At 41.2% G+C, this 57,671-nt stretch carries 51 protein-coding genes and 1 pseudogene (2 of these 52 running past the window's edge); 22 read left to right on the top strand and 30 right to left on the bottom strand.

The features are described 5' to 3' along the window. Positions 1–418: the 3' portion of an exodeoxyribonuclease V subunit alpha gene (recD, locus tag NO991_RS07220; RefSeq protein WP_371351923.1), read on the top strand. It extends 1,592 nt beyond the left edge of the window; 418 of the gene's 2,010 nt are visible here — the last part of the coding sequence; its start codon lies off the left edge, out of view; the stop codon is at positions 416–418. Then, the gene (locus NO991_RS07215) at positions 405–860 is read left to right on the top strand and encodes a GNAT family N-acetyltransferase (RefSeq protein ID WP_371351867.1); all 456 of its coding nucleotides are present in this window, start codon (positions 405–407) and stop codon (positions 858–860) included. Before recD ends, NO991_RS07215 begins: the two co-directional genes overlap by 14 nt. Here the strand turns inward: NO991_RS07215 and NO991_RS07210 are convergent. Both NO991_RS07210 and NO991_RS07205 read right to left on the bottom strand, forming a co-directional pair. After that, positions 857–1,486 (bottom strand): trimeric intracellular cation channel family protein, encoded by a 630-nt coding sequence (locus NO991_RS07210; RefSeq protein WP_054553032.1) that lies wholly within the window; start codon positions 1,484–1,486, stop codon positions 857–859. The genes NO991_RS07215 and NO991_RS07210 overlap by 4 nt on opposite strands. A 116-nt stretch (positions 1,487–1,602) precedes the next feature. After that, positions 1,603–2,892: an amidohydrolase gene (locus NO991_RS07205; protein ID WP_371351866.1), complete on the bottom strand. Its 1,290-nt coding sequence runs from the start codon at positions 2,890–2,892 to the stop codon at positions 1,603–1,605. Positions 2,893–3,001: 109 nt separating this feature from the next. Between NO991_RS07205 and NO991_RS07200 the strand changes: the two genes are divergently transcribed. The 6 genes and pseudogenes from NO991_RS07200 to NO991_RS07175 all read left to right on the top strand — a co-directional run bounded on the left by NO991_RS07200 (position 3,002) and on the right by NO991_RS07175 (position 9,036). Continuing rightward, the gene (locus NO991_RS07200; RefSeq protein ID WP_166339369.1) at positions 3,002–3,664 is read left to right on the top strand and encodes a Crp/Fnr family transcriptional regulator; all 663 of its coding nucleotides are present in this window, start codon (positions 3,002–3,004) and stop codon (positions 3,662–3,664) included. 54 nt (positions 3,665–3,718) lie between these two features. After that, positions 3,719–4,123: a V-type ATPase 116kDa subunit family protein gene (locus NO991_RS07195; protein WP_166339367.1), complete on the top strand. Its 405-nt coding sequence runs from the start codon at positions 3,719–3,721 to the stop codon at positions 4,121–4,123. A gap of 104 nt (positions 4,124–4,227) precedes the next feature. After that, on the top strand, positions 4,228–4,731 hold the full coding sequence (locus NO991_RS07190; RefSeq protein WP_166339365.1) for a DUF962 domain-containing protein: 504 nt from the start codon (positions 4,228–4,230) through the stop codon (positions 4,729–4,731). 21 nt (positions 4,732–4,752) lie between these two features. Then, complete coding sequence (locus tag NO991_RS07185; RefSeq protein WP_166339363.1) at positions 4,753–5,541, top strand: SDR family oxidoreductase; 789 nt, start codon at positions 4,753–4,755, stop codon at positions 5,539–5,541. 178 nt (positions 5,542–5,719) lie between these two features. After that, positions 5,720–6,721 (top strand): annotated as a pseudogene (locus tag NO991_RS07180) (branched-chain amino acid aminotransferase); the annotation flags it as partial. A 161-nt stretch (positions 6,722–6,882) separates the two neighbouring features. Then, positions 6,883–9,036, top strand: coding sequence for a prolyl oligopeptidase family protein (locus tag NO991_RS07175; RefSeq protein WP_371351865.1), 2,154 nt, complete (start codon positions 6,883–6,885; stop codon positions 9,034–9,036). Positions 9,037–9,116: 80 nt separating this feature from the next. Here NO991_RS07175 and NO991_RS07170 read toward each other — a convergent pair whose 3' ends face one another. Then, positions 9,117–10,208, bottom strand: a complete 1,092-nt coding sequence (locus tag NO991_RS07170; RefSeq protein ID WP_235373570.1) for a DUF481 domain-containing protein — start codon at positions 10,206–10,208, stop codon at positions 9,117–9,119. 101 nt (positions 10,209–10,309) lie between these two features. Beyond that, positions 10,310–11,605 carry an anti-phage deoxyguanosine triphosphatase gene (locus NO991_RS07165; protein ID WP_054553041.1) on the bottom strand — a complete coding sequence of 432 codons (1,296 nt, stop codon included), beginning with the start codon at positions 11,603–11,605 and terminating at the stop codon, positions 10,310–10,312. Positions 11,606–11,819: 214 nt separating this feature from the next. On the opposite strand from NO991_RS07165, the gene NO991_RS07160 reads away from it, so the two are divergent. The 6 genes from NO991_RS07160 (at position 11,820) to ttcA (ending at position 16,672) form a co-directional block, all read left to right on the top strand. Further along, positions 11,820–12,638: a glucosaminidase domain-containing protein gene (locus NO991_RS07160; protein ID WP_371351864.1), complete on the top strand. Its 819-nt coding sequence runs from the start codon at positions 11,820–11,822 to the stop codon at positions 12,636–12,638. Continuing rightward, positions 12,631–13,299 carry a DUF2987 domain-containing protein gene (locus NO991_RS07155; RefSeq protein ID WP_371351863.1) on the top strand — a complete coding sequence of 223 codons (669 nt, stop codon included), beginning with the start codon at positions 12,631–12,633 and terminating at the stop codon, positions 13,297–13,299. The genes NO991_RS07160 and NO991_RS07155 overlap by 8 nt, the downstream gene beginning before the upstream one ends. Before the next feature lie 496 nt (positions 13,300–13,795). Beyond that, positions 13,796–14,689 (top strand): polyphosphate kinase 2, encoded by an 894-nt coding sequence (gene ppk2 / locus NO991_RS07150; RefSeq protein ID WP_371351862.1) that lies wholly within the window; start codon positions 13,796–13,798, stop codon positions 14,687–14,689. 11 nt (positions 14,690–14,700) lie between these two features. Continuing rightward, complete coding sequence (locus NO991_RS07145) at positions 14,701–15,015, top strand: hypothetical protein (protein WP_054553044.1); 315 nt, start codon at positions 14,701–14,703, stop codon at positions 15,013–15,015. A gap of 117 nt (positions 15,016–15,132) precedes the next feature. After that, a complete protein-coding gene (locus NO991_RS07140; protein ID WP_371351861.1) occupies positions 15,133–15,552 on the top strand; it encodes a hypothetical protein in 420 nt (139 codons plus the stop codon). Between the two features lie 226 nt (positions 15,553–15,778). Next, on the top strand, positions 15,779–16,672 hold the full coding sequence (ttcA, locus tag NO991_RS07135) for a tRNA 2-thiocytidine(32) synthetase TtcA (protein ID WP_054553048.1): 894 nt from the start codon (positions 15,779–15,781) through the stop codon (positions 16,670–16,672). Positions 16,673–16,736: 64 nt separating this feature from the next. On the opposite strand, the gene uspE is transcribed toward ttcA, so the two are convergent. From uspE to ccoN, 10 genes are all read right to left on the bottom strand, one after another. Beyond that, positions 16,737–17,660, bottom strand: a complete 924-nt coding sequence (uspE, locus tag NO991_RS07130; protein WP_138618183.1) for a universal stress protein UspE — start codon at positions 17,658–17,660, stop codon at positions 16,737–16,739. A 102-nt stretch (positions 17,661–17,762) separates the two neighbouring features. Continuing rightward, positions 17,763–18,497 (bottom strand): FNR family transcription factor, encoded by a 735-nt coding sequence (locus NO991_RS07125; protein ID WP_054553050.1) that lies wholly within the window; start codon positions 18,495–18,497, stop codon positions 17,763–17,765. A 36-nt stretch (positions 18,498–18,533) separates the two neighbouring features. Further along, complete coding sequence (locus NO991_RS07120) at positions 18,534–19,205, bottom strand: sulfite exporter TauE/SafE family protein (RefSeq protein WP_371351860.1); 672 nt, start codon at positions 19,203–19,205, stop codon at positions 18,534–18,536. Further along, entirely contained in the window at positions 19,198–19,365 is a 168-nt protein-coding gene (ccoS, locus tag NO991_RS07115; protein WP_054553052.1) for a cbb3-type cytochrome oxidase assembly protein CcoS, read from the bottom strand. Before ccoS ends, NO991_RS07120 begins: the two co-directional genes overlap by 8 nt. Further along, entirely contained in the window at positions 19,362–21,737 is a 2,376-nt protein-coding gene (locus NO991_RS07110) for a heavy metal translocating P-type ATPase (protein WP_300542809.1), read from the bottom strand. The genes ccoS and NO991_RS07110 overlap by 4 nt, the downstream gene beginning before the upstream one ends. A 9-nt stretch (positions 21,738–21,746) precedes the next feature. Beyond that, positions 21,747–22,238, bottom strand: coding sequence for a FixH family protein (locus NO991_RS07105; RefSeq protein WP_054561329.1), 492 nt, complete (start codon positions 22,236–22,238; stop codon positions 21,747–21,749). A 149-nt stretch (positions 22,239–22,387) separates the two neighbouring features. Continuing rightward, complete coding sequence (gene ccoP, locus NO991_RS07100; RefSeq protein WP_300358358.1) at positions 22,388–23,353, bottom strand: cytochrome-c oxidase, cbb3-type subunit III; 966 nt, start codon at positions 23,351–23,353, stop codon at positions 22,388–22,390. Continuing rightward, positions 23,350–23,535, bottom strand: coding sequence for a cbb3-type cytochrome c oxidase subunit 3 (locus tag NO991_RS07095; protein ID WP_010373992.1), 186 nt, complete (start codon positions 23,533–23,535; stop codon positions 23,350–23,352). The genes ccoP and NO991_RS07095 overlap by 4 nt, the downstream gene beginning before the upstream one ends. Before the next feature lie 5 nt (positions 23,536–23,540). Then, complete coding sequence (ccoO, locus tag NO991_RS07090; RefSeq protein ID WP_054553056.1) at positions 23,541–24,215, bottom strand: cytochrome-c oxidase, cbb3-type subunit II; 675 nt, start codon at positions 24,213–24,215, stop codon at positions 23,541–23,543. 12 nt (positions 24,216–24,227) lie between these two features. Beyond that, positions 24,228–25,661: a cytochrome-c oxidase, cbb3-type subunit I gene (gene ccoN, locus NO991_RS07085; RefSeq protein WP_036967883.1), complete on the bottom strand. Its 1,434-nt coding sequence runs from the start codon at positions 25,659–25,661 to the stop codon at positions 24,228–24,230. Between the two features lie 366 nt (positions 25,662–26,027). On the opposite strand from ccoN, the gene NO991_RS07080 reads away from it, so the two are divergent. The 3 genes from NO991_RS07080 (at position 26,028) to NO991_RS07070 (ending at position 31,092) form a co-directional block, all read left to right on the top strand. Next, positions 26,028–26,426 carry a hypothetical protein gene (locus NO991_RS07080; protein ID WP_138600035.1) on the top strand — a complete coding sequence of 133 codons (399 nt, stop codon included), beginning with the start codon at positions 26,028–26,030 and terminating at the stop codon, positions 26,424–26,426. 589 nt (positions 26,427–27,015) lie between these two features. Beyond that, on the top strand, positions 27,016–29,607 hold the full coding sequence (locus NO991_RS07075; RefSeq protein ID WP_166339345.1) for a TonB-dependent siderophore receptor: 2,592 nt from the start codon (positions 27,016–27,018) through the stop codon (positions 29,605–29,607). Between the two features lie 108 nt (positions 29,608–29,715). Further along, the gene (locus tag NO991_RS07070; RefSeq protein ID WP_138600037.1) at positions 29,716–31,092 is read left to right on the top strand and encodes a hypothetical protein; all 1,377 of its coding nucleotides are present in this window, start codon (positions 29,716–29,718) and stop codon (positions 31,090–31,092) included. A 28-nt stretch (positions 31,093–31,120) separates the two neighbouring features. Here the strand turns inward: NO991_RS07070 and NO991_RS07065 are convergent, their stop codons facing one another. From NO991_RS07065 to NO991_RS07020, 10 genes are all read right to left on the bottom strand, one after another. After that, positions 31,121–31,384, bottom strand: a complete 264-nt coding sequence (locus tag NO991_RS07065; RefSeq protein ID WP_054553091.1) for a hypothetical protein — start codon at positions 31,382–31,384, stop codon at positions 31,121–31,123. Positions 31,385–31,395: 11 nt separating this feature from the next. Beyond that, positions 31,396–32,229 carry a peptidoglycan binding protein CsiV gene (locus NO991_RS07060; RefSeq protein ID WP_300358337.1) on the bottom strand — a complete coding sequence of 278 codons (834 nt, stop codon included), beginning with the start codon at positions 32,227–32,229 and terminating at the stop codon, positions 31,396–31,398. Beyond that, a complete protein-coding gene (gene mfd, locus NO991_RS07055; protein ID WP_371351859.1) occupies positions 32,229–35,702 on the bottom strand; it encodes a transcription-repair coupling factor in 3,474 nt (1,157 codons plus the stop codon). Before mfd ends, NO991_RS07060 begins: the two co-directional genes overlap by 1 nt. Before the next feature lie 29 nt (positions 35,703–35,731). After that, positions 35,732–36,625: a carbon-nitrogen hydrolase gene (locus tag NO991_RS07050; protein ID WP_054553061.1), complete on the bottom strand. Its 894-nt coding sequence runs from the start codon at positions 36,623–36,625 to the stop codon at positions 35,732–35,734. Then, positions 36,618–37,676, bottom strand: coding sequence for an agmatine/peptidylarginine deiminase (locus NO991_RS07045; RefSeq protein ID WP_371351858.1), 1,059 nt, complete (start codon positions 37,674–37,676; stop codon positions 36,618–36,620). The genes NO991_RS07050 and NO991_RS07045 overlap by 8 nt, the downstream gene beginning before the upstream one ends. An 84-nt stretch (positions 37,677–37,760) precedes the next feature. After that, positions 37,761–38,354: a PilZ domain-containing protein gene (locus tag NO991_RS07040; RefSeq protein WP_054553092.1), complete on the bottom strand. Its 594-nt coding sequence runs from the start codon at positions 38,352–38,354 to the stop codon at positions 37,761–37,763. 105 nt (positions 38,355–38,459) lie between these two features. After that, a complete protein-coding gene (locus NO991_RS07035) occupies positions 38,460–41,633 on the bottom strand; it encodes an efflux RND transporter permease subunit (RefSeq protein WP_371351857.1) in 3,174 nt (1,057 codons plus the stop codon). A 14-nt stretch (positions 41,634–41,647) separates the two neighbouring features. After that, positions 41,648–42,853, bottom strand: coding sequence for an efflux RND transporter periplasmic adaptor subunit (locus tag NO991_RS07030; RefSeq protein ID WP_371351856.1), 1,206 nt, complete (start codon positions 42,851–42,853; stop codon positions 41,648–41,650). A 202-nt stretch (positions 42,854–43,055) separates the two neighbouring features. Then, entirely contained in the window at positions 43,056–43,748 is a 693-nt protein-coding gene (locus NO991_RS07025) for a haloacid dehalogenase type II (RefSeq protein ID WP_371351855.1), read from the bottom strand. A gap of 55 nt (positions 43,749–43,803) precedes the next feature. After that, positions 43,804–44,457, bottom strand: a complete 654-nt coding sequence (locus NO991_RS07020; protein ID WP_235376554.1) for a peroxiredoxin-like family protein — start codon at positions 44,455–44,457, stop codon at positions 43,804–43,806. Between the two features lie 106 nt (positions 44,458–44,563). Here NO991_RS07020 and NO991_RS07015 point away from each other — a divergent pair, with 106 nt between their 5' ends. From NO991_RS07015 to phnW, 5 genes are all read left to right on the top strand, one after another. After that, positions 44,564–45,439 carry a LysR family transcriptional regulator gene (locus NO991_RS07015; protein ID WP_371351854.1) on the top strand — a complete coding sequence of 292 codons (876 nt, stop codon included), beginning with the start codon at positions 44,564–44,566 and terminating at the stop codon, positions 45,437–45,439. Positions 45,440–45,524: 85 nt separating this feature from the next. Further along, positions 45,525–46,085, top strand: coding sequence for an RNA polymerase sigma factor (locus tag NO991_RS07010; RefSeq protein ID WP_138600045.1), 561 nt, complete (start codon positions 45,525–45,527; stop codon positions 46,083–46,085). Beyond that, entirely contained in the window at positions 46,082–47,152 is a 1,071-nt protein-coding gene (locus tag NO991_RS07005; protein WP_138600046.1) for a FecR family protein, read from the top strand. Before NO991_RS07010 ends, NO991_RS07005 begins: the two co-directional genes overlap by 4 nt. A gap of 125 nt (positions 47,153–47,277) precedes the next feature. Further along, the gene (locus NO991_RS07000) at positions 47,278–50,184 is read left to right on the top strand and encodes a TonB-dependent receptor plug domain-containing protein (RefSeq protein WP_371351853.1); all 2,907 of its coding nucleotides are present in this window, start codon (positions 47,278–47,280) and stop codon (positions 50,182–50,184) included. A 142-nt stretch (positions 50,185–50,326) separates the two neighbouring features. Beyond that, positions 50,327–51,421: a 2-aminoethylphosphonate--pyruvate transaminase gene (gene phnW / locus NO991_RS06995; protein ID WP_371351852.1), complete on the top strand. Its 1,095-nt coding sequence runs from the start codon at positions 50,327–50,329 to the stop codon at positions 51,419–51,421. Between the two features lie 56 nt (positions 51,422–51,477). Here phnW and NO991_RS06990 read toward each other — a convergent pair whose 3' ends face one another. From NO991_RS06990 to NO991_RS06965, 6 genes are all read right to left on the bottom strand, one after another. Next, entirely contained in the window at positions 51,478–52,164 is a 687-nt protein-coding gene (locus tag NO991_RS06990; RefSeq protein WP_166339323.1) for a UTRA domain-containing protein, read from the bottom strand. 64 nt (positions 52,165–52,228) lie between these two features. Further along, positions 52,229–52,789, bottom strand: coding sequence for an HD domain-containing protein (locus NO991_RS06985; protein WP_371351851.1), 561 nt, complete (start codon positions 52,787–52,789; stop codon positions 52,229–52,231). A 10-nt stretch (positions 52,790–52,799) separates the two neighbouring features. Then, positions 52,800–54,194, bottom strand: coding sequence for an FAD-dependent oxidoreductase (locus tag NO991_RS06980; protein ID WP_371351850.1), 1,395 nt, complete (start codon positions 54,192–54,194; stop codon positions 52,800–52,802). Continuing rightward, on the bottom strand, positions 54,194–55,003 hold the full coding sequence (gene phnX / locus NO991_RS06975; RefSeq protein WP_371351849.1) for a phosphonoacetaldehyde hydrolase: 810 nt from the start codon (positions 55,001–55,003) through the stop codon (positions 54,194–54,196). The genes NO991_RS06980 and phnX overlap by 1 nt, the downstream gene beginning before the upstream one ends. A gap of 20 nt (positions 55,004–55,023) precedes the next feature. Next, positions 55,024–56,328 (bottom strand): DUF5690 family protein, encoded by a 1,305-nt coding sequence (locus tag NO991_RS06970; RefSeq protein WP_166339315.1) that lies wholly within the window; start codon positions 56,326–56,328, stop codon positions 55,024–55,026. Between the two features lie 48 nt (positions 56,329–56,376). Further along, positions 56,377–57,671, bottom strand: the end of a protein-coding gene (locus NO991_RS06965) for a TonB-dependent receptor (RefSeq protein ID WP_371351848.1). It continues 1,519 nt past the right edge of the window; 1,295 of the gene's 2,814 nt are visible here — the last part of the coding sequence; its start codon lies off the right edge, out of view — the gene reads right to left on this strand; it ends in the stop codon at positions 56,377–56,379.

Raw genomic sequence — 57,671 nt, 5'->3', positions numbered from 1 at the left:
AAGGCATTACGTGGGTATGCCAATTATGATCAGCCAAAACGACTACCAGCTAAAACTGTTTAATGGCGACATAGGTATTTTAATGCACGATGAGCAAGGTCAGTTAAAAGCCATGTTTGTTGATGAACAAGAAAATATTCGTGCCTTTTCGCCCGCACGTTTACCTGCTCACGATAAAGTGTATGCCATGACAATTCATAAGTCGCAAGGTTCTGAATTTGCTTACACAGCAATGATTTTACCACCAATAAAACAGGCTAATCAGGGCATTAACAGGCAGTTGGTTTACACGGGTATCACCCGCGCGAAAACCACACTTGAGCTGGTGGCCGATAAAAATGTATTGCTCATGGCAATGAATAAATCTGTTACTCGTGCATCGGGTTTATACGATAGGTTAAAACATGAAGCTAGTTAAAGTAACGAGTGACCAACTCAACGAGTTAATGGGTTGGTTTAACTCAGAGGCTGAACTGCGTATTTGGTCTGGGCCATTTTTTAATTACCCATTTGATACGCAAAGCTTTAAAAATGATTTAAACCCAGATGCGCTGAATTCCTTCGCGTTGATTAATGACGAGGGCCAGATGTTAGGGTTTGGTCAATACTATTTACGTGAAGGTCGTTGCCATTTAGGGCGGCTAGTTATCGCGCCAAGTGAACGTGGTAAAGGTCTTGCAAAAATGTTGATAAATTTACTAGGAGAGCAGGGTAAACAGCAACTGAACTGCGATAGTTTGTCGTTGTTTGTGTATAGTCACAACACCCTTGCTAAAACAGCTTATGAAAAAATGGGGTTTATACAAACCCAGTATCCATCGGACATGCCACTCGATGGCTGTATTTATATGACTTGCTAAGAGCGTTTAAAGCTGCTTTTACGAAACAGGTTAGGTTGCCAACCAAAGTGTATGGCGCCTAATCTTAAACAGACCGTCACAGCGAATGCGCCAAGAATGCACCAAATATAACTCACCTCCAGGGTGAATAAAGCCGCGTAAGTTAACCCGCCAGATAAGCAAGCGGTGGAATAGAGTTCTTCGCCCATTACTAAAGGCACTTCTCGGCAGATCACATCACGCATCAGGCCACCAAAAATACCTGTGGTCATACCCATGGTGATGGCTACAATCATATCTGCGCCGCCGATCAGCGCCTTTTCGATACCAATAATGTTGAAAATTGCCATCCCTACGGCATCCATTAATAGCATGGTGGTGTTACTTAAATCGGGTAAGTGACGAATTGATAGAATAGACGCGAATATGGCTATGTAAGTTGCGTACAAATAATCGGGTTGAGCTATCCAAAATACAGGTTTGTTAAGCAATATGTCTCGAAGTGTGCCACCACCCAGAGCTGTGACTGTGGCAACCACCACCACACCAAAACCACCAACACTTTTTTCATGGCCCAGCAAGGTGCCGGAAATAGCAAAAAACGCTACACCGATAATGCTTAAAAAATGAAAGTATTCTGATGTCATGGGGTTTCCTTACCTGTTTATAGTAACTAAACCCTAGCAAAATGAACTTTATTGATGCTGAACAGCTAAGAAAATAGGGCGGGTAGTGATGTCACCCGCCGGTAAGAAAATAATTATTATTTTAGGTAATCAACCACTAATTGCGTCATTGCATTTACGCCAAGCTGTAAAGCTTTTTCGTCTGTAAAAAAGTGTGGTGAATGGTTACTTGGTGCTGTAACTGCATCTTGACCTTTTGGTGTGACACCTAAGAAAAAGAACATGCCTGGTGTTTCTAAGGCGTAGTAACTAAAGTCTTCAGCACCTGCGATAAGTGGTGTTGTGATCAGGTTTTCTTTACCAACTACACCAGCAAGTGTTGGTGTCATTTTCTTGGTTAATTTAACATCGTTCACTGTTACTGGATAACCATGGTCAATGTGAACATGGGCTTCTGCGCCACTTGATTCAGCTACCATCTCAGCGGTTTTAGCTAAACGTTTTTTAATGTCAGCACGCATTTCTTGGTCAAAGGTACGAATTGTGCCCACCATTTCAACTTGATCAGGGATGATGTTGTTACGCACACCGCCATTAATGGCACCAAATGAAACCACAGAAGGCGCTTTGGTCACATCAACTTGGCGAGAAGCGATGGTTTGTGTTGCCATAATAATTTGTGATGACGCCACAATTGGGTCAACCCCATTCCAAGGGCGAGAACCGTGAGTTTGGCGACCTTTTACTGTGATAGTAAATTTATCGGCGCTGGCCATTAGCGGCCCTTCACGAAAACCAATTTGTCCGGTATTAAGAGAGCTGGTTACGTGTAAACCAAATACGGCTTCTGGCTTTTCTTTAAATAAGCCTTCTTTAAGCATAAGCTCAGCACCACCTTCTTCGCCATCTGGTGCACCTTCTTCAGCAGGTTGGAAGACAAACAGAATATCACCCGCGAGCTCTTCTTTAATTTTTACTAAAGACTCAGCGGCTGCCATTAAAATAGCCACATGGTTATCATGACCACAGGCATGCATTACGCCAACGGTATTACCTTTGTACTCTGTTGTTTGAGTTGACGCGAAAGGTAAGTCTACTTGCTCTTTTACAGGGAGTGCATCCATATCAGCACGCAGCGCAATAAGCGGGCCTTTTTTGCCCCCTTTAAGTTTGGCAACCACACCGGTATGAGCCACACCTGTTTGAACCTCAAGGCCTAGAGAACGTAAATGCTTAGCCACGTATTTAGCTGTTTCAAACTCACGGTTACTAAGCTCTGGGTATTGGTGTAAATGACGGCGCCATTTAATGACTTTTTCGCTGACGCTTTTATTTGCAGATTTAAGTTCAGAATTAATATCACTCGCAAATGCAGGGGTAGAAATAGCACTGAGAAGTAGGCTGGTCGAAAGTAGTTTGTTTAACATCCCGTATCCTTTTATTATTTAGATATCCAAACAATCTGTGAAACGCTGAATTCTGCATTTTGAGGTGGCTTGGATATATGCACACTACACCAATGTAAAGGATAAACACTTGAATGAACAAGACCTTTCGGTAATTAACCAAGACAAATGGTTTAAAAATCGCACACAATTATTTAGGGACAAGCTAGTAAAAAATGCTAAATTAATCACCTTAAATGCGGGTGATGCATTGTTTTTGCGTGGTGATGAAAATACCGGTCTGTATTGTGTTATTAATGGTGTGCTTAGAGTTTCTGGGGTCAATAGCCAAGGCAAAGAAGCCGTGCTCAGTTTTGTAACCGGTGCTATGTGGTTTGGTGAAGTGGCTTTGTTTGATGGTGGTAAACGCACCCACGATGTGTATGCTCAAACTGCGGTACGACTTTTACACGTACCTGAGCGGGCATTAACTCAGTTATTACAAGAGCATCCTGCTTATTGGCATGATTTTGGTCTGCTGCTTACCAATAAAGTGCGAAACCTGTTTGACTCATTAGAAGATCACGCACTCCTTACAGCAAAGCAAAAGGTGAGTAAGCGGTTGTGCATGCTTTTTCAATCGTCACACCAAAGCTGTTTGCCGCTTACCCAGCAACAACTTGCCGATATGACCTATTTAACACGGCAAACCATTAACCAAATATTACAATCCCTGCAAGCTGATTCAATTATTAACCTTAAATATCAAACGATTGAAATTATTGATATCGATAAATTGCAATCTCAATGCTAGCTTGGAACTAAAATTGCTACAAAGTCGTAATCAAGCTTAAATGGAAGACAACTTGTGGCAATTACATTTCATAATCAATATAACCCTTATCACGCTTCGGCTGCTGCTAAGCTGTCGCAAACGGCTCGCACTGAGGGTGTGAAAGCCATGCATACGCCAGCATCTTCAGCACAACAACTTTTACAAAGGCAGCCTGAGCCCAGCTCTTTTTTAGCACAAGCTCAAGAAGCTTTGGTTTATCAGCGGCTCGGGGTTGATAAAGAGAAAATTGATGAAATAAAAGCGCAAATAGAGAAGCTTGCTGAACAAATGCAACAACAAGGTGCCGATACTAAAGCACTGCAAGAAAAAATGAATGAGCTGCAAGCGATGCTCGATGAAGAGTATCAAAAAGGTCGCGAACGCATGGATATGCGACCAGAAGCTGAAAAAGGCAAAGTTATTGATGCGCTGGTTTAATGTGTGATTTTAAGCTAGCAACTTTAAATGTCGGCTAGTTGACATTCTTGTTGGTGAATTTTCTGCTAATCTGAATTTTGAACACAGTTTTGGCAGGAAAAACAATGAAAACATTAAAACAACAACTGACAAATTACGCCCTATATCACCGTTCTAAACGCAATATTGTCACTCACTTTATTGGCATTCCATTAATTGTGTTTGCAATTATTTGTTTATTACAACGCGTCACGCTTATCTCAGAGCCTGCCGTTATCTCCTTGGCAACCGTGGTGATTGCACTCACCTGTCTTTATTACTTAATGCTTAGCTTATCTATGGGGTTAATTATGGCTGTATGCTTAAGTTTGTTAAGCATTGCTGCTGAGCCTGTGGTGTCGCTTTCAACAGAGTTATGGCTAGCTGTGAGCATTGGCAGTTTCATTGTTGGTTGGGTGTTTCAGTTTATTGGTCACTATTTTGAAGGTAAAAAGCCTGCCTTTGTTGATGATTTAATTGGTTTGGTCATAGGCCCGTTATTTGTATTAGCAGAGTTCTTGATTATGCTTGGTTTTTATAAAGATATTGCTGATCATATCGAACAAAATGCAGGGCCTAACAAAGCATAACAACAATAATAAGGAACACACATGCAATTAAATGGTAAAACAGTTTGGGTAACTGGGGCATCATCTGGAATTGGTGAGGCACTTTGTGAGCAACTGGCAGCAAAAGGGGCAACGCTAGTATTGTCTGCCCGCAATGAGGAAAAACTCAACGCTCTTAATACAAGACTCGGCGGTAATCATCATGTGGTCGCTCTTGATTTGGCAAAGCCCGAAGCCTTACTTGAAGATATACCAGCAGTGATCGAGCGAATTGGCCGCATTGATGTGCTTATCAATAACGGTGGGGTGTCGCAGCGTAGTCTATTTTTAGAAAACGAATTTACGGTCTATCGCCAACTGATGGAAGTAAACTATTTTGGTTTAATTGCTTTAACTAAGGCGGTCGTACCACAGATGGTGAAGCAAGGTATGGGCATGGTGGTATCAATTAGCAGTGTAGCGGGTAAAGTCGGTTCAAAATTCAGAACTGGTTATTCGGGCTCTAAGTATGCAGTTGTGGGATTTATGGATTGCTTAAGAGCAGAACTAGCCGACAAAAATGTGAATTGCCTGACTATTTGCCCAGGTTCAATTAAAACAGCCATTGCGCATAATTCGTTAGATGGCCAAGGTAAACCGCAAAATAAACCAGAACAATCAATCGAAAACGGCATGGATGTGGCAAAAGCGGCTGCAAAAATGATTAAAGCCATTGAAGCAGAGAAAGATGAAGTTGTTATTGGTGAGGGAATAAGTGGTTTAGCACCGACTATCAAGCGTTTTTTCCCGGGCTTTTTTAATCGCCTCACAGCAAAAATGAATTACCGATAATCCATTGTCATTTGTTAGCGAATGATTCTCAGTAAACAATGCGCAACTTGGGTTGCGCATTTTTTGTACCAAATGGTCGGATTATTATCACTTTAATCGATAAAAGGCACTAGTTTGCTATGGTTAAACGGGGATGGATTAGCATACAATGGGGTAAAAGTAGTCCAAACAAGAGAGAACAACAATGGCCGCATTTGGTACTGTATTTATGCCACAAATGATCCAAGCACGTTTTGCTGATAACTCATGGAGTGAAAGCGCGCTGGTCCCATCTGATAAAATCGAATTACATGCGGGTGCTCACGTATTACATTATTCAAGCACCTGTTTTGAAGGATTAAAAGCATTTCGTCACGAAGATGGCTCGGTCTATATCTTTCGTATGGATGCTAACATTGCTCGTATGAAACAAAGCTCTAAGTTACTAAACTTACCTGACTTTGACGAAAGCATGCTTGAGCAAATGATCAAAGACATTGTAAAAGAGTACGCAGACGAAACACCAACACCGCCGGGTTCAATGTATATTCGCCCAACTCACATTGGTACAGAAGCGGCAATCGGTAAAGCGGCTGCACCGTCAATGAGTTCCTTGCTTTATGTATTGCTTTCGCCAGTAGGTGATTATTTCTCAGGCGGTGCTACAGCATTACGTGTATTACTTGAAGAAGACGGCATGCGCTGCGCACCACACATGGGTATGGTTAAAAGTGGTGGTAACTATGCAAGTGCATTAGGTCCAATCTTAGAAGCTCGCTCAGAGCATCAAGCAGACCAAATTTTATTCTGCCCTGGTGGTGATGTACAAGAAACGGGTGCTGCAAACTTCATTTTAATTGATGGTGATGAGATCATCACAAAAGCACTTGATAGCACATTCTTACACGGTGTGACGCGTAATAGTATTTTAACGATTGCTAAAGATTTAGGTATGACAGTATCTGAGCGTAACTTTACTGTGTCTGAGTTACTAGAAAGAGCCGCTAAACCAGGTACTGAAGCTGCGTTATCAGGTACCGCTGCGGTACTTACCTCGGTTGGCACACTTATTCATAACGACCAAGAGTTTAAAGTGGGGTCAGGTGAACCAGGTGAGAAAGTTGCTAAATTACGCCAAGCATTGAATGATATTCAATGGGGTAAATCAGCAGATACTCATGGCTGGTTAACAAAAGTATAATCGCTGAGCAAATACATGCTTTGAAGAGCCACGTTACTACGTGGCTTTTTTGTTTTTACATTGGTTTACAGCACTTCCTGTGTTTAACCGCAAATTACTAGACATTCTAATGCTTTAATTTTACTTTCATTTTATTAACAATAACTAAAAGTAAATTTATTATGATCAAGAAAACACTAGCATGTGCAATTGTTGTTGCATTGGCGGGCTGCGGTGAATCTACCCCAACAAAAACAGAACAAACAGTGAAAACTGCAGAGGTTAAAGCTGCTGTGAAATATCCAGAAACTAAAAAAGGCAATGTTGTTGACGAGTACTTCGGTGAAAAAGTAGCCGATCCATACCGTTGGTTAGAAGACGATATGAGCGACGAAACAGCCCAGTGGGTGAAAGCCGAAAATGACGTTACCTTTTCTTATCTAAAAAATATTCCGTATCGCGATGAGCTAAAAACTACGCTTGAAAAGTTGATGAACTACGAAAAAGTCACAGCGCCATTTAAAGAGGGTGAGTACACCTACTTTTATAAAAACGATGGTCTGCAAAATCAGTACGTAGTTTATCGTAAAAAAGGCGACTCTGAAGCTGAGGTATTCTTAGATCCAAATACTTTCAGTAGCGACGGCACAACCTCAATGTCGGGCTTAACATTCACAGAGGACGGCACGCTAGCGGCTTATCAAATCTCTGAAGGCGGCAGTGACTGGCGTAAAATTATCATTATTGATACAGCGACTAAACAGCCGATTGAAGAAGCATTAGTCGATGTAAAATTCAGCGGTATCTCTTGGCTTGGCAACGAAGGGTTTTATTATTCGAGCTATGATAAGCCTAAGGGTAGTGAGCTGTCTGCAAAAACAGATCAACATAAAGTTTACTACCATAAGTTAGGCACGGCACAAGCAGATGACCAATTAGTTTATGGTGGCACAGAGGCACAGAAACATCGTTATATTGGTGCTGATGTGACCCGTGATAATCGTTATTTAATTATTGCTGCAAGTACTTCAACTTCAGGTAATAAACTGTTTATCAAAGATTTAACTAAGCCTGACAGCGAGCTAGTGACGATTTTAAATAACACTGACTCAGATACCTCAATTATTGAAAATGACGGCTCAAAACTGTATTTGGTGACTAACTTAAACGCACCCAATATGCGTGTAGTGACTGTTGATGCAACTGATCCAAGCCCTGAAAATTGGCAAGATTTAATCCCTGAAACTGACAATGTACTTAGCATTTCGAAAGGCGGTGACTACTTCTTTGCTAAGTATATGGTTGATGCGATTTCGCAAGTAAAACAATACGATAAATCAGGTAAATTGGTGCGCGACATCAGCCTGCCAGGTGTAGGTACTGCATATGGCTTTAGTGGCAAGCACGATGCACAAACACTGTATTACTCATTTACGAATTACACTACACCAGGCAATACCTACTCGTTTGATGTTGAATCAGGTAAGTCTGATGTGTACCGCAAGTCGGGCGCTAAATTTAATAGTGAAGAATATATCTCTGAGCAAGTCTTCTATACATCAAAAGATGGCACCAAAGTTCCGATGATTATTTCGTACAAAAAAGGCACTGAGCTTAACGGTAAAAATCCGACTATTTTATATGGCTATGGTGGCTTTAACGTAAGTCTAACACCAAGTTATAGCCCTACAGTAGCGGCGTGGCTTGAGCACGGTGGCATCTATGCTGTTGCTAATATTCGTGGTGGTGGCGAATATGGTAAAGAATGGCATGTAAATGGTACACAGCTTAAGAAACAAAATGTTTTTGATGACTTTATTGCTGCGGCTGAGTACTTAAACGAAAAACAATACAGCTCACCTGATTACTTAGCGGTACGTGGTGGCTCAAATGGAGGCTTGTTAGTTGGTGCGGTTATGACACAGCGCCCTGAGCTATTTAAAGTTGCGCTTCCTGCTGTAGGTGTTTTAGATATGCTGCGTTACCACACCTTTACAGCCGGTGCTGGTTGGGCGTATGACTACGGTACGAGTGAACAAAGTAAAGAAATGTTCGAGTACTTAAAAGGTTACTCACCAGTTCATAATGTAAAAGAGGGTGTTAGCTACCCAGCAACCTTAGTAACAACAGGGGATCATGATGACCGTGTTGTGCCTGCGCATTCATTTAAGTTTGCAGCAGAGCTACAAGAAAAAGGTGCGAAACAAAATCCGTATCTGATTCGCATTGAAACAAATGCAGGCCATGGTGCAGGAACACCAACAAGTAAGATTATTGATCAATACGCAGATATTTATGGCTTTACCCTCTACAACATGGGTGTTAAATCGCTATAAGGTAATGTATATATTACTTAACTAAAATTAAAAACGCCGAGCTTAGCTCGGCGTTTTTGTATCGATCAAGCGAATTGATATTATAAATCGATACCCAATGCGAAAATCATTTTGTAATCTTCTTTTTCTGGTACTACACCGTTTTCATCGGCAATCGGGTCGGCAAGGTAATCCCAAACTAATGACACATCAAAATCGATATCATCTGTGATTTCAAATTCAAACGCAGCCAAAGCATATTGTGAGTCACCGCCAGCATCACTGCTTGCAGTTAGGTAGCGATAATTTAATGAAAAATCGATTTTCTTGGTGACTTCTAACTCATAATTTGTAGATATAAACCAAGACATTGACGAATTACTCTTATCTTCCCCTGCAGCTACTGTATCGAATTGAGTCTTTTGGTACGCGGGACCCGCTGTAAAATCCCATTCTGTTTTGTCGGTATCTATCACATAATAACCAACACCGGCGCCGACAGTGTATTTATTGGCGATATTTTGGAACGGGTCACGATAGTATTCGAAGAAAATAGGGCGATAATACATTTTTTGTGTGTAAAACCAGTCAAATGTACCGTTAGCACGAATATTGTTTTTAGTCACTTGATCATCGCTGGTGGTGCGATAGCCTAAAATCTCAGATAAAAATCGACTTGATGCAGTTCGGCGTTTTATGTCAGCTTTAACAGAATACTCTGTTTGATCAGTATTACCACGAGCCAAATCTGCACCCATGGATAACTTTACAGTCCATGCACTGAGTTCGCTTTCAACTGAGGGAGCAATTGAGACTAAATCGCGATAACGGTATTTAGCGTCTTGTTCGCCAACTTTTACATAACCGCCCGATATATTAAGTGTACCACTGAGCTCATTACCATCGTTAAAGCGAACCGTATGATGGCGATCTGAAATAATCATATAGATATCTTCGCGATCAATCATTAATGTATCAAGAATGTCGCTGTCAAACTCAACTTCTTTGTCGTACAAAGAGACAAGCTCGCCTTTGAGCCATTCGCCAGAATTAAGCCGTATCCAATCAAAGTGGGTGGCATCTTTAATTATGATTCCGCGCTCTTCGAGAAGCGGATCTGGAAGTGTTTCTGCGCTATAGCAAGCAAATGAACTTGCAACAGCTGCACTGATGAGCAGGTATTTTTTGAGCATTATTTCAATCCATGTTAAATAGAATGCATCTAAAGAAGTGCGATTATTTATTAATAACCTGCTTAATTTTAGAACACTATCAAATAGTGTTCAAAAATTACTTAAGCAGATGGCAAAAACAACCGCTGATAGGTTTTGTAGGCGTATTCGTCACTCATTCCTGACAAATAATCACAGATTATGCGCATCGCATTATCGCCTTGTTGGTTCGCATTTAGCCACATTTCTTGCGTTGTTTCTGGTAATAAGCGCATTGGGTCGCTGGCAAAAGCACTAAATAATTCAATCAGCAGGTTTTGCCCTTTAAACTCCACTTGCTGCATCTTCGGCTCACGAATTAAGCGTTTAAAAACAAAATGTTTTAGCACGTTAAGAATTTCGGCAAATTCATCTGGAAGACTCACCGTGTACTGTAATATTTCAGATTCGAAATCTGCGTTTTGTACAACTAACTGAGCGTTAATAATAAAGGTGTTTACCAACTCACCAATGGCGTCTTTACGCTCATACTCGTGATGAGAAAAGAGTCTGGCGGTTATCGAGCTTAAATGAGTGGTTAGCCACGCAGAGTCAAGCTCTTGTAGTTGTACAAGGGCATGATTTTGCCAATCAGCCAACGTTAAAACCTCTGTTGCTATAGCGTCTTCTAAATCATGAACGGCATACGCAATATCGTCAGCTAATTCCATAATTGCTGAGTCTATCGATTTATAGTGGGTTTTGGCTCTAAATTCATCAACCTTATAATGACTGCTCAGCAGTGCTTTATCGTTATTAGACAGTGGCTCCATGATCCAGTCGAAAATATCTTTATCGTCGGTGTATAACCCCTTAGCTGGTCGCCAATGGTCAGCTTTAATAAAGCTACGCTGCTCGCTCAAAGGTGGAATGCTGTGCCACAAATCATCAATGAAGGCTGGGTATTTAATAAAACCTAACAAGGTGCGCCTGGTTAAGTTCATGCCATAGCCATTTGAATAGGGCTCAAGCTTAGAGACAATTCTAAGTGTTTGCGCGTTACCTTCAAAGCCACCATGATCGCGCATCATGTAATTTAATGCTATTTCACCACCATGACCAAAAGGAGGGTGGCCAATATCATGAGCAAGGCATAAGGTTTCGAGTAAACTACCGCTAGGAAAATTCGTAAATTCAGGGTGCTGCTTTTTCAAATGGCGTAATAAACCACTGCCAATTTGGGCAACTTCTAAAGAATGAGTAAGACGAGTTCTATAAAAATCATTTAAGCCAATACCCATAATCTGAGTTTTGGCCTGCAAACGCCTAAATGCTGCGGCGTGTATGATTCGAGAGCGGTCAACCTGCCAAGCTGAGCGGTTATCGTTTGGACGATATTTTTGTTGATTAATAATGCGAGCTTGCCAAGATTGGCACATAAAAATAACCTTCCTATTCCTTGTTTGCTTACTTTTCAGTATACGCAAGCGCTTGAAAATTGCGAGCAAACTACACTGTTACGTCAATAGTTTGTCCCTTTTATGGGTGGTTTTATAGTGCTGAATTCGCTAAAAATCATCTGCTTTGGTATACTTCGCCTTTGTGTGTGCGTGAGTTAACCGCACATGAGTAGTAGTTTATTTGAGAGAATACATGCTTAAGTACGTTTTTCGAGCTTTATTAACCGCTTTTTTTGCATGGGCGTTATTTTCGCCATTTATCGAAAAAGAAGTGACAGTTGAAGAATCTGAACAAACTCAGAGCACGCCTACCGGAACCCAGCGCGTAATCAAAAAAGAAAAACCATTACATAATGTAGAACTGCCTGACTTTGCAGCATTTACTGATGTAAAAGAGAAGAAACATGCTTTTTTTGATTTCATTCGCCCACATGTTGAGGCCGAAAATAAAAAAATTTTACAGCAGCGAGCTAAACTAGAAATTGCGCGCATGATGCTTGAGTACAATGAGCCGCTTACGAGCAAGCAAAAGTCAGATATTAAAAAAATTCTTACCAGCTACAAGTTGCCTAACACTATTGACACTTTATCGCTTACCCAAGCACTACGTCGAGTTGATATCATTCCTAAAGAGCTTGCGCTAATGCAAGCAGCAAATGAATCAGCATGGGGCACGTCACGCTTTGCACGGATTGGTTTAAACTTTTTCGGTCAATGGTGTTACAAAAAGGGTTGTGGCATGGTTCCTCGTCGCCGTGCTAACGAAGCGGCCCATGAAGTGACAGCATTTAAATCGGTACGTGCTGCTGTAAGCTCATATTTTAAAAATATTAATACCCATGCTGCGTATAAAGATTTACGATTAATTCGTGCCGATTTACGTCGCCAGCAAAAACCTATAGAAGCAACCAAGTTAACACAAGGTTTGTTATCATACTCTGAGCGCCGTGAAGCATATATTGATGAATTAAACACTATGATAAATCAAAATAGAGCTTACTTTGATGAATAAACTCCTTCCATGGTTAAAAGTCGCAACTATCGCGGTTGCGCTAAGCGCGGTTTCCTCTAAAGCCGCAGCAACTGAATTTGTTGTTGCCTATGATGGCTTTTACGATCGTTTGAAAGTTGTTAATAAAGGCGAATTTCAATACGCTCAAGTTAACTTTTATTTGTCTGATATTGCTAGCAACGAAGTATGCACAATTAAATCAGGTAAAATAATTACAGAAAAACAAGAGTTTGACTTAACTTATACAGATAAGGCTCAGTTACTTTTACCTTTTGATAAGCAGCTTGATACAGATAAAGCCGTAATAGTTGTTCAACCAGAAAACCCAAAACATGAATGCCAATTAAAGTTACAAATTGAAGCGACTGATTTGGCAGATTTTGAACTCAGTAAAGCGAACTTATATACGTTAAATGAAGAATTTGACGAGCTGTTATCTGATTTGTCGGGCTTTTTTGTCAGCAAATTAATGTGGTTTTTGCTGCCTGAACAACAAGGTGTTGTACTTAAATTTAATGGCCAAGACGCTATCTCGGCAAATGGCGTTAGCTGTAAAGAGCAGCGTTGCTCAATAAAAGTAACAGATGACTGGCAAGACGATAACACAGTGTTAAACAGTCATGCTGAGCTTATCAGCGCCACACCTTGGATTGTTAAATAGCGACTATATATTGGCTAAAAGCGTTTAAACTTCGACAAAAGGGACCTTAATTAGGTCCTTTTTTGTTGTTAAACAGATAGTTATTTTGTCTCTTTTTTCAAAAGTTTATCTCAGCATTTAGACGTATGAACAAAATTGAAAATTCATCGTAGTTAGTACAATTACTATGACTGTTTCTTTGCTCTAAATTATTCCCTTGATTCATATTTTTCCTAACTATTTGTATTGCTGTGTATTTAAGGTTCAGTGTGTTTTGAAACATAGAAATAGTCGGAATGTATTAGTGTTCTCTGATTGTTTTTTATTATAGAAAAAAGACTTGATTGTATATTGCTAGCCTGATCTTTACTTAATTATTAAGTGCTAACTTTCTATTTTTAAATGAATTTTTAAGGAATGAAAATATAGATTTAGATCAAGTTACTTAGCTATAACTGGCTTAAAGTAAAACTATAAAGTTCTCAATATAGGTAGTTATAGTTTAATAGGAGTCGTTATGCAGACAGTCAATGTCGAACCTGTATCAGTAAAACAGCAGAATTTATCCGAACACAATGCTAAACAGGATGTGGTTTTTGATCTAGATGTTAAAAACCCAAGCTTAAAGTGGAATGCTGACGGTAAATACCCATATAAACGCAAAATGGACGTAGTTGAATACGAGCGCCATAAACACGAATTGCAAATCGAGCTTTTAAAAATGCAAGGCTGGGTAAAAGAGACCGAACAACAAATTGTGATTTTATTTGAAGGTCGAGATGCGGCTGGTAAAGGTGGCACTATAAAGCGTTTTATGGAGCATTTAAATCCTCGCGGGGCGCACGTAGTGGCTTTAGAAAAACCATCTGCAAGAGAGCGTGATCAATGGTACTTCCAGCGTTACATTAACCACTTACCTACTAAGGGTGAAATCATACTTTTCGATCGTTCTTGGTATAACCGAGCCGGTGTTGAGAAGGTAATGGGGTTTTGCGATGATCACGAATATTTGGAGTTTATGCGTCAAACACCTCAACTTGAGCGTATGTTGGTGAATAGCGGTATTAAGCTATTTAAATATTGGTTTTCGGTCAGTAGAGAAGAGCAATTTAGACGCTTTAAATCGCGCCAAAACGACCCACTCAAACAATGGAAGCTAAGCCCAGTTGATATGGCATCACTGGCTAAATGGCATGATTATAGTGATGCCAAAGATGCCATGATGTTTCATACCCATACTAAGGATGCACCTTGGACACAAATTCGATCTGACGATAAAAAGCGCGGGAGAATCAACTGTATGCGCCACTTCTTAAGTTGTTTAGATTACCCGGAGAAAGATCACGATGTAGTAAATTGTGTCGACTCGCTTATTGTTACCGAACCTACCCGCATGTCTATACGCCAGTGAAGGAGAATACTATGCAAAATTCACAGTCAGTATTTGAGAAACGTCTTGCTAAGCTCGAAAAAATTCTTGAAAAGAGTAAAAAAGAAGTGGCAAGAACCACTGAACTTGCAAAAGATGCAGCACTAAAAGCACAAGCAGCTGTAGAGTGTGCCAGCGAAGCTGAGAACCTAGCTGAAAATGCTAAAAAGCGCTTTAAAGCAGCAAAAAAGCAATTAAAAGAGGCTAAAGTGTTAAAAATTGCGCAGAAAAATGCGTCGAAAAAATCGGCTATAAAACGTGCCAAACGATTGGCAAAGAATAAAAAAGCTAAAACTAAAAGCGCTTAAAGTTAACAAAGGGCACATGGCTATTGTGCCCTTTGTTTTTATTAAGCGTATCGCTGGACATTTTTACGATTCTCGATATGCTAAATGTCAATTTTTCAGGGACTTAAAAGCATCTTAATGAAACCTTTAGCGTCTATTTTTGTTATTTTACTGCTATGTTCAGCGTGTAGTAGTCATTCACTTATCAACCAAGAAATGCAAACTAAGTTGCAAGGCTCATGGCAGTCTACAAATAGCCCAGTTTGTGAAGCTAATTTTCATACCGTAGCTTTCAAAAACAACACATTAGAAATCTCATATGACGAACAGGGCTATATTTCTGAGTCTGAAGCGAGAAAAACCTTCGTTTATAATATTCTCTCAGCAGAGAAAAATTTAGTCCGTGTGCAGCTTGAAAATGAAACTCGTTTAGATAATAAGGGCAAGCCAGTAGTTTGGCATCTAAAACCACTTAGAAATGATAAGTATTGCTGGGGTAGAGATGACTGGCCTGATCTTGCTTGTACAGCTTCCCGTTATAAATGCATAGTAAAATAAATAAGAAGTAAGTTTGCAGAAGTCAGAAAATTAAAGCTTTCAGCCTATAAATTCATAGATCTTTGAGTCTATTCCCAAAGCGCTTTGCTTTACGTGGTATCTCAACGAGAGAAGCGTTTTAATTATCCCACGCTAATCATTTCAACTCGCTCAAAAAGTCCGTATAATCCACGCCGAACTTTTTACTATGAAACATGGCTTACTAAAGCCTGTATGAGCAGAGCAAATGAATCAAACTGATACTAGAAAAGAAACTCTTGAATTTAATAAACTTCAAAAGCGTCTAAGAAGGCATGTTGGTACCGCGATTACTGATTATAACATGATCGAAGACGGTGATGTTGTTATGGCATGTATCAGTGGTGGTAAAGATTCTTTTGCAATGCTAGATATTTTGCTTAATTTACAAAAAGCAGCGCCGATTAAATTTGAAGTTATTGCTGTAAACCTTGATCAGAAGCAGCCTGGTTTTCCTGAGCACATTTTGCCTGATTACTTTGAGACGCTAAATATTCCGTATTACATCGTCGATAAAGATACTTACTCAGTAGTAAAAGAAAAAGTACCAGAGGGGAAAACTACCTGTGGTCTGTGTTCACGACTTCGTCGCGGCACACTTTATTCATTTGCAGAAAAAATTGGTGCAACCAAACTAGCACTTGGTCATCACATGGATGATATCGTTGAGACAATGTTCTTAAATATGTTCCATGGTTCACGACTAAAAGCGATGCCACCAAAATTACGCTCTGATGATGAACGTAACGTGGTAATCCGTCCGTTGTCATATTGCCGTGAAAAAGATTTAATTAAATACGCTGAGCACAAAGACTTCCCGATCATTCCTTGTAATCTATGTGGCTCACAAGAAAACTTGCAGCGTCAATCAATCAAAGCCATGCTGACAGAGTGGGATAAGAAAACTCCAGGTCGTGTTGAGAGTATCTTTAAGTCTTTACAAAATGTTAGCCCAAGCCAGCTTGCAGACAGAAACTTATTTGATTTTGAAAATTTACCACTTGATAGAGAAGGCAATCGTGAAAGCTATGACTTTAGCGAGGCGGTGGTCTCATCAACAAACATTGATGAATCATTATTTATTGATGTAACAAATATATAAAACTCTTAAACTGTATATATAAAAAAGCCCCAAACAGGGGCTTTTTTAATATCTATTCAATAGGTTATTTAGCAAGTGGGCTTACATAGCCGTCTGGTTTTAGCGCTAATACATCGCAGTCAAGGCTATCAATAACATGCTCTGCTGTGTTACCGACAAGCGCTGCACTTAAGCCAGTACGTCCAACTGTACCAATCACTACTAATTCGCTGTTGAGGCGCGCAGCAACATCAGGAATAACATCTTCAGGTAAGCCTTCTTCAATGTGGCAATGAGCTTGGTCAATATCAAAGCCTTCAGCTAATGAAAGCGTTGATTCAAAGTGATGTTTTTTAACTGATTCGTTGTAAACACCTGGGTTAAACTCAGGAATTTCAATCGCGATATTAACCGGCGTTGCTGGGTAGGCATTTACTAAGTTAAGGGTGGCGTTGGCCAAGTCACAAATGAAGCGAGCGTCATTAATAATACGCTTGTTAAGTTCAAGGTGTTGTTCATTCTCACTCACTGCGTTTACAGCAGCTAAAATATTGCCTTTTGCTGGCCACTCTTTCTCTTTAACAAGTAAAACTGGAGCAGGGCACTTACGAATAAGATGCCAGTCAGTAGGAGTGAAGATAACCGATTTAAGTGTATCGTGTTGATGGGTGCCTTTAACAACAAGATCAAAGCCATCATTGATCACGGTATTGATAATAGCTTCGTACGGACGGTTATGCCAAACCACACAGCTATCAATAGTAAGATCAGGATAAAGGGCAATCTGCTCATTTAACCATTCTTGGCGGTCTTTTATTACGGCTTCGCGCATTGCTTCACGCTCATCAGCAGAAAGCATAGTGGTCATTTCATAAGAGAAGTCGTAGATACTGAGGAAAGCGGTGATGGTCGCGCCAGATTTTTTGGCTAGATCAATTGAGCGGCTTAAACTATGTTGCTGCTCTTTGGTTGGGTCTATAACTGCTAAAATTCGTTTAATTGCGTCCATGTGCTGCTCCTTAACTGTTCCGCAAAAAGTAGTACTTTGAGTGTAACCTAAATTTAGAACAGTTAAAGGGGCAAACAATATAAAGTTGCGTTAAATCAAACTCTATTTACATTTAATCGCTGCTGTTGCTGCAAGCGCTTGCTGGTCCAAAATGGTGATAAATTTGCCTTCAACTTTAATAAAGCCCGCTTTTTGGAAGCGGCTTAAAAGGCGGCTAATTGTTTCAACAGTAAGGCCTAAATAATTACCGATTTCACCACGTGTCATGGTTAAACGGAATTCTTTACGTGAGAAACCACGTTCACCAAAACGCTCTGCAAGATTATAAATAAAACTTGCTAGACGCTCTTCAGCTGACTTTTTATTGAGTAACAATAACATTTCTTGGTCGTAGTTAATCTCATTACTCATTAAACGCATAATTTGTTGGCGTAGCTTAGGTAATTTACCTGCTAATTCGTCTAGAGTATCGAATGGAATTTCACATACCATTGAAGTTTCAAGGGCTTGCGAAAAGCTTTGATGAGCCATTTTGTTGATTGCATCGAAACCGACTAAATCACCAGCCAAGTGAAAGCCAGTAATTTGCTCATCACCTTGCTCAGACAAGGTATACGATTTAAATGAACCAGAGCGTACCGCATAAATGGCATTTAAGCTTTCGCCAGACTCAAATAAATAATCACCTTTGTGTAGAGGCTTTTTACGTTCGATGATTTCATCGAGACGATCCATTTCTTGACCGTTTAATGAAAATGGCAAACATAGCTGGCTGATACTGCAATTATTACAGCTAATTGTGCATAAGCCTTTTGACTTGTTTTGTGAGAAGTCCATACATCAAATCCATTCAAATAGGTTAACAACTTTAGGTTAATGAACTAACTTATCGGTTGCTATAATTAATAAGTATATACCGTACCATATTATTACGCTGCCTAGAATAACCCTTATCCAAACATGGTTAAAAAGAGTATTCATTTTTTGACTAACAAGACCAACACTGATCATTGCTGGAAAAGTTCCCAAAGCAAAAAATAACATTACGCCTGCACCGTGAAGAGCTGATGGGCTTGTGAGTGCCCAGGTTAACGCAGAATAAACTAGGCCACAGGGTAACCAACCCCACAAAGCGCCATAAAGCAAGGCTTTAGGGGTTGTATCGACCGGTAATAAAAAACGATTGAGTTTAGCTAAATGCTGCCATATTAGCGCCTTGCCTAGTTTTTCTAGCCACTGTAGGGTTGCCGCTAAGCGCATTATGTAAACCCCAACTAGTAGCATAAAAATACCACTCAAAAACGACAACGCTATCGATATAGAAGTATTTTGCGCTGCAAAGCGACTACTAATTCCTGCTACAAGAGCACCGGCAAGCATGTAACTTAGTGCGCGGCCTAGGTTATAAGCAACCGAAAAGCTCACTGCACGGTTTTTGTTGGCAGCAAGTTGTAAACTACTGGCAATGCCGCCACACATAGCTAGGCAGTGACCACTGCCTAACAAGCCCATTATAAATGCACTAATAAACAGCGGATCAATCATTACTTTTGTTATGCTGCTCTTTATCGTCTTCGAACAGAATACTGTGACCCTGTTTATTTAAATCAGAAAACTGCTCGCTTTTTACAGCCCAAAAGAATACCCCAATTGCAATGAGCACAAATAAAATGGCAATTGGGATAAGCATATAGATGATACTCATAGTTTTAATAACCTTAATGAGTTGGTAATAACCAAAATGGAGCTTGCAGACATACCGATGACGGCCATCCAAGGAGCTACGAGCCCAAGGGCTGCCAATGGTAAAATCGAACCATTGTAAATAAGTGATAATGCCAAGTTTTGCTTAACAATACGGCGCGTCTTTTTCGAGACAGTAAGCAAATGTTCTATAGCCGTTAGATCACTATTGAGTAATACCACATCAGCACTATTTTTGGAAATATCAGCGCCGGTTTCCATTGCGATAGATAAATGGGCACTGGCAAATACCGGGCTGTCATTCACGCCATCACCCACCATAGCAACAATGGCACCTTTAGCTGCCAATGTTTCAACATGGGCTTGTTTATCGCGAGGGCTGCATGCTGCATGCACGGTATCTAAATTTAGCTGTTTTGCAATTCGCTCACCACTGTTAGAGGCATCGCCCGTTAACATATGGCATTTGAGCTGTTGTGAATGAAGTGTAGTAACCAGTTTTTCTGCGTTATCACGTAAGCTGTCTGCTAAGTAAAAGCGCGCAATGACTTGTTTATCGATATACAAGGTTGCTTGAGCATCAGCTTTTTCGGTATCAAACCAACCGCTTTTACCTATCGCAAGGTGTTGATCATTGAGTAAAGCGGTAATGCCTTTACCCGGTTCGATAGTCACATTCTCAATAGGGTTTATTGAGTCGTTGAAACCAGCAAATGCATTAGCTATAGGGTGCTCAGAGAAGCTTTCAAGTTGGGCAGATAAGCGTAATGCATCAGCTTCACTGTACTGGCTGTTTACTAGCTCAACGCGTTCAATGGTAAAGCGACCTTGCGTTAAGGTACCTGTTTTATCAAAGGCGATATCAGTTAATTGTGGTAGCGTTTCTAATACGTGGGCTTGCTTAATTAAAATCCCACGCTTTGTTAAGCTTGCAACTGCACAAGTTAGGGCAGTTGGAATCGCTAAACTAAGCGCACAAGGGCAGGTTGCAACAAGTACAGAAATAGTCACCCAAAAGGCATGCTCGGGGTCTATTTGATACCAACCAATCGCTGTTATTGAGGCAAATACTAATAAGCAGGCAACAAACCACTGTGCTACTTTATCTGTGATCTCAACTAGGCGCGGGCGTTTGGTTAACGCTGTGTGTTGCAACTTAATAATTTGATTAAGCAGGGTATTTTGACCGATTTTGTTGATCTCAATACTGATCACGCCATCGTGATTAATAGTACCTGCGTAAACTTGATGACTGATAAACTTGTTAACTGGCTGGTGTTCACCCGTCATCATGGCTTCATCAACGGTTGTTTGACCTTTTGTAACAATACCATCAGCAGGAATAGTCTCGCCCGCTTTTATTAATACAACATCACCCAGTTTGAGCTTTTTAGCTGCAATAATCGATTCTTGATTATTATCATCAATAATACGAGCTGTGAGCGGCAGTAACTTTTGCAAGTTAGCGGTAAATTCGCTGGCCTTTAAACGGGCTCTAAATTCTAAATATTTACCTAATAATAATAAAAAGGTAAACATACAGATAGATTCGAAATAAACTTCGCCAACCGACATTAATGTGGCATAACAGCTTGCCCCATAAGCACCAAAAATCGCTAATGAGACAGGTAAATCCATATTCAGCTGTTTGGCTTTTAAACCATTAATAGCATTGGTTAAGAATGGCAGGGCACTGTAAAGAATTACAGGAGATGCAAGTACTAAGCTTATCCAGCGAAAATACTGCTCGAAGTTCTCTTCCATGCCAGAGAACATGCCAAAATACATGGCAAAAGCAAACATCATTACTTGCATGGTCATCAGACCGGCAACCCCTAAACGGCGGATATAAGCTTTTGCGGCTTGTTGTTTTTGGCTCGCTTCAAGGTCTGCCTGAAACGGGTAGGCTTTATAGCCGATTTCATGTAATGAGGTGATAATTTGGCTAAGCGGTGTAACCGATTTATCCCATTGGATCATGGCACGGTTGGTCGAAGTATTTACATCAACACGTTTGATTGCTTTTAAATTAAGTAGTTGTTTTTCGATTAACCAAGCACAGGCAGCACAGGTGATGCCTTCAACCGTTAATAGTACTTCTGATAAATCATTAGTGGCTGAAATAAACTCGTCTTGAATATCTTCGTTATCGTAACTTTTAATCAACTCAAGCTGCTCTGGAACAAGCTGTTCAACTTTACCAGAGCGTACAGTTCTAAATTTATAATAATCGGTCATGCCTTGGGCGACGATATTCTCAGCAACCGTTTGGCAACCAATACAACACATAGGTTGTGCCTTACCGTCTATTTCGACAGTCGCATTAAAGCCTTTTGGCACACTTTCAAGACAATGAAAGCAATTATCGGACATTAGAGTTTACTACTTATATTCAGGGCTAATCGAAATCGTTTTATCAGTTGGTAGAATTACATCTTCTTTAAGTTTCCAACTGTTATCGATTGGTTCAATAAACACTGTATATGCACCGTCAACATGGGTGTCGAGTAGGGCAGTAAAATCGCCATGGGCGTTTTTCATTAAGCTTACATCAAAGTCATTGGCTTTAATGGTGCGATGATAAAAAGACATTTTTAAAGAGTGAACATTGCTTGCATCACCCTTGGTGAAAGTGAAAGTTACTTTATCGCCTGCAACATTTAAATCGCCATGTAAATAAAGTGCTTTTGCTTTATTAAATTTGCTGAGTTCAAGGTTAATTGCTTTGCCTTTTTTATAGTAATCATCAACAACCATATCTGGGCCGTTGCCAATTGCCATATAAATAAGACCAGCACAGCCGATGATGGCTGCAAGAGGAAAAGAGATTAAAAACCATGGCCAAAAGTTTTTATACCAAGGAGTGGGTTTCATAGTACTTATACCTTTAAAAACGTTGTACGCATTTTATCGGATTTAAAAGCAAAAGACTAAAAAAAAGCCTCCAGATGGAGGCTTTTTTGATCTTAATTAATCTATTGAATTAAAAGATTAATTGTTTATACATTTTATTAACCGCGTGGTTATTTATCTTGCGATAAGCTGTAAACGTACGCTGTTAATAAGTGAACTTTATCTTCACCTAAAATGTCTTTCCATGCTGGCATTACACCGGCGCGGCCATTGATTAGTGTTTCTTCAACAGCACGTTTAGAACCACCGTATAACCAGATGTTATCTGTTAGGTTAGGTGCACCAAATGGTAAGTTGTGTGCAACTGAACCTTTACCGTCAGCACCGTGACACGCAGCACACATTGCAAACTTAGCAGCACCTGCAGCAGCGTCTTTTTGGTTAACAGTACGGCCAGAAAGGCTAAGTACGTGAGCAGTCATTTCTTTAATGCCTTGCTCGCCAAGCGCATCACCCCAAGGTGGCATCGCAGCAACACGACCGTAAAGAAGTGTTTCTTTGATCTTGTCTGGTGAACCGCCGTATAACCAATCGTTATCTGTTAGGTTAGGGAAGCCTTGACCACCACGTGCATCTGAACCATGACATTGAGCACAGTTTTGTGAGAATAAACGTTGACCAATCTCAAGCGCTTTTTCGTCTTTAACTAGTGTTTCAATATCTTGTTTTGCGAATGATTCAAAGATTGGGCCAAAACGCTCATCAGCAGCGATAAATTCTTGGTCTAATTGTACGTTCTCACCGTTTTCTAAGGCTACTCTAGTTGCTTCTTTAGAAGCCGCTAAAGATTTTACACCTTGGTTAGAACTTGTCCATTTACCTAAACCTTCCCAGTTACCTAAACCTGGGTAAGCAGCAAGGTAGTATACAGACCAAATGAATGTCGCGAAGAACATATAAGTCCACCATTTTGGTAGTGGGTTGTTAAGTTCTTCAATGCCGTCAAATTCGTGACCACAGCTTTCGCCTTCTTTCACACCTGCGTAGTTTTTTAAGTTCCACAGAAGTAGGCCGAAGATGATAGCAAGACACGCTAGGGTTAATACAATAACCCATATACTCCAAAAGCTAGTCATTTCTCAGACTCCTTTTCCTCATTAGAGATTGTGTTGTTGTGTTTTTTTTCATCTTCAAATATGGCATTAGCAGCATCGTCAAAACGGCGTTTGCTACGCTTGCTGTATGCCCATACAACAATCACAATAAACAGTACTAAAATTACCAGAGTCAAAATGCCTCTGTATGTTCCGTAATCCATAATAATTACTTCAAGTGTGTGCCAAGCTGTTGTAAGTAAGCGATTAGAGCTTGCATTTCAGTTGCACCTTGACCACCGTTCATGGCTTCGATTTTCGCAATGTCAGCTTGTAGCTCTTCGTCACTTCCGTAACCTTTACCGTCGTAACGGTCGCTCGCTTTATCAATTCCGAAGCTATCACGGAATATTTGAAGCTTTTTAAGTGTATGGGTCGTATCGACTCTGTTTTCGTCTAACCAAGGAAACGCTGGCATGTTTGACTCAGGAACCACTGCACGTGGATCCATTAAGTGAGCATGGTGCCAATCGTCTGAGTAACGCTCACCAACACGCGCTAAGTCAGGACCAGTACGCTTAGAACCCCATTGGAATGGGTGATCCCATACTGACTCACCAGCTACAGAGTAGTGACCGTAACGCTCAACCTCGTCACGGAAAGGACGAATCATTTGTGAGTGACAGTTGTAACAACCTTCACGCACGTAGATATCACGGCCTTCCATTTCTAACGCTGTAAGAGGGCGTAAGCCATCAACAGGTTTAGTCGTATCGTCTTGGAACATTAGTGGAGTAATCTCAACTAATGCACCAAAGCTGATTGCAAAGACAGTCAAGATAGCCATTAGGCCAACGTTCTTTTCGACTATTTCGTGTTTGTTTTGTGAATTATTATTGCTCATCGTGCTACTCCATTATGCCAATTGTGCGTCAGCGTCTAGTTGAAGCGAATCTTTCTTCGCTGCAATAGTACGATAAACGTTGTAAGCCATAATTAGCATACCTGTTACGATGAATACACCGCCTAGGAAACGCATGATATAGAACGGATACGAAGCTTCTAATGACTGTACAAAGCTGTACATTAACGTACCGTCTGAGTTTACTGCACGCCACATTAGACCTTGCATTACACCAGAGATCCACATTGCTACGATGTATAGAACAACACCCACAGTGTGTAACCAGAAGTGCGTGTTAACTAGTTTAACACTGTACATACGGCCTTGTGAGAATAGTGCAGGGATTAGGTGATAGATAGCACCGATAGAAATCATTGCAACCCAACCTAGTGCACCTGAGTGTACGTGACCTACAGTCCAGTCAGTGTAGTGAGAAAGCGCGTTAACTGACTTAATAGCCATCATCGGGCCTTCGAACGTAGACATACCGTAGAAAGATAGAGAAACAACTAAGAAACGAAGTACTGGGTCAGTACGTAGTTTATGCCATGCACCTGATAACGTCATGATACCGTTGATCATACCACCCCAAGATGGAACGAATAGGATAACTGACATAACCATACCTAAGCTTTGCGTCCAGTCTGGAAGCGCAGTGTAATGTAGGTGGTGAGGACCTGCCCAGATGTATAAAGAAACAAGAGCCCAGAAGTGAACAACCGATAAACGGTAAGAATAAACAGGGCGGCCTGCTTGTTTTGGTACGAAATAGTACATCATACCTAAGAAACCAGCAGTTAATAAGAAACCAACAGCGTTGTGACCGTACCACCACTGAACCATTGCATCTACAGCACCTGCGTAGATAGAGTATGATTTAGTAAGTGAAACTGGAATTGCCATGCTGTTTACGATGTGTAAAACGGCAACAGTAATGATGAAACCAGCGTAGAACCAGTTCGCAACATAGATGTGCGATACTTTACGCTTGATTAACGTACCAAAGAATACCACTGCGTAAGTTACCCAAACAACGGCGATAAGAATATCGATTGGCCATTCAAGTTCTGCGTATTCTTTTGAGCTTGTGATACCTAATGGTAAGGTAATCGCTGCTAGTACGATAACAAGTTGCCAACCCCAGAAGGTGAAGGCTGCTAATTTATCTGAGAAAAGGCGCGTTTGACATGTACGTTGCACGACGTAATAAGACGTCGCAAAAAGTGCACTTGTACCAAATGCGAAAATTACTGCGTTCGTGTGTAACGGACGTAGTCGAGAGTAAGTTAACCATGGTGTATCAAAGTTAAGTGCTGGCCAAGCTAATTGGGCAGCAATCAGAACCCCAACACTCATGCCAACGATGCCCCAAATCACTGTCATAATAGCGAATTGGCGTACAACTTTATAATTGTACTCAGTTTGTGATGCTACTGTTTGGCTCATTTTCTGGCTTCCGCTGCAATAAATGCGTTTTAGAAATGAATTACCCACTTTTATTCAAAGTGGGGCCTACTATTACTTCACAAGCATGTTACCTAAAGCCAACTTAGCGGTGCTAGCTTCAGAAAACAAACTCGAGAAACCCTTATTTTTGCGATGGAAATGATAAAATTTTTGACCTTAAAAAGATAGGTCAATTGCATAAAATTATGACATCAATCAAATTTTAGCGCTTTGTTGGTTATTTTTTGTCAGAGATTGTATTTTTATTGACTTATTATTAGGTGCCTGTTGTCTTTTTTGGGCATTCTAATTAGTATCTGACTTTATTTTATACAGGCAAATAGAGTGCGAATAAGCTTATTTCCCGTGTTCCTTTTTAGTCTTTTTTTAGCTGCATGTGATAGCCAAAGTATAGATAAGGGCAGCACAAGTACAAGTTGTCAGAACAATAGTCATTGCAATTACCCTAATAATGTAGAAGTTTGGCTAAGTAACCCAGATATCAGTCCAGAAACACCGTTTACGATTAACCTAAAGTTACCAAAGGAGGCTAAAAACCTTTCAGCAAAACTCGAAGGTGTCACCATGTATATGGGTTTTATTCCACTGCAGTTTAAACAGACAGGGCAAGTTTGGGTTGCTGATACTATGGTTGGCGCATGCTCTGAACCTGTTATGACTTGGAAAATGATGCTCACTTATACTTCTGGCGATAATCAACCTCAAACATTGCTTTATTATTTCGATTCACTGCAAACTCGATAACATCTTCCTTCATTATTGTTGATCGCAGTTTTTAATTATCTAAAAGCTGTGATTAGCGCAATTTCTGCTTCACCTTTTTTTACTTGATGTTCTTTATTAGTCGTATTTTTATACGGTATTACAAACTGACGGAACAAAAACAAAAAATCATCCTCTAATACACTGTTTATCAGACTAACTTTGTCTATTTAGTTAATTTAAGTGAATAACTATGGTTAGCAGTCTTACCAAGCTTTTACGGTTTTTATAACGTTGTGTGATCAACTTGTAAAAATTTCATTTGTAGCATTAATTGGGCTCTGATTACACTTGATTACAAAGTGCGTGCAATTGATTTCAATCGTGTTTTTTTTGCTACTTAATAATGTTATTTTCCTGATGTGTAAGTGTTTTTTTCTATTAACATTGATACATCGTGAAACCTTATTACCTAAAGTTGGTACGTCATTTTTGGGTTGTTTTTTATTTGATCTTTCATTCAGTTTTCGTTCAGTTAACTGCGCCTAAGTTGCCCTCCGCTGACTCGTGATTCTAATAATAACGAGCGCTACCTGACTAAAGGTAAATTTCCAACAAGTAGGGTTTTCACATGAAAAAATCAATTCTTGGTTTAGCTGTTGTTTCAGCAATCCCAATGTTCTCAAGCATGCAAGTTTTAGCTGCTGATGATGCAGCAGAGTCTATTGAAAAAATTCAAGTTACAGGTTCTCGCATTAAGCGTACCGATATGGAGACGTCTAGTCCTGTAACTTTAATCGGCGCAGATGACATCAAAGCAATGGGTGCATCAAGCATCGATGGCGTTCTACAAAAAATGACTGCAGCAAGTGGTGCGATGACTAACCCTGCTGTTAACAATGGTTCAGGCGGTAACGCACGTGTTGACCTACGTGGTTTAGGCGCGCAACGTACTTTAGTACTAGTAAATGGTCGTCGTATGATCAACTCTGGTACTGGCGCAGCATCTACTGTTGACTTAAACACAATCCCAGTATCAATGATCAAGCAAGTTGAAGTACTAAAAGACGGCGCATCTGCTGTATATGGTACTGACGCGGTAGCTGGTGTTGTTAACATTATCTTAAAAGACGACTTCGAAGGTCTAGACATGAACCTTAACGGTGCTATCACTGGTGAAGGCGATGCAGACGAAACGTCTTTCGATATCACAATGGGTTCAAGCTTTGACCGTGGTAACGTTGTAATTGGTTTACAATACACAGACCGTGGCGACGCTTCTCAAGCAGACCGTGACTTCTCTGATTGTCCAATCGAAGAAGATTACGAAAACGGTAGCTTCTACTGTGGTGGATCTTCTTACACACCTTTCGGCCACGTTTGGGCTGAAAATGCAGACCTTCAAGGTCAAGCAGATGGTGAATGGCACGATTACACTGCTGCTGGAGATGCATATAACTATTCAGCAACAAGCTACCTTTACACGCCAATGCGCCGTTTAAACCTTACAGGTATCGGCCACTTTGACGTAACTGATGAAACGCGTTTAGTTTCTGAGTTCACTTACTCTAAGCGTTGGTCAACTCAACAAATGGCTCCACAGCCTGTATGGTTCGACTTCACGTACGATGCAGCAACTATGGGTGATTCACTTCTTTCTCACGGTGTAGCTGACGGTGAAGACATCTCTTACGGTCGTCGTATGACAGATGTAGGCCCTCGAGGTTACGAGCAAGTTGTTGATACTGTTCGTGCCGTAATCGGTCTTGATGGTGCATTTGACAACGGTTGGGGATGGGATACTTCAGTAGTATTCGGTCGTAACGACTCAGTTGACCGCGCAACTAACCTACTTAACATGGGTTCAATCCAAGATGCAATTGAAGAGGGTAATTTCAACCCACTTAACCAAGCAGATTGGTCAGGTAGCAACCTTGCACAGTACAACTACACTGAAAACAACTCAGGTGGTAGCCAATTATTAGTTCTTTCTGCTGGCCTTAACGGTGAAGTAATGGAACTTCCTGCAGGTTACGTTGGTTTCGCAGCAGGTATCGAGCGTCGTGAAGAAAAAGCATGGTACGTTCCAGATTCACTAACTTCACAAGGTCTTGCAAATGACCCACGTGTTGAACCAACTGGTGGTCGTTTTGACGTAAACGAAGCTTACGTAGAATTCGCTGTTCCACTTCTAGCTGACGCACCATTTGCACAAATGGTTGACTTAAGCGCTGCTGTTCGTGCATTCGACTACAGCACATTTGGTTCTGATGAGACTTGGAAACTAGGTCTAACTTGGCGTGTAAACGACGAACTAATGCTACGTGCTGTTCGTTCAACTGCATTCCGTGCTCCTACAGTTTCTGAGCTTTACCAAGGTAAATCACCTTCATTCGAACAAGTTAACTTCCCTGGTGCACAAGACCAAGCTGAAGTAACTGTTGGTGGTAACGACCAATTAACGCCAGAGCTTGCTGATACAGTAACTGCTGGTTTCGTATACGCTCCAGAATGGTTCGACGGTTTCTCAATGACTGTTGACTACTACGAAATCGAAATTGAAAACTCAATTTCAAGCGTAAACAACCAGTACATCGTTGAAAACTGTCTTGATGCTTCTACTGGCGCATACAAGAACCAAGATACTGCACTATGTCAGTCTTCTGCAATCAACTTCAATCAAAGCACTGGCCGTATTAGCTTCAACAACCAATTACAAAACATTGGTAATGAATCTACTAAAGGTTACGACGTAAACTTCAAGTACGCATTTGAAGCTGCAGGTCTTAACTGGCGCACAGGTCTTGATGTAACTATCCTTGATGAGTACATCGTTGATTCAGGCACAAGCACAATCGATTACACAGGTCTTGTAACTTCAGGTATCGGTAGCTACGCAAAAGTTAAGTCTAACTTCACTCTTAACGCGTCTGGCGACAACTGGGATGCACAATACCAAGCACGTATGATCGACGGCCTAGACAGCTACGCATGTCTTGCTGACGACAGCGAGTGTCTAGTACCAAGCGTTGGTACTGTTGTATACCACGACATCAGCGGTTCATACATCCTGAACGACACAGTGTCATTCTCTGCAGGTGTTAACAACTTATTCGATAAGCAAGCACCATACTACTCAGGTAACAATGACTCAAACACTGACCCGTACACATACGATGTACTAGGTCGTCGTTTCTTCGCTGGTATGAACATCAAGTTCTAATCTAGTTTGAAATGATTACTAAGGCCCCGTTTTTACTGGGCCTTTTTTATTGTCTGAAAGCCTATCAACGCGTAAACTATAGAGGTACTTTTAACAAACGAGGTGATATTGCTTAAACAAGACGAAAACTTATCTTTTATTATTGAGCCTGAGCTTAAACCACGCACAGAGCAACGACTCGACCTGTATTTCTCCATTCCGAATGAAATGAGTGTTAACCCACAAACACTGAGCGAAGAATCATTCTTTAATAATAACTTTAAATCGCACCTTGCGTATAACGCTAACAACATTCACTTACCCTTAGTGAGAAGCCGCTTTGTTAGTAAAAACAAAGGTGAACAGCAAGATTATCGGCAAAACTTAAACTTATATTGTTATCAAGTTCGACTCGCGCTGAATGCCGATATTAAAGACACCCTAAAACACCAAGAAGCCGAAGAGTTTTACCCTGTTGCCATTGAGTTGTGCGAGCAAACCAAAGGCTTGTTGAAAAAGCTAAGACGCTATACCCCCGATGATGAAAAGCTCCTGCCATTTTATAAAAACGCCGATAACTACTTAAGCTGGCATGTAGAGCAGTCATTTCTGAAACTATTGGATGAAGGGCCGCGCAGTAGTGATTTTGCAAAAGAGCGCAGTGATTTATTAGAGTTCTGCAAAGCTGAAAACAGTTATCGTGATGAGCAAGAATATAATTCGCAATCAACACTCGAAGATGCCAACCGTATCACTAATAAAATGCGCCTGTTACAACGTTTAATTGAGCATGGGGTGGTACTTAATCGCACTACACGGCATTTAAACAGTTATTTAAAGCGCATGGTTAAGGGTACAGTGACCGCAGTGATTATGGCTTTTGTGATGTTGGTTGTGTTAAATGCTCGCTCAAACTTTACCGAAGTAACAGCAACCTTGATTTTGATCTTGGGTGTTATTTATGGACTTCGTGAAATATTTAAAGAAGACATCACACGCGTGATCTGGCGAGCTATCGTAAGAGGGCGACCAAAATGGCGGTTTCAGTTTAAAAACAGCATAACCAAAGACAAAATTGCCAGCCAATACATTTGGCTTGAATACACCAGTTTTAAACGCCTGCCTAAAGCGGTAAGAAGAATTTTTTCAAAGCGCCGACATCAAAATAAACAGGCTGCTCAGTGGCTGCATTTTGCAAGCGAAACACAAGTTAACGCGAAAGAGTTTTTACCAGGCTACGATACCTTGCAACAAACCATGCAATTTAGCTTGGCACCGTTTGCTCGCTACTTAAAGCGGGGGGAAGGTAAGCTCTATCATCTTGATAGTAATAAAATCTCTAAGAAAGCCGTAGAGAGGCGTTATCAGCTAAATGTGGTACTAGTATTTACACAAAGCGAAGGTGAAATTTTGTATCAGCGTTACAAGATTACGCTAAATCGCAGCAAAATTGTTAATATTGAGCGCATTTACTCGCAAACTGATATTCTTAAAGATGAAAGATGAAAGGGTGGCCTTGGCCACCCAATTGGGTTTATTTAGCGTCTAAACCAGTTTTGCTATAAAGCGATACTTTGTCTGACACTAGGGTAATTTCGATATTTTTATCTTTGTTACCCCAAATACAGTTAGTGTGTAGTGTCTTTTCTTCACACTTATCTGCTGAACCTAAGATAGCTTCAACCTCAGTTTTATCCATGCCAATTTTAATTTTTTCGTAGTTCTCTAAGTTTACTTTTGAGCAACCCGCTAAAGTAAGTGTTGCAGCCGCTGCTGCAATTGCCATATATTTTTTCATAATTGTATCCATTAATGGTTGTAGCGTCTTATTTGCACGATCATACCCATACGTGGGTGATCAAAATAATGTATCTCGTTACTTATCACACGTTTAAATTGTGAAAAACGTGCTTTTTCGTAATCACCGTTTTCTAGGCGCTGACTAATATCAAAATCTGCGTTTATAAATAGGTAGTGACGAACATAAATTTTCATTAAACCATCAAATTCCCACTTTGGCACATTTTGCAACTGGTCGGGAATATAGCGCTCAGTAGGGCCCACTAGGCTTATAAAGTCGTTATTTTCATTCTCTACTGGGGTTGAGTGTTTTGCTAAGTGTTCACCGGAAAATAAACGGATACTGGGTGCGTTTCTTTCACTCATTTCAGGAAAACGCCAGCCAGTGTGCAAAATAGGGGTTAAGCCTTTTCTATCAAGCTGATTTTTTTGCTCAACAAATTGTAATTGTTCTGGCGCCATTAAGTAAATGTCGTCAGTGTCTTCACGGGGCTCAACAACGGGTGTAACAGGCAGTTGATTATAACTTGCTAAAAAATCAACACTGTCGTCACATACATTAGAGTGAGGGTTGCTATTCACTAAAGAGTCGGTAAACGAATTTGAGCGAAAGCGGCTATCACCCTCAATACAAGCCTGTTTAGCTTGTGCAGAGTAAGCTGGAGATAATAAGTCTTTGCTCCGATTAGCCTTGATCTCATCGTGTTTTAAACTGAAATCTTCCTGTAAATAAGGGGCTGGGCGCTGTTTATAAATAAGAACTTCTATTTCGAACCAACGTGCTGCAAATGACGAGCTTGTATATAAGCAACAAAGCAGTAGTAAACTATTTCTAAACAACATTAATGGCTAACCTTTTTTTCGAAATCTGCAATCATTGCAGTGACCATTTTTAAGCGTTCGCGAGCGTTGGCTTCGCTAATTGCAAAGCGCAGTTTGTTTGCGCCATCCATTTTATACACCTGCGGTGCACTTTGTATCAAACCTATAATGAAGCTAGGGTTAACCTTTGTATGCTGGCTAAACTCAAAATAACCGCCTTTCGGGTTTGCTTCAATCTTCTTAATGCCAATATTACTTGCTTGCAGTTTTAATTGCTGCAAGCTGAATAAGTTTTTCGTGGCGTCAGGTAGTAGACCAAAACGGTCAATCAGCTCTACCTGTAACTCGTCCATATCATTGAGGTTAGCACAGCTTGCAATGCGTTTATAGATTCCTAAACGTACGTTTACATCATGAATATAATCATCAGGTAATAACGCTGGCAGCTTTAAGTCAACTTCAGTTTGTTGACCGAGTAGGTTCTCAAGGGTTGGCTCTTTACCTTCTTTGAGGGAGTTAACCGCTTGCTCAAGCATTTCCATATACAAACTAAAGCCAATGGTTTGCATTTGACCTGATTGATCATCACCAAGCAGCTCACCGGCACCACGAATTTCTAAGTCATGGGTTGCGAGCGCAAAACCTGCACCCAAGTCTTCCAGTGATTCAATCGCTTCAAGGCGTTTAACCGCATCTTTACTCAGTGATTTAGGGTTACCAGTTAGTAGGTAGGCATACGCTTGGTGATGGCTTCGGCCTACACGACCACGCAACTGATGCAGTTGTGCCAGACCCAGCTTATCTGCTCTATCCATAATAATGGTGTTGGCAGTGGGTACATCGATACCGGTTTCGATAATAGTGGTACACACAATCACGTTATATTTTTGGTGATAAAAATCACTCATAATTTGCTCAAGCTCGCGCTCTCGCATTTGACCATGTGCGGTTGTTACGCTGGCTTCAGGTACCCATTCGCTAATTTCTTCAGCAACTCGGTCTATGGTTTCAACATTATTGTGTAAGAAATACACCTGACCACCGCGTTTAATCTCACGCAGAATTGCTTCGCGAATAAGTTCAGCATCTCTTTGTCTAACAAAGGTTTTAACCGCTAAACGTTTTGCAGGCGGTGTGGCTATGATTGATAAGTCACGCATACCACTCATTGCCATATTCAACGTACGTGGGATAGGGGTTGCTGTGAGCGTTAAAATATCGACATCGGCACGTAATGCTTTAATTTTTTCTTTTTGACGCACCCCAAAACGGTGCTCTTCGTCAACAATCAATAAGCCCAAATCTTTAAATTGAATATCTTGTTGAATAAGCTTGTGAGTACCAATCACGATATCTAATTTACCCTCAGCCATTTTATCTAGGGTGTCTTTTTGCTCTTTGGTTGAGTTAAAGCGCGATAAAACACCAACCTCAATTGGTAAATCGGCAAAGCGGTCTTTAAAGTTTTCATAATGCTGCTGTGCAAGCAGTGTGGTTGGTACAAGTACCGCAACTTGCTTGTTATCATTCACTGCCACAAAGGCAGCGCGCATTGCCACTTCGGTTTTACCAAAGCCTACGTCACCACATACTAAACGGTCCATCGCTTGCTTACTTTGCATATCACCGAGCACAGACTCAATGGCGTTGCGTTGATCGTCAGTTTCTTCAAATGGGAAGCTGTCGCTAAATTGACGATAAGCACTGCCATCAAGCTTAAATTTATTGCCAGGCTTTGCTTGGCGTTTAGCGTAAATATCTAATAGCTCAGCTGCCACATCACGCACTTTTTCTGCGGCACGTTTCTTGGCTTTTTCCCACGCATCGGAGCCCAATTTATGGAGCGGGGCAGAGGCTTCTTCCCCACCAGAATAGCGGCTCAGCATATGTAACGCAGAAACGGGCACGTATAGTTTTGCCTCATTAGCGTAGATGATCGTAACAAACTCAGTGATCACACCGGCAGCATCAATGGTTTCAAGGCCTTGGTAGCGGCCTACACCGTGATCAAGGTGCACAATCGGTTGACCTTCACGTAGCTCAGCAAGGTTACGAATAAGCGCATCTTGGCTGGCTTCGTACTTATGTTTACGGCGTCGACGCTGCGAGACCTTAATGCCTAATAACTCTTGCTCTGTGATAATGGTTAAACGCGGCTTACCGTCTAGCACCACACTTTGCTCAAGTGGCGAAACGATTAGGCCAACATCACTCGAACTATTGGTGAAATCGCTAAACGATTCAAATTCTTTAAGCTTTAAACCACTTGGCTTTAATAAAGTGAGTAATGATTCGCGGCGGCCATCCGATTCAACCGAGAGCAACACGCGGCCTTTTTGTTTTTTCTCACTGGCAACATAGTCAATTAAACCTTGGTATGCTTCATGTAACTTATGATCAATACGAACATTTGGCAGCTCTTTACTAGCAAGGTTTGTATGACCCGCTTTGGTGCCTAATTTTGCTTGCGATAAACGAATGCGTGCATATTTACCAAACTCAGCAAAAAGTTCATTAACGCTTTGATACAGCTTTACAGGTTCAAGTAAAGGTCTGAGCGGATCAACACGGCGGTTTTCATAGCGTACATTCACATCATGCCAAAACTGATCAGCAGCATGCTCAATATCGCCAAAATGCATAAACGTTGTATTACTTGGTAAGTAATCGAAGATGGTTGCCAATTCATCAAAAAACAGTGGCATGTAATATTCGATACCCGCAGGCCAGGTTCCTTTAGTCACCTGCATATAAATTGAGTCTTGCTCAGAGCTTGCGCCAAATTGTTCACGATAATTGATACGAAAACGCTCAATGTCAGCGTCGTTAGTTGGAAATTCGTGAGCAGGCAGTAACTCAATTTTGTCGACCTTTTCATCTGAGCGCTGGCTTTCAACATCAAATAAACGAATGCTGTCGAGCTCATCATCAAAAAAGTCTAAACGAAATGGGTGCGGGCTACCCATAGGGTATAAGTCAACGATAGAGCCACGAATCGCGTATTCACCATGCTCCATCACTTGTTGTACATGTAAATAGCCCGCTTGTTCTAAGTTTTCACGCAGTGTGTGGGTATCTAAGGTATCGCCCACTTTAAAGTTAAGGGTTGAACCATAAATAAACGAAGCAGGGGCTGTACGCAGCATCAAGGTCGACACTGGCACGATTAATACGCTTTGTTGTTCTTTTTTTAAGGTATTTAACGTGGCTAAGCGCGCCGAAATAATATCTTGATGCGGCGAAAAGTGATCATAAGGCAAGGTTTCCCAGTCAGGAAAGACCATGACTGGGTTTTCAGGCAACAGAAATTCGAGTTCAGTTTCAAGGCGTAGGGCGCTTGGCGTATCTGGGGTGACAATCACAACCAGCTCGTTGTGTTGTTTTACACCTTCTGCGATGGCGATGCTAAGCCCGCTACCGGTAAGTTGTCCCCATTGAATTTTATCTTTTTCAGATTTTACCCAAGGCAATGCTGCCCATTGCGCAAACGCCATTTACTACTCCTTTAAACTGTTTTTACTGCTTAGTCTCGATAAATCTTGGTTAAGTCCTGATAGTGATCGATACGACGATCACGAAGGTAAGGCCAAATTCGACGTATGTTTTCACTACGTGCTTGGTCTAATTCAACAACTAATAATTGCTCATCGCTGTTGTTCGCTTCGGCTAAGATTTCACCTTGAGGGCCCGCGATAAACGAGTTACCCCAGAACTGAATACCTTCACTTTGACCGCTTGGATCACTTTCGTGGCCAACACGGTTACAGCTGATCACCGGCACGCCATTGGCAACTGCATGAGCACGTTGGGAAATAACCCAAGCGTCTTTTTGACGTGTTTGCTCGTCTTTTTCATCACGCGGGTCCCAACCAATGGCTGTTGGGTAAATTAAAATTTCAGCACCGGCCATTGCCATTAAGCGTGCAGCTTCTGGGAACCATTGATCCCAACACACTAGTACACCAAGTTTACCGACAGAGGTTTGAATAGGCTCAAAACCTAAATCACCCGGTGTAAAATAAAACTTCTCGTAAAAGCCTGGGTCATCAGGAATATGCATTTTACGGTATTTACCGGCAATGCTGCCGTCAGTTTCAAGTACCACAGCAGTATTGTGATAAAGTCCTGTAGCGCGCTTTTCGAATAATGATGACACGATCACCACATTAAGTTCTTTGGCAAGTGCACCTAAGGTGTCTGTGCTTGGGCCCGGGATTGTTTCTGCTAAATCAAAAACGTCTACATCTTCGGTTTGGCAAAAATACAAGCTACGGTGTAGCTCTTGAAGAACAATAAGCTTAGCGCCTTGGCTTGCTGCATCACGAATACCAGCAATTGATTTTGCCATATTGTCTTGAGCATTATCGGTGTTTGATTGCTGAACAAGAGCAACCTTTAAATGCGTTGGTTTAGTCATTGTTTGTTCCTGCTAAAAAGCCGCGCGGTAATTGCATTGTAATACAGTGTAAGCTGCCAAATTGGTGAATAATTGGCACACAATTAATACCCACTACAGTGTGATCTGGGTATGCTTTGGCAACCTGACCAAGCGCCAGTTGATCGTTTTCATCACCATAAATTGGTACTAAAACGGTTTTATTGATAATTAAATAATTAGCGTATGTGGCAGGTAATCTGTCACCATCTTCATCGAACACTGCTTTTGGCCAAGGTAAGGCAATCAGCGTGTAGTTTTCACCCTCTGCTGTTTTAAATGATTGCAGTTGCTTTTCCATTGCATCAAGGGCTGCAAAGTGCTCATCATTTTTATCGTCGCACTTAACATAAACAAGGGTGTTGTTTGGAGCAAAACGTACCAGCGTATCAATATGGCTGTCGGTATCATCACCCGCAAGGTAACCGTGATCAACCCAAAGAAACGACGTAGCGCCTAGTTGCTCAACCAGCGTTTGTTCTATATCTGCTTTTGTGAGTTCAGGATTACGATTTGGGTTTAATAAGCACTCGCTAGTTGTGAGTAACACGCCGCGTTCATTGATCTCGACGCCACCGCCTTCAAGAACCAGTTTACTTTGCTGATAACCATTTTTAGAATTAGCGACTTGCTTTACAAGTACTTGATTAATTTGATTATCAAGATCACTTGCAAACTTATTGCCCCACCCATTAAAAATAAAATCCATTACTTTCAATTCTGTTGCGTCATCAATATTCGCACAGGTCAATGGGCCATGGTCACGTGCCCAGGTATCGTTACAGGGTGTCACCACAAAGTGAATGCGTTTAGCATCAACCTCTGCATTTGCAAGTAAAGCTGCAATATGTGCTTTGAGAGCATTATCATGAGCTACAATCACAACATCTTGTTGTTGGCTTATTGCTTGGCAAAGTGCTACATACACAGGCTCAACAGCGGTTAAATTTGCTGCCCAATCTGTGTCTTGATGAGGCCAAGTAAGCATAACAGCATCTTGCTCAGCCCATTCAGGTAAAAGTCTAAATTTCATGAAGGTATTAAACAAACTAAGGTGGGGCTAGTTTAGCATTTTAGCCATAGATGTCAGCTTTTTGTGCGCGATCCAGCGTGATTTTTATTTGTCTTGCTGATTGTTTTCTTGCTGACGTTTTTTTAGTTGGCGTGTTTGTGCGTGCAGGGCTGCTCTTACGACTAAATCTTGGTCAGCATCGCGAATGGCAGTAAACAATAATGTGTATTGGTATTTATCATCATCGCATTTTTCAATGGCCACTAATTCGGTATAGCAATAAATAGCTGATGCTTCGTGTTGTAAGAATAACTTAGTGCGAAATGTTTGCCCTAATTCATACACATCAGCGGAGGTAAGTTTTACACCGCCACCGCCATAACTATCGCAATAGTTTGCGTTATCGTCAGGCTGCTCTGAGGCTAAGATGTGACTCATGATTAAATCAATTTTACGAGATTGCGCCTGTAAAAAGGCCGCCAGTTCTTGTGCAACATCACCTAGATTACGAAGTGGTCGTAAGCTTGTTTGCTCAAGTTCGTTTACTTCGTTGGCAAGTTTAAATAGGGCAGGGATATCTGCTTCAAGTTCAGCATTGGTTTTTGGTACAGCACTTGGTTCAACCGCATACAAATTGACACGGTTGCTCTCGTTGATTTGAAAATACTGTTCAAATTCGGCTAATTTTTGATTATTCATGCTGTACTCCACACATCTTTCCTTAATACTAGCGTTCGAAGCAGTAAATTGCTAGTAATCAAATAATCAAAACAAAGGGCAAACTCATTGTTTGCCCTTCATTTTTTACAGGTTACCCTCTTGGGTTTTAACATGTTCTTGTTGATGATGTGCTGCTATCTCATCAGCAAGCTCTTGTCTTGAACGTTTTTCAGTTAACTTACGTGCCGTTAACCAATAAAAGAACAGCGGCACAAAGAATACTGCAAGGAATGTCGCTGCCATCATACCGCCCATTACACCGGTACCAACACTGTGACGGGCACCTGCACCTGCGCCAGAGCTTAGTACTAAAGGCACAACGCCCAAAATGAAAGCAAGCGAAGTCATAATGATTGGTCTAAAACGTAAACGCGCAGCCTCAAGCGCAGCCGTACTTGCGCTCCAGCCTTGTTGATGTTTCATCAAGGCGTATTCAACAATAAGAATCGCGTTTTTACTAGCAAGACCAAGAAGTGTTACCAGACCAATTTGGAAGTACACATCGTTTGTCATGCCCACAACCCAAACCGCTATAAGCGCACCAAAGGTACCAAATGGCAGGGCAAGCATCACAGACAGTGGTAACGACCAACGCTCATATAGCGCTGCTAGAATCAAAAATACCATGATCACAGCAAGGCCTAAGGCAATCCCAGTGGTGCCTGAACTGCGTTTCTCTTGGAATGCAGAGCCTGTCCACTCGTAGGTCATATTAGGTGGTAATACTGCTTGTGCAATACGTTCAACTTCAGCAATAGCTTGACCTGAGCTGTAACCCGGCGCTGCATTACCCATCAGTTTAACAGCAGGTAAGTTGTTATAGCGATTTAGGTTTTCAGGGCCACGGCTATACTCGATAGTGGTAAAGGCTGAAAGCGGCACCATAGTACCTTGGTTGTTTTTAACATAGATACGACCAATGTCGTCAGGCTTCATTCTAAATTCAGCGTCTGCAGACATTAGTACTTGCCATGCGCGACCAAATTTATTGAAGTCGTTAACGTAATAAGTCCCTAAGTTACCTGCAAGAGCAGTGAACGCATCATCAATTTCTACACCCATGGCACGCGCTTGTTCACGGTCAACATCAACACGTAGCTGTGGTGCGTCAGGGCGCCAAAGTGTTTGCAGGCCACTGATAATAGGGCTCTTTTGTGCTTCAGCTGTCATCAACTGCATTGCATGTTGAAGTTTATCTGGGTCGCTATCACCTTTGTTTTGAATATAAAACTCAAAGCCACCTGTGTTACCTAAACCAAAAATAGCCGGAGGGTTAAAGGCAAGAACGAGCGCCTCTTTAATACCTGCTGTTTTCATGAATAGCTCTTGCACCAGCGCCTTGGTATCAACTTCACGCTCATCCCAATGCTTTTGAGTCACGAATAAGGTTGCAGCGCTGTTTTTGTAACCACCTCCAATAAAGTCAAAACCGGTAAACGCCACCACGTTTTCGTTCGCTGGGTTTGATTGCACGGCCTCAACAACTTGCTGCGTGACTTGCTCTGTGCGTTCAAGTGATGAACCGTCAGGTAAGAAGATTGCAGAGATGTAATAACCTTGGTCTTCATCTGGCACAAGCGAACCTGGGGTGTTTTGCCAAAGGCCAATCGTTGCGACAATCATACCTGTCATTAAGATCAGCCCTAACAGACCACGGCGCACCATAAAGCCAACAGCACCGACATAACGGCCTGTGATCTTGGTAAACATGTCGTTAAACCATAAGAAGAAGCGGGCAGTTTGTTTGTGTTCTTGTTTTAAAATAAGTACACAAAGCGCTGGCGTCATCGTTAAAGCAACCACACCCGATAAACTTACAGCAATCGAAATAGTAATAGCGAACTGGCGGAATAACTCACCGGTTAAGCCACCTAAAAACGCAATTGGCACAAACACTGAGCAAAGTACTAAAACAATGGCTACTACAGGGCCACTTACTTCGCCCATCGCTTTAACGGCGGCGTCTCTGGCACCTAGCCCTTCTTCGTGCATGATACGCTCAACGTTTTCAAGCACCACGATGGCATCATCAACAACAATACCAATCGACAGCACCATACCGAATAAGGTGAGTGAGTTAATTGAGTAACCCAGCATATACATGCCGGCAAATGTGCCCAGTAGTGATACTGGCACTGCAAGAGTTGGAATAAGCGTGGCGCGCCAGTTTTGTAAGAATAAGTACACCACTAAGAATACTAATACCATGGCTTCAAGCAGTGTTTTTACAACTTCACGGATTGATACTTCAACAAAGCGGGTTGTGTCGTAAGAAGTTAAATGTGCAAGTCCGGTCGGGAACTGGCTTTTCATTTCTTCAATAACACTGTTTACTTCTTCAGCTACATCAAGAGCGTTAGCACCCGGTTGCAAGAAGATACCCAACAGTACAGCTTCTTTACCGTTAATTGTTCCTTTGAAGTTATAATCTTTTGAGCCAAGTTCAACGCGGGCAACGTCTTTTAAGCGTAAGCTACTGCCGTCAGTGTTTGAACGAATAATGATATTTTCAAACTGCTCAGGCTCAGACAAACGCCCTTGTGCAGTTACACTGTAAACCAGCTCTTGTGGAGATTGCGTAGTCGGTGTAGCACCAATTTTACCTGCCGCGTATTGCGAGTTTTGAACACGGATTGCCCCTGCAATTTCTTCAACAGTGACACCTAACTGGCTCATTACATCAGGGCGCAGCCAAATACGCATTGCGTAATCTTTGGCACCAAAAATTTGTACACTGGTGGTACCAGGAATACGTTTAACACGGTCTAGCACGTTCATAGTGACATAGTTTGATGTCCATAAACTTGAACGTGTTCCATCTGGTGAGTAGAAGGCATGAACTTGTAAAAAGCTAGAAGAACCTTTTTGAACCACCACACCTTGGCGGCGTGTTTCTTCAGGTAAACGCGCTTCAACCTGCTTAACACGGTTGTTTACGTTAACGGCTGCTTGGTCAACATCAGTACCAATTTCAAAAGTAACTTCGATGGTGGTTGAACCTGCACTGGTTGACGTTGATGACATATACATCATGCCTTCAACACCGGTAATGGCATTTTCAATCGGTGTCGCTACCGTTTGCTCAAGCACATCGGCAGATGCACCGGGGTAGGCTGCGGTTACTTGTACAACCGGTGGTGCTATTTCAGGATATTGCGCCACAGGTAAACTGCGCATCGCAGCAAGGCCCGCAAGCACAATAACAATAGAGATAACAAACGCAAAAATGGGTCTGTCTATAAAGTAACGAGAAAACATAAGACTCCCTGTGCTTATTCTGCGTGGCTAGGGTTAGCGGCAGGTTGGCCAACATTGACTGGCATACCCGGGAAGAAAATACGTGCCATGCCATCAACAATAACTTGGTCGCCTTCTTTTAACCCACTGCGAATTAACCAAAAATTTTGGTATTGCTCGTTTTCTGGTTTTTTGATCCATTCACCTACAGTAACAGGGGCAGGTAAAGCGACATCCATACCTTGCTCGTTTTTACTTACTACATAAACAAACTTACCGGTGCCGTTATCAAGTACTGCACGTTGCGGTACGATGAAAGCGTTTTTGCGTACTGCACCACTTAACTCAACGCGCACGAATTGGCCCGGGCGAAGTTGAAAATCAGGGTTAGGAATAATTGCCTGAAACTCACTGGTACCTGTGTTTGGATTAATACGCACATCTGAGAAGTTAACTTCACCGGTTTGTCCGTATAACGAGCCGTCTTGAAGTTTAATTTGTGTTTTCCAATGGCCTTGCTCAGGTAACGTCAGTGAGCCATTTTTAACATCTTGACGCATTTGCAGTTGTTCACGCTCAGATAAGCCAAAACGAATACGAATAGGGTCAAACTGAGTCATTTGAGTCAGTAATAAATCTGGACCAGAAACATAGGTTCCTTCAGAAACAAACTCACGTCCCATTACACCTGCGACAGGGGCTTTCACTTGCGCATATTCAAGATTAAGCTGCGCTTCTTTTAAGGCAACTTTTGCAGCGGCTAAATCAGTTTTAGCTATATCATTAGCTGAGCTTGCGTTATCGTAATCACGTTGTGAAACGGACTTTTCGGCTCGTAGTTTAGCTAGTCGTTTAACGTCACGATCAGCTTGAACAAGCGCTGCTTTTGCACCATCAAGTGCAGCTTGCGCTCGGTCAACCGCAAGTTGATAAGGTTCAAGGTCAATTGTAAACAGTGATTGGCCTTGCTCTACACGCTGACCTTCTTCAAAGTTGCGTGATTCAAGAATACCGGTGACACGGGCTCGAACTTCAACTTCTTTTGAACCAGACAGCGTCGCTGGCAGCTCAATCGTAAAAGGGGCATCGTGAGTTTCCATTGTCATAGTCGCGACAGCAGCGGGGTGCATTTGACCCTGTTGTTGCTGTGGCGCTTCAGAACAACCTTGCAGTAGCAAAGGAGTAGAAACTAATAACAACGCAGATAATGATAATTTGGCAGGTGCGAAAGGCAGACGCATGTTTACTCCACAGTCCAATTGTTAAGTAGGTATACATAAAAAGTAGTCTATCAGGATGAAAGACGTCACTATGCATTTTCAATTAGCGTTTAGTTTATACCCAAAAAAGAGAAAGGTACACCCTGTAGTTTACTTTTTTATTAGGCACAAAAAAACGCAAAGCATTTTCGCTTTGCGTTAATTTAAGGGTTTAAATCGTTTTTTACTTTTTCGTTAGTAAAGAGGCTAACTCTTCAAGGTTTTTAACAATGTAATCTGGTTGCTTTGCCAGTGGGTAAAGCGCTTTACCGGGCCTTGCGATAAACGCTGTTTGCATACCCGCTTCTTTAGCGCCTGCTACATCCCAGCCGTGAGCAGCAACCATTAAAGCTTCGTGAGGCGCTACATTTAATTGTTCAAGCAACCACTTGTAAGCGCGCAGATCGGGTTTATACACTTTAATATCTTCAACACTGTAACGGTGAGTAAAGTAATCTGTTAAACCAGCATGTTGGAACTGTGCTTTTACACCGTTATTTGACGAATTTGTAAAGCTGACCAGTTTGTAGTTTTGCTTTAATTTCGCTAAAGCTGGTTTAACATCGCTATGCGCAGGTAAAGATAAAAGCGGTGGCACAATCGCTTGTTTAGCTTGCTCGTTGGTTAACGAAATTTGATTATTACTTGCCACCATCATCAGTGCTGCAACGCCAATTTCACCAAAGTCATGATAATCATTCGATACCGTACTTACTAAAGAGTGGTGAAGCATTGTCGAAAACCAAAGCGGTAATAGCTGGGTATTACCATCAAGCGCTTCAGCGACTGAGGTTTGCATTTGTTCAAGATCAAGCAAGGTTTCGTTGACATCAAACACAATTACTTTTGGTTTTGCTTGGTGTTGAGACTCTGCCATTGTGCCTCCCGAGTAAGTTAGGGTTACCAATAAAACTAGACTAAAAAATACTTTTTTAAACATGATTTAGTGCCTTAACTGCGTTAAGTACATCTAAAGGCTCTGCTCTTAGAGTGTAATCTTCATGGGCAAATGCAAATTGAATTACCCCTTGGCTATCAATAACGTAGGTTGCTGGTAATGGTAATTCGTAGCTTTCGTCACCATTGACTTTTGGAATATCTAAACCAAGTTGATCGTAAACAGGGATCAAGCGTTCATCCAAAGTGAATACCAAACCACACTTTTTAGCCAATGAGTTAGACACATCAGAAAGCACCATATAAGCTAGCTCGTTTTGCTGTTGGGTAGATAGTGATTCATCAGGTAACTGAGGCGAAACAGCAACTAACTGTGCATTTTGATCAGCAAATGCTTGTTGCATATTGTTAAGTGCACGTAGCTCTAAATTACAATATGGGCACCAGCCACCACGGTAAAAACTCAGCACAAGCGGGCCTTTAGTTAGCAGTTCAGTCGAGCTGATTTGTTTGCCCTTGCTGTCGGGTAATTCAAATGCTGGAAACTTATCACCGACTTTTAAAGCATGTTCACTTAATTGTTCAGCAATTAGTTTTTCAGTCGTTACATCCATCAAATTTAAGATATCAGCTGGGACATTGGCTTTCTTTTGCACTTCAAAGGCGTCGATTTGGGTTTTTAAAGACATACATTCTCCAATCATTTTTTACAATTAGTAGCAAGTATAGAGTTTTAAATATTTATATATACAATACAAAACTGAAACCTAAATTCGAAAATATTGAATGAAAGCCATGTACAGTTTATGTGATTTAGAAACCTTTATTGCCATAGTTGAAAACCAAGGTGTAGTTGCCGCTGCTAAAGCTCAGGGCCTCTCACCAGCTACGGTAAGTCATCGCTTAAGTAAGTTAGAAAAAGCATTAAGTACTGTATTGTTGTTTCGTGATAGTCGGCGAATACGCTTATCGCCGGCAGGAGAGCTGTTTTATCAACGTGCTGGTGCCATTTTAGAGGCCTTGTATGATGCAGAGCATCAAATTGGCGCACGGGGCTCAGCAGTGACAGGGCTTTTAAGAGTTACTATGCCGCCTTGGGTCTTCTCAAAATTTGTGATGCCTGAGCTTGGCCACTTTGAACAGCAATATCCCGACTTAAAGCTCGATTTTATGATCACAGATCAATTCGTGAATATTGTGGATGATGCCCAAGATGTGGCTATTCGAGTTGGTCAGTTAGCAGATTCAAACCTGCTTTCTCGTAAGCTGGTTAGTAACTCTCGTATTTTGTGCGCAGCACCGAGCTATATTGAAAAATATGGGCAACCAAAATCGGTCTCGGATCTTAAAGACCATTACTGGGTGTGTTTGCCATGGCAGCGACAGCTTAAATTTAGCGAAGGCGGACAAGTCATTAATTATAATGCGAGAACGCGTTTTACTGTATCTAATTCAGATAACATGACACAGGCTGCGATTGCAGGCCATGGCATAGCGATTAAATCTTATATTGCAATTAAAGACGATTTAGCCGAAGGACGGTTAATCGAAATACTCCCTAATAGCCTAGTTGATGCTGATGCGCCAGTGTGGTTTTTAAAACCACAAAACAGCCTAGTGACGCGTAAAACAGAGGTTTTTTATGAGTTTATGAAATCTTTGTTTACTTAAGGTACAAAAACTTAACAAATGGCTTGTAATTAAACTGAAATCTCGTACCCTAAAGCAATAAAAATATAATAAAGGTGAGTTAAGGATGACAGAACAAACTGGGGTTATCACCGCTTTTACTGAGATATCGAGCAAGCTTAGGCGCTTTGTATCACGTATCGTCAGCCCTGATGATGTAGAAGATATTGTACAAGAAACGTTTATAAAAAGTTATGAAGCTGATCTTAAGCAAAATATCGAATATACTCACAGTTACATGCTGAAAACCGCTAAGCATTTGGCGCTAAATCATATTGCTAAATGGGACAATAAATACAAAGAATCGTTAGATGAACAACAGCAGGTTGAGCATCACATGCGTTCAATGGCACTTGAAGATGAAGTGACTTCTAAAGAGCGCTTTTTGTTTTTTTGCCGGGTGACTAACGAATTAAGCCCTCAGGTTAAAAAATGTTTTATCTTAAAAAAAGTCTATGGCTTAAGCCAAAAGGAAATTGCAGCTAAAATGGATCTCAGCGAGAGTACTGTTGAAAAACATATAGCCAAAGGCTTATTACATGTTCACCGAGCAATGAAATCACATGATGTACAACCTCAGGCATTTACCCCTACCACAGAGTTCACTGCAAAAGAGGTGAACAAATGAGTAATGTTCATCCATTTTCATCAAAAGACATGATTCAAGAGCAGGCGAGTCATTGGATCAGTGCAATTGATCGTGGCTTATCTAAAGATGAAGTAAGTCAATTACATATCTGGGCTCATCAAAGTACAGCTCATCAAGAGGCACTGTTTGAACTTGCGACCTTGTGGGATGAAATGAGTGTGCTTAATGAGTTAAGTAGTTTGTTTCCTTATAAAGCACCGCAAAAACAACCTGCTGTATTTGGTATGGCAACCGCCGCCAGCTTTTTAGTGGTGATGTTGCTTGGTTGTATCATGCTTATCTATTCAAGCTATTGGCAAAGTGAAGAAAATGACTACGCCAAATTTACCAAAATTTACCGCACTAAAGTGGGTGAGCAAGCTGAATTTGTCTTACCAGACAGCACTATTGTGCAGCTCAATACCAATACTAAACTTGAAGTTGCCTACTCAGGCGATCGTCGTCAATTAATTTTGAGCCGCGGTGAAGGGCGCTTTAATGTTGCCAAAGATCCGAGCCGTCCGTTTACGGTTATTGCTGGTGATAAATCATTTACTGCACTTGGTACGGTGTTCAATGTTCAGCGAAATACCGCTTCAGACCTAGAGCTAGTGGTGACCGAGGGCAAGGTGATGATTGCTGATCCGGGTACGCAGGTTGATGCTAGTGACTTTAATCGTTTAAAAGACGCCTCAGATAACAGTGAAGATATAAAAGCGCTTCGCGCTAATGTTGTTGTATCTGGTGAGAAAGCACTGATAAAACATAGTAAAACAGAGCCAATTAAACAGTTATCTGTTGATGACGTACAACGTGATTTGGCATGGCAACAAGAAATGCTGATTTTTAATGGAGAGTCTTTAGACGAAGCTCTGCAAGAGGTGAGTCGTTATACCGCCACACGTTTTGAATTAAATGATCCAGAACTTGCCTCTTTAAAAGTGGCTGGCGTGTTTAAAACTGGTGACATTAAAGGTTTGCTTGATTCTTTACAGGTCAACTTAGGTGTAGAACATCAACGTTTAGGTGAACATCGTGTTAGCTTAACTATCGCTGCAAAAGGTTAGTTCTGTCTATGAGAATACGCCAATCTAATGATGTTAATTGTGCGCCACTTTCTCGTCACAAAAAATTAATTAAAAAAAAGTTAAATTTACATAGCGGATTTTTCTTCCTCACTTGTTTGTTTAAATTGCGCAGTAAGCAATTGCCGTTGTTACCTGCCTCTTTTGTTATTTATGGCCTTACAGCAGGCCAAGTAGCAATAGCGGCTGAAAAACAAATGCTGCAATTTGACATCAAAGCGCAACGAGCTGATTTGGCGTTAATCGAATTTGCAAAGCAAACCGAACAAACAGTCATTTTTTCTTTCGAATTAGCAAAGCAATATCAAGCGAAATCAGTGTTTGGTTTTTACACCAAACTTGATGCACTGAATGCGATGCTAGAAGGCACTGAGCTCGATGCGGTTGTTGATCAACAAGGCTTGCTGAGTATAAAACTCAAACAAGTAGATAGGATAGATAATAACATGATCAAAGTATCAGGGGTCAGCGCTGCAGTCGTGCCATTACTGCTTGCCGCCAATACGCAAGCGTTAGCAGAAGATCAATCAGCAGAACAAAACATCGAAAAAATTGCCGTTGTCGGTAGCCGTGTAGCAGGACGCTCGGTTGAAGATTTACCGGTTCCGGTTGATATTTTAAGTGCCGAAGCACTCGAGAATACAGGTCAAACAGAAGTTGGCCGTATGCTTCAGGCTATTGCACCGTCTTTTAACTTTTCAAGCTCGTCTATCAGTGATGGTACTGATGCACTTCGCCCTGCAACATTACGTGGCTTAGGGCCAGATCAAACCTTAGTTCTTATCAATGGTAAACGCCGCCACCAAGCGAGCCTTATTCACATTAATACCTCAGTAGGTCGTGGTACGGCGGGTACCGACATGAATGCTATTCCTGCTGCTGCAATCAAACGTATTGAAGTATTACGTGATGGTGCTGCTGCGCAATATGGTTCAGATGCCATCGCAGGTGTTATTAATATCGTATTAAAAGACGCTGAAGAGGGCGGTAAAGCGGCGATTAATTACGGTGAGTACTCAGAGGGCGATGGCGAAACTGTAACTGTTGATTTCAACAAAGGTTTTGCTTTAGGTGATGAAGGTTATTTAAATACCACAATCAACTACCGTGACCGTGCGCCGACAAACCGTGCAGGTCTTCATGGCTCATGTCAATTTTACGGCTGTACTGAACTTGATGACGGTACGCTATTAGCAGGCGACCCTCGTGAGTTAACGGCACCTCGTGATACGTTTAGAATTGGTGATGCAGATTCACAGCAATTTGCTCTAACCGTTAACACTGGCTACGAGCTTGCTGGTGGTGAGCTATATGGCTTTATCACTTATTCAAATCGTGAAAACGAATCAGCTGCGTTTTTCCGTCATAACGCAAATGCTAATGGTAACCCTGTATTACAAGATGGTGATGCAACCATTCCTATGGGTTTTTTACCGAAAATTAATACTGTCATTGATGACGTGTCTTATAACTTTGGTTATAAAAAATCGTTCGATAATGACTCAAGCATTGATTTATCGTACACCTACGGTGAAAACAGCATTGATTACACCACAAGCGACACTATCAACGGCTCTTATGCTAACTACCTTCGTTATGACCAAGGTTTAACGGCTGATGAAATTCGTGCCACTATCCCGCGTTCAGCGTATGCATATGGCCTTGAATTATCACTGCAAACTCTAAACCTTGATTACACCAAAGATTACGACAACTTCTCATTAGCACTAGGTGCTGAGCTTCGTACCGATGAGTTCCGTATTCTTGAAGGTAGCGAATACGCATACCGTGATTACGATACAGTTGATGGTGTGAGCATCTATTCTGGCTTAAATGGCGGGGTAGGTAGTGTTGACGCTGCAAGCGGTACGCAAGGTTTTGGTGGTTCAGATCCGGCATCATCAGTTGATGAGTCGCGCGATGTGATCTCATTCTATATGGATGCAGAAACCTATGTTATCGATGATGTAATCATTTCAGGTGCGGTACGTTACGATAACTACAAAGGCTTTGGTGACACAGTTAACTTTAAGTTAGCGGGTAACTGGTCTGTCACTGAAGATGTGTCTTTGCGTGGTGCATTAAGCACAGGTTTTAGAGCACCTTCTATGCAACAACTTTACTTTAATAACGTAAGTACTCAGTTTGTTGTAGGTGATGATGGCAGCTTAGTGGCTGAGCAAGTAGGTACGTTTAGAAACGACAGTACCTTAGCGCAATCAATTGGTATTCCTAAGTTAAAAGAAGAAAAATCACAAAACCGTAGTTTAGGTATTGTGTATAACGTGACCGACAATATCAATTTAACCATTGACTACTACTCGATTGATATCGACGACCGTATCGTTATTTCTAACCGTTTAGGTAAAGGTTTATCAGATACGCTCGATGCTGCACTTGAAAGCTCAGGCGCAGGTGCGGGTCAGTTCTTCTTAAATGGTGCCGACACAGAAACAGAAGGTGTTGATTTAGTTGCTACATGGAACACAGAAGGCCTTGGCGGCACGCTAGATTTCACCTTTGCTGCTAACTTTACTAAAACAGATGTAGTTGATTTATTCACGCCATCAGGCAGTGGTCTTGAAACTATTCCGGTAGAAGATGTGTTTTCTGCCCAAGAAACGTCAATTATCGAAGAATGGCAACCTGAAGACCGCATTAACTTAAGCGCGCTTTACCGCTTAGAAGATTGGACTGTAAACCTATCTTTAAACCGTTACGGCGAATACACAGTTGAAGATGGTGGCCGTCAAACATACGGTGCTGAAATCTTAACTGATGTTAAAGTTAACTATTTCTTTAACGAAAACCTATCATTTAACATTGGTGCAAATAACTTATTTGATGTTTACCCAGATAAGAACACCATTGGTAATTCACGCTCGGGTACGATTGTTGATGCTAGCGGCAACACAATTGTTTCAAGCCCTGGTGTATTCACTTACTCACGTCGTTCAGCACCATTTGGTTTTAACGGTGCGTACTACTACGTAGGTGCAGAGTACAAGTTCTAAACTCCCTTTAGATTCCTTTATTATTTAACTTGCAAAGGGCCGTTAGGCCCTTTTTTAATGCAGTCATAAAAACTTCACTTTTTTTATCAACATAAATCCCTAATAATATCTGGACTAGACCAAATTTTAGGCGATATTAAAAATGAATGAATATTTACTGTTAACTCCTGGCCCATTAACAACATCGGACAGTGTAAAACAAGCGATGTTAAAGGATTGGTGTACATGGGATGACGATTATAACTTAGGTGTTGTACAGGCTATTCGCAGCAAACTTGTAACTTTGGCCACTAAAAGTTCTGACTATACGTGCACATTAATGCAGGGCAGTGGCACTGCGAGTGTAGAAAGTGCTTTAGGTAGTTTAGTCGCAAATGAACATAAGTTATTAATAATAAACAATGGCGCATATGGTAAACGGATGGCAGAAATTGCCAAGTATTTAGGTGTTGACCATTGTGTTTTAAATTACACTGAAACTCAGCTACCAAGCTGTGACGACATTGAAAAAACACTCTTGAGTGATGAAAACATTAGTCATGTTGCAATGGTGCACTGCGAAACGACGACCGGCATGCTAAACCCAGCAAAGCAAGTGGGCGAACTATTATCACGCCATAACAAAGTGTATATTTTAGACGCAATGAGCAGCTTTGGTGGCGTACCGTTTGACTTAGCAGATTGGCACATTGATGTAATGATTAGCTCATCTAATAAGTGTATTCAAGGTGTTCCAGGTTTTGGTTTTGTAATTTGCAAACGTGACTTAATTGAAGAATCACAGGGGGTTGCACGTTCGTTGTCACTTGATTTACATGCACAGTGGCAGTGTATGGAGAATAATCAAGGTAAATGGCGTTTCACATCTCCTACACATGTTGTACGCGCATTTCATCAAGCTCTAATTGAATTAGAACAAGAGGGTGGTATTGCAGCACGTCATAAGCGTTATAAAGACAATCAGCAACTTTTAGTCACTGCGATGAGAGAGTTAGGTTTTCAAACGCTCTTAGATGAGAGCTTACATTCACCGATTATCACCTCATTTTATTCTCCAACAGCGAATGGGTATGACTTTAAAGAGTTTTACTTGTTGCTTAAAAACCAAGGGTTTGTGATTTACCCAGGTAAGGTGTCAGATGCTGACTGCTTCAGAATTGGCAATATTGGTCATGTGTTCGAAAACGATATTACACGTTTAATTGAGGCAATATCAAACAGCAGATATTGGTTATAAAGAATGTTCACCCGTGTAAAGGCTTTGTTTAACAAAGCCTTTTTTCATTTATTGCCTTAGTGACCTTCTACAGTCATTTCAATGGCATTATGCAACCAATACTCAACATTGTAATCCACTAAACTGCCTAGTTCATCAAAGCGTTTACGAATAACTTTTAAACAGGGTGTGCCACTATTTTTTTGCAATACCTGTGCTACATCGTCAGGAAGGACAGTCACACTAATCGCGCACTGCTCATTGACTACATTTGTTGCGTATTGATTTGCCATTATTTGTGTTATCGAGCCATTTAGGTTGTGCTCAGCAAGTCCATCAAAACGCGCAGCATCACAAAAAATATCTTCAAACATCACTAAGCGCTCATCAAGGCTGCGGGCACGTTGCAAATGGTGCAAAGTTGATGCAGAAAATTCTGCTTTTAAATCATGATTGCTAATTTCTTGATGGCTAATCACTTGGGTATCAGCAACAAAGCCTTGTTGTTTTGCAAGTTCATAAAAGTTTACTTTAGTGGCAGGGTTCCACTTAAGTTTTGTTGGTGTTACAAACCAACCACGGCGCGTTTGGCTATAGATCAATCCTTCAGCTTCTAAACGAAGTAGTGCCTCACGGACTGTAATACGGGTCGAGTTAAATTGTTCTTGTAACAAACGCTCAGAAGGGAGTTTGTCACCCGTGTTCAGAGTCCCTTCGCTTAGTAATTGATGTATGTAATTTCTGATTTGTTGATATAAAAGCATACGGTGCCTTTTTGCTAAATACAGCTTTAGCTTAACTGATAATAAAGGGATTTATAACGTTTGATTATGAAATTAAATAGTTATCTAAGTAATCTAGCCAAAAAGAAAGTGGTTCAATATGCATATTTGGATCTTTTGCACAGTCGTCAAGTTCTCTTAATTGTAAAATTTCTTCAAAAAATGGCTGGGCTGAAAATTGATTAGCTTGTTGTAACGACAAAGGGCCACCTTGTTGTTGCAAGGTGAGTGTACTGGCAGGCGAAAGTGTTTGCTCATAACCTGCATTCTTTGCGACTAAATAGCGTTTAGCTTGAACATGTTGAGAAACCATGGAAACGACAGCATCATTAAAGTTATTTTCTTTTAAAAAAATAGCGCCAAGCTCACAGTGATTTACATATCCTTGCTTGGTCATAGTGAGATTTTGCTGCTGTGCGATTAAATGTCCAATATCATGTAAAAATGCAGCAACGACAGTATCAGCGCTTAATTTTTGCTGCAATGCAAGCCCAGCGCACTGGGCTGCATGAGAATACTGAGTACAAATTTCGTCATAGTGTTGGTAACCAAACTGCTCAAATAAATAACAGATCTGTGTAATTGTTTGTTGGTGTGTAATGGCCATCTAAAAAACTCTACGATTTCATATCGACTTTTCCTGCGCTGCCTATGAGGCTGGCAAGATACGTATCTATTGGATTTACATGGGTGTTATTGTCTTCTGCTCGTTCTTTACGACGAATTGCATTACGAATTAGGTAAGCGCCGACAGTTCGAAAGGGCTCAACTACAAAGTTGTCTAATGTTTGATTTACAAGGCCACAGTGTTGCCAAACAGGTGCATTCTTTAAAATTAAAGCACACAGAATATTTGCCCCTAAAAAAGACTGTACGACGCCATTACCAGAATAACCCCCGGCGTAGATAACGTTTGCTTGATTATTCAAATGTCCAAAAAACGGAAAGCCTGTGACACTTCGGTCAGAAGGGCCTGTCCAAGTTCGATCAATTTCAAAATTATGGTTAGGGAAAAAGCGTGATAAAGAGTTATTTAATAGCGTTTGATAGCGACTCGGCTGCTCAAATTTATCACTCATTCTGTTTGCGAAGCTAAAATAATTTCCGCCTTTGCCTAGCATTAATCGACCATCAGTAGTGGTGCGGTAATAGTTTACAAAAATACGGGAGTCTATTATTGCAGCGCCATGATTGAGACTTAAATGCGCAAGGGTTTCAGGCATCGGTTTAGTAATTGCCATATCGCTTGAAACCAGCACGATATTGCGTTGAAACTGCGGTTTTAGGGTAGGGAGCCACGCATTAACGGCAAATACAAGATGATTAGCACAAATATTACCTTGGTTTGTTTCAACATTTAGAGGGGATTGTCCGCTATGTGCTGTGTACTGGCACTGTTCAATAATTTTAACGCCTAAACTTTCAGCGACCTGTTTTAAACCACGAACTAATTTTGCCGGCTGAATACTTCCACCATGAGGTGAATAATGACCGCTAATATTGGCGGCTGATCCTGTATTGATAAGAGCTTGAGTATCACAGTGTTGCCATGCATTAAGATTGTTATCCTCAAGCATTTTTATTGCGGGGTCTAACAAGTGCTTTTGTGCTTCATTTGAGGCGGTGTAATAACAGCCATCAATTCGACAATCGCAGTCGATACCATTCTGACTGACAAATTCTGAAATTTGATGAACCGCTGATTCAGACTCTTTGACTAAAAACAGTGCCTTTTCGAGACCGACTAACTTACTTAAACTGGGCAGCTTAGTTGACCAAGTTAACATTGCACCGCCATTTCGCCCTGATGCACCTTGCCCGCAATAGCCTTTTTCAATGATGGTAACTTTTAAATTAGCTTGTTGCTGCTTAAGTTTGATAGCGGTCCAAAGGCCTGTAAAGCCACCACCTATGATACATACATCGCAATGGTGCTTTGCAGGTAATGAAAGAGGAAGCGCATAGGCTTCCTCTTGCATTGCATTATCAAACCAAAAAGGTTGAAACTGCATTATGGGCGCTCCCCTCGGCTTAGTTTTGCATCAATCTCCATTAAAACAGCTTCAATATCAGCCAGTGAGTCAACTACGAAATGCGCACCTGCAGAGTACAAGCTTTGGTAAGCTTGACGTGTCAGTTGCTGCTTTTGTTCAGCACTACATGCTTGCCACTCTTGCTCTGTTAAGCCAACCGCATTACCGCTTAATGCGAGGCCAATTGTCCACATGCCGGCATTCAAACCTTCTTCGATGCCGGGGGCTGAATCATCAATTTTGATACAGTTAGCAACTTTTTTAATGCCTAAAGCATTTACATTTTCAAGAGCCATCCAAGGGCCAGGGCGAGAACCGGCTTTAAGGTCGTCACTTGCTACCCAATGATCCGGTTGATAGCCATAGTCTGCAGCGGCACTGACTAACACTTCCATAACTTGGCGAGGGTAGCCCGAACAACTGCCTACTTTGATGTTTTGCTGTTTCAAGCGATTGATCACTTCAAGCGCACCAGGAATAGGCATTGCTCTGTCTGCTACTTTTGCCTTTTGCAATGGCATGAAAGTTTGATAGATGTGATCAATATCTGAGTCTGACATTGCTCGGCCAAACTGTGAGTGCCAGCGTGAAGCAACTGACTCCAATTTTCCAAGTGTGGCAATGTGATCCCATTTTCCCATACCCATTGGAATACGCGCTTCAGCAAGTGAAATCTCAAAGTTATAAGCTTGTTTAAATGCTTCAACAAAAATGGTAGTGGGGGCAACTGAGCCATAATCCACGACAGTTCCAGCCCAATCTAAAATGATAGCTTCTATGTTTTTCATAAGATTCTCTTTTAATTGTTTCAGGTCACAACCTGTTTTGAGTGATGAGTTCGAATAGGGGATAAACGTACTGTGAAATAACACAGTGAACATGCAACTAAAGCGGCGGCAACAATGCCAACTAAGTAACAAGCGTTAATAAAGAAGTTAAGCCAACTGAGTTCAGGCATAGCAAATGTTCTGTACAGTAAAATACTGACAGAGCCAAGATAGCCTGCAGAATCAGCAAGATAAATTAAAAAACCAGCATTAGCGACAGAGCCAACGGCAGAAATCATTCGGTCAAATAGAAAACAGTTATACGGGATGTAACTGATATAGAGACCTGAGCCAAGTAAGACCATCCACGCTTTTGCGGATATCAAGTTAGCTTCGAAAGCAAAGGTGCTCGACAATAACAAAGCGGCACCGAATAAAATAAAGCCGTGATTGACATAAAATGCGGTTTTGTTGTTTTTTACCAAAACCATCGCGCCTAATGCGATAAGGACAATAAATGACATTCTGATCCCCGCGTAGGCGAAAATGGCAGGTTCTTCACCATGGCCAAGAGCTTGCCAAATTTCAGCTGCAAAATTGTCACGGAAATCACGAAAACCAGTAAACAGCATGAAGCTTAAAATGAGGCTGCTAATACCAAACCAATACTGTTTAAAAAATTGCCAACGAGCTTTGCCATCCATAGGTAAGCGTTTTTGTCTTGCTTGTTCGTCCTCTGTTGTAGGTTCTGGAATGAGGGTTAAGCATTTAACACTAAACAATAGCAGCGGGAAAAATAGCGCACCTGTTGCTGCAGGCATCCAAAGTTCAGGTACATTTAGTGTATCAATAAGCCATTTGCCTACACTGCGAACAAGCCCTGATGCCAATATAAAAGTGACACTCAAAATAGCGCCTAGAATTTCACTGGTTTTTCTTCCTTCAAGAAAGCTAAAAACAAGTCCCCAAATCATGCCTAGTGAGAGGCCATTAAAAAATAGCCAAATAACATTTAACCCAATCGGAGTGATAGCAAATAACACCAGCGATATTTCTGCAGCGGCAATAAGGCCAATAATTGTTAAACCTCGTTGCTGATGCTGCATCTCTGAAATAACTTTTATGCCAATAAATTTAGCGCATAAATAGCCAAAAACTTGCGCCAAAATCAGTGCAATCTTAAAGCTTATCTGCCAACTCGGATCGTCGAATTCAGTGTAACTATTTGCAGTGAATGGCTTACGAAATGCGTACATAGAAAAGTAAGTGAGAAATGCAGCACTGGCTGCAAATAACACAAAACCGGTTCCTTGCGCACGTTTAAGCCAATTAGGGTGTGAAAACATTAGGTATCCTTTGCGGGGCAATGGCCCCGCATACAACTCAAAAACTGATTAGAACTGATAATTAATGCCAACCATGCCGCGTACACCGTAGTACTCTACTTGTAGAGGACGGCTTTCATCGCCTAGGTAGTATTTAAGAGGCTCGTTGGTTAAGTTATTCAGCTCGAGGTAGACTAATGCGTTTTCGTTAAGCTGATATGACGTGGTAAAGTCAACGCTTGTATTGTCGCCATAATAGCTATCAAATTGTTTGCTGCTGCCATGCTCTTCAATGTATTCACCTTTGAAGTTAACGGCTAATCGAGCTGCAAAATGCGTATTATCGTAATACACCGTAAAGTTGTAGAGACTATCTGCTTGGCGAGGAATGGAGACTTTGTCTGCGCGATCTGGAATCGTCATTTCTGAATCCATGAAGGTCGCATTAGCCATGATGCCAAAGTTATTTAGTTCAGGTGTAATAAACCCTAAATCACGATTGAACGCGACCTCGAGACCTGCAAGCCATGCGCTATCGCCATTTTCAGGGCGAATAATATTAACCCCAGTGTTATTGCCGAACTCTCCTATAGAGCTACTTTGAAAAATAGGATCGGTAATATCTTTATAAAATACCCCCAGAGAAACTAACCCTAAGCGGTCAAAGAAGTATTCAGCCATTAAGTCGACATTATTTGAATAAGTCGGCTCTAAATTTGGGTTACCAGAAGTTAATTCGTTGTCTGCTTCTAAGTAAGTTGCACCTGGCGTTAATGAGCCAAAGTCAGGACGAGCAAAAGAGCGAGTTAATGCAAGTCGATAATTGGTTTGACTGTTAGGGTGATAGGTTAAATGCAATGCAGGTAACACAGACAAGTAGTCATTGTTTGCTTTAACGCTTTCGACTTTATCTTCATCTGCAAGGTAAATATAACCGTCAACTTCGGTGTCGGTTTGAGTTAAACGAAGACCTGTTAGCATTTCCCAATTAGCATTAATGGTATATGTTGTCATACCATATAAAGATGTATGTTGTTCATTAACATCAAAGTTTCTGCCAAGTGCTCCCCCATTTTCGATTAAAGCAGATTCACTCTTATCAAGCACAAACTTGTCTTTATTGTTATTCCAAAAACTTGCTAAGTCATCAGTACTTGCAACTTGCGAAAACTGACTTTGATAATCGTAAGAAAGCTCGCTTAAATAATCACTTCGGCCCGGTTGGTCCGCTAATGTAAAATCACTCAGAGTAGGGGCTGCGCCATAGTTTTCAGTATCCCATGCATAAAATTCATCGCTGAACCTAGCAACGCGTTCTTTATCGCGATACTTTGCGCCTACTTTAACAATAAGATCATTATTGA

It is taken from the genome of Pseudoalteromonas sp. DY56-GL22 (assembly GCF_041414715.1).
GTDB lineage: Bacteria > Pseudomonadota > Gammaproteobacteria > Enterobacterales > Alteromonadaceae > Pseudoalteromonas > Pseudoalteromonas simplex.
The sequence above is the reverse complement of the archived record's forward strand: the minus strand, read 5'-3'. Positions and strand labels throughout refer to the sequence as shown.

Excerpts from the sequence above, each read along its gene's own strand:
- NO991_RS07215 (WP_371351867.1), top strand. The coding sequence starts at position 405 with ATGAAGCTAGTTAAAGTAACGAGTGACCAACTCAACGAGTTAATGGGT.
- NO991_RS07210 (WP_054553032.1), bottom strand. The coding sequence starts at position 1,486 with ATGACATCAGAATACTTTCATTTTTTAAGCATTATCGGTGTAGCGTTT.
- NO991_RS07205 (WP_371351866.1), bottom strand. The coding sequence starts at position 2,892 with ATGTTAAACAAACTACTTTCGACCAGCCTACTTCTCAGTGCTATTTCT.
- NO991_RS07190 (WP_166339365.1), top strand. The coding sequence starts at position 4,228 with ATGAAAACATTAAAACAACAACTGACAAATTACGCCCTATATCACCGT.
- NO991_RS07185 (WP_166339363.1), top strand. The coding sequence starts at position 4,753 with ATGCAATTAAATGGTAAAACAGTTTGGGTAACTGGGGCATCATCTGGA.
- NO991_RS07175 (WP_371351865.1), top strand. The coding sequence starts at position 6,883 with ATGATCAAGAAAACACTAGCATGTGCAATTGTTGTTGCATTGGCGGGC.
- NO991_RS07170 (WP_235373570.1), bottom strand. The coding sequence starts at position 10,208 with ATGCTCAAAAAATACCTGCTCATCAGTGCAGCTGTTGCAAGTTCATTT.
- NO991_RS07165 (WP_054553041.1), bottom strand. The coding sequence starts at position 11,605 with ATGTGCCAATCTTGGCAAGCTCGCATTATTAATCAACAAAAATATCGT.
- NO991_RS07160 (WP_371351864.1), top strand. The coding sequence starts at position 11,820 with ATGCTTAAGTACGTTTTTCGAGCTTTATTAACCGCTTTTTTTGCATGG.
- NO991_RS07155 (WP_371351863.1), top strand. The coding sequence starts at position 12,631 with ATGAATAAACTCCTTCCATGGTTAAAAGTCGCAACTATCGCGGTTGCG.
- ppk2 (WP_371351862.1), top strand. The coding sequence starts at position 13,796 with ATGCAGACAGTCAATGTCGAACCTGTATCAGTAAAACAGCAGAATTTA.
- NO991_RS07145 (WP_054553044.1), top strand. The coding sequence starts at position 14,701 with ATGCAAAATTCACAGTCAGTATTTGAGAAACGTCTTGCTAAGCTCGAA.
- NO991_RS07140 (WP_371351861.1), top strand. The coding sequence starts at position 15,133 with ATGAAACCTTTAGCGTCTATTTTTGTTATTTTACTGCTATGTTCAGCG.
- ttcA (WP_054553048.1), top strand. The coding sequence starts at position 15,779 with ATGAATCAAACTGATACTAGAAAAGAAACTCTTGAATTTAATAAACTT.
- uspE (WP_138618183.1), bottom strand. The coding sequence starts at position 17,660 with ATGGACGCAATTAAACGAATTTTAGCAGTTATAGACCCAACCAAAGAG.
- NO991_RS07125 (WP_054553050.1), bottom strand. The coding sequence starts at position 18,497 with ATGGACTTCTCACAAAACAAGTCAAAAGGCTTATGCACAATTAGCTGT.
- NO991_RS07120 (WP_371351860.1), bottom strand. The coding sequence starts at position 19,205 with ATGATTGATCCGCTGTTTATTAGTGCATTTATAATGGGCTTGTTAGGC.
- ccoS (WP_054553052.1), bottom strand. The coding sequence starts at position 19,365 with ATGAGTATCATCTATATGCTTATCCCAATTGCCATTTTATTTGTGCTC.
- NO991_RS07110 (WP_300542809.1), bottom strand. The coding sequence starts at position 21,737 with ATGTCCGATAATTGCTTTCATTGTCTTGAAAGTGTGCCAAAAGGCTTT.
- NO991_RS07105 (WP_054561329.1), bottom strand. The coding sequence starts at position 22,238 with ATGAAACCCACTCCTTGGTATAAAAACTTTTGGCCATGGTTTTTAATC.
- ccoP (WP_300358358.1), bottom strand. The coding sequence starts at position 23,353 with ATGACTAGCTTTTGGAGTATATGGGTTATTGTATTAACCCTAGCGTGT.
- NO991_RS07095 (WP_010373992.1), bottom strand. The coding sequence starts at position 23,535 with ATGGATTACGGAACATACAGAGGCATTTTGACTCTGGTAATTTTAGTA.
- ccoO (WP_054553056.1), bottom strand. The coding sequence starts at position 24,215 with ATGAGCAATAATAATTCACAAAACAAACACGAAATAGTCGAAAAGAAC.
- ccoN (WP_036967883.1), bottom strand. The coding sequence starts at position 25,661 with ATGAGCCAAACAGTAGCATCACAAACTGAGTACAATTATAAAGTTGTA.
- NO991_RS07075 (WP_166339345.1), top strand. The coding sequence starts at position 27,016 with ATGAAAAAATCAATTCTTGGTTTAGCTGTTGTTTCAGCAATCCCAATG.
- NO991_RS07065 (WP_054553091.1), bottom strand. The coding sequence starts at position 31,384 with ATGAAAAAATATATGGCAATTGCAGCAGCGGCTGCAACACTTACTTTA.
- NO991_RS07060 (WP_300358337.1), bottom strand. The coding sequence starts at position 32,229 with ATGTTGTTTAGAAATAGTTTACTACTGCTTTGTTGCTTATATACAAGC.
- mfd (WP_371351859.1), bottom strand. The coding sequence starts at position 35,702 with ATGGCGTTTGCGCAATGGGCAGCATTGCCTTGGGTAAAATCTGAAAAA.
- NO991_RS07050 (WP_054553061.1), bottom strand. The coding sequence starts at position 36,625 with ATGACTAAACCAACGCATTTAAAGGTTGCTCTTGTTCAGCAATCAAAC.
- NO991_RS07045 (WP_371351858.1), bottom strand. The coding sequence starts at position 37,676 with ATGAAATTTAGACTTTTACCTGAATGGGCTGAGCAAGATGCTGTTATG.
- NO991_RS07040 (WP_054553092.1), bottom strand. The coding sequence starts at position 38,354 with ATGAATAATCAAAAATTAGCCGAATTTGAACAGTATTTTCAAATCAAC.
- NO991_RS07035 (WP_371351857.1), bottom strand. The coding sequence starts at position 41,633 with ATGTTTTCTCGTTACTTTATAGACAGACCCATTTTTGCGTTTGTTATC.
- NO991_RS07030 (WP_371351856.1), bottom strand. The coding sequence starts at position 42,853 with ATGCGTCTGCCTTTCGCACCTGCCAAATTATCATTATCTGCGTTGTTA.
- NO991_RS07025 (WP_371351855.1), bottom strand. The coding sequence starts at position 43,748 with ATGGCAGAGTCTCAACACCAAGCAAAACCAAAAGTAATTGTGTTTGAT.
- NO991_RS07020 (WP_235376554.1), bottom strand. The coding sequence starts at position 44,457 with ATGTCTTTAAAAACCCAAATCGACGCCTTTGAAGTGCAAAAGAAAGCC.
- NO991_RS07015 (WP_371351854.1), top strand. The coding sequence starts at position 44,564 with ATGTACAGTTTATGTGATTTAGAAACCTTTATTGCCATAGTTGAAAAC.
- NO991_RS07010 (WP_138600045.1), top strand. The coding sequence starts at position 45,525 with ATGACAGAACAAACTGGGGTTATCACCGCTTTTACTGAGATATCGAGC.
- NO991_RS07005 (WP_138600046.1), top strand. The coding sequence starts at position 46,082 with ATGAGTAATGTTCATCCATTTTCATCAAAAGACATGATTCAAGAGCAG.
- phnW (WP_371351852.1), top strand. The coding sequence starts at position 50,327 with ATGAATGAATATTTACTGTTAACTCCTGGCCCATTAACAACATCGGAC.
- NO991_RS06990 (WP_166339323.1), bottom strand. The coding sequence starts at position 52,164 with ATGCTTTTATATCAACAAATCAGAAATTACATACATCAATTACTAAGC.
- NO991_RS06985 (WP_371351851.1), bottom strand. The coding sequence starts at position 52,789 with ATGGCCATTACACACCAACAAACAATTACACAGATCTGTTATTTATTT.
- NO991_RS06980 (WP_371351850.1), bottom strand. The coding sequence starts at position 54,194 with ATGCAGTTTCAACCTTTTTGGTTTGATAATGCAATGCAAGAGGAAGCC.
- phnX (WP_371351849.1), bottom strand. The coding sequence starts at position 55,003 with ATGAAAAACATAGAAGCTATCATTTTAGATTGGGCTGGAACTGTCGTG.
- NO991_RS06970 (WP_166339315.1), bottom strand. The coding sequence starts at position 56,328 with ATGTTTTCACACCCTAATTGGCTTAAACGTGCGCAAGGAACCGGTTTT.